This is a genomic window from Providencia sp. PROV129 (assembly GCF_028482245.1).
Classification (GTDB): Bacteria; Pseudomonadota; Gammaproteobacteria; order Enterobacterales; family Enterobacteriaceae; genus Providencia; species Providencia vermicola.
In genome coordinates, this window is sequence record NZ_JAMPQD010000006.1 from 403,338 (window position 1) to 461,008 (window position 57,671).

At 37.7% G+C, this 57,671-nt stretch carries 43 protein-coding genes and 1 pseudogene (1 of these 44 only partly in view); 31 read left to right on the plus strand and 13 right to left on the minus strand.

Annotation, left to right across the window (positions count from 1 at the left end; genetic code table 11):
* Both PSF27_RS04725 and mnmH read right to left on the minus strand, forming a co-directional pair.
* On the minus strand, positions 1 to 297 hold the 5' portion of the coding sequence (locus PSF27_RS04725; RefSeq protein WP_272680972.1) for an ATP-binding cassette domain-containing protein. It extends 219 nt beyond the left edge of the window; 297 of the gene's 516 nt are visible here — the first part of the coding sequence; the start codon lies at positions 295 to 297; its stop codon lies beyond the left edge, outside the window.
* Positions 298 to 463: 166 nt separating this feature from the next.
* Positions 464 to 1,549 (minus strand): tRNA 2-selenouridine(34) synthase MnmH, encoded by a 1,086-nt coding sequence (mnmH, locus tag PSF27_RS04730; RefSeq protein ID WP_272681004.1) that lies wholly within the window; start codon positions 1,547 to 1,549, stop codon positions 464 to 466.
* Between the two features lie 187 nt (positions 1,550 to 1,736).
* Between mnmH and PSF27_RS04735 the strand changes: the two genes are divergently transcribed.
* A complete protein-coding gene (locus tag PSF27_RS04735; RefSeq protein WP_206086030.1) occupies positions 1,737 to 2,000 on the plus strand; it encodes a DUF3811 domain-containing protein in 264 nt (87 codons plus the stop codon).
* Between the two features lie 109 nt (positions 2,001 to 2,109).
* On the opposite strand, the gene PSF27_RS04740 is transcribed toward PSF27_RS04735, so the two are convergent.
* Positions 2,110 to 2,361: a hypothetical protein gene (locus tag PSF27_RS04740; RefSeq protein WP_272680973.1), complete on the minus strand. Its 252-nt coding sequence runs from the start codon at positions 2,359 to 2,361 to the stop codon at positions 2,110 to 2,112.
* Positions 2,362 to 2,937: 576 nt separating this feature from the next.
* Here PSF27_RS04740 and PSF27_RS04745 point away from each other — a divergent pair.
* From PSF27_RS04745 to PSF27_RS04830, 18 genes are all read left to right on the plus strand, one after another.
* Entirely contained in the window at positions 2,938 to 3,660 is a 723-nt protein-coding gene (locus PSF27_RS04745; protein ID WP_272680974.1) for a type IV pilus major pilin, read from the plus strand.
* Between the two features lie 63 nt (positions 3,661 to 3,723).
* Positions 3,724 to 5,346, plus strand: coding sequence for a type IV pilus modification PilV family protein (locus tag PSF27_RS21000; RefSeq protein ID WP_272680975.1), 1,623 nt, complete (start codon positions 3,724 to 3,726; stop codon positions 5,344 to 5,346).
* An 18-nt stretch (positions 5,347 to 5,364) separates the two neighbouring features.
* Entirely contained in the window at positions 5,365 to 5,814 is a 450-nt protein-coding gene (locus tag PSF27_RS04755; protein WP_272680976.1) for a TcpQ domain-containing protein, read from the plus strand.
* A gap of 15 nt (positions 5,815 to 5,829) precedes the next feature.
* Positions 5,830 to 7,302: a type II and III secretion system protein gene (locus PSF27_RS04760; RefSeq protein WP_272680977.1), complete on the plus strand. Its 1,473-nt coding sequence runs from the start codon at positions 5,830 to 5,832 to the stop codon at positions 7,300 to 7,302.
* A gap of 3 nt (positions 7,303 to 7,305) precedes the next feature.
* Complete coding sequence (locus tag PSF27_RS04765) at positions 7,306 to 7,848, plus strand: hypothetical protein (RefSeq protein ID WP_272680978.1); 543 nt, start codon at positions 7,306 to 7,308, stop codon at positions 7,846 to 7,848.
* A gap of 10 nt (positions 7,849 to 7,858) precedes the next feature.
* On the plus strand, positions 7,859 to 8,677 hold the full coding sequence (locus PSF27_RS04770) for a hypothetical protein (protein ID WP_272680979.1): 819 nt from the start codon (positions 7,859 to 7,861) through the stop codon (positions 8,675 to 8,677).
* A complete protein-coding gene (locus PSF27_RS04775) occupies positions 8,665 to 9,180 on the plus strand; it encodes a hypothetical protein (RefSeq protein WP_272680980.1) in 516 nt (171 codons plus the stop codon). The genes PSF27_RS04770 and PSF27_RS04775 overlap by 13 nt, the downstream gene beginning before the upstream one ends.
* 1 nt (position 9,181) lies before the next feature.
* Positions 9,182 to 10,726 carry an ATPase, T2SS/T4P/T4SS family gene (locus PSF27_RS04780; RefSeq protein WP_272680981.1) on the plus strand — a complete coding sequence of 515 codons (1,545 nt, stop codon included), beginning with the start codon at positions 9,182 to 9,184 and terminating at the stop codon, positions 10,724 to 10,726.
* Entirely contained in the window at positions 10,710 to 11,738 is a 1,029-nt protein-coding gene (locus tag PSF27_RS04785; protein ID WP_206086040.1) for a type II secretion system F family protein, read from the plus strand. The genes PSF27_RS04780 and PSF27_RS04785 overlap by 17 nt, the downstream gene beginning before the upstream one ends.
* An 11-nt stretch (positions 11,739 to 11,749) precedes the next feature.
* On the plus strand, positions 11,750 to 12,949 hold the full coding sequence (locus PSF27_RS04790; RefSeq protein ID WP_272680982.1) for a hypothetical protein: 1,200 nt from the start codon (positions 11,750 to 11,752) through the stop codon (positions 12,947 to 12,949).
* A gap of 42 nt (positions 12,950 to 12,991) precedes the next feature.
* Entirely contained in the window at positions 12,992 to 13,780 is a 789-nt protein-coding gene (locus tag PSF27_RS21005; protein ID WP_272681005.1) for a prepilin peptidase, read from the plus strand.
* Between the two features lie 440 nt (positions 13,781 to 14,220).
* Positions 14,221 to 21,384 carry a neuraminidase-like domain-containing protein gene (locus PSF27_RS04800; RefSeq protein ID WP_272680983.1) on the plus strand — a complete coding sequence of 2,388 codons (7,164 nt, stop codon included), beginning with the start codon at positions 14,221 to 14,223 and terminating at the stop codon, positions 21,382 to 21,384.
* A 44-nt stretch (positions 21,385 to 21,428) separates the two neighbouring features.
* Positions 21,429 to 25,826 carry a SpvB/TcaC N-terminal domain-containing protein gene (locus tag PSF27_RS04805; protein ID WP_272680984.1) on the plus strand — a complete coding sequence of 1,466 codons (4,398 nt, stop codon included), beginning with the start codon at positions 21,429 to 21,431 and terminating at the stop codon, positions 25,824 to 25,826.
* Between the two features lie 13 nt (positions 25,827 to 25,839).
* Entirely contained in the window at positions 25,840 to 28,722 is a 2,883-nt protein-coding gene (locus PSF27_RS04810; RefSeq protein ID WP_272680985.1) for an RHS repeat-associated core domain-containing protein, read from the plus strand.
* A 35-nt stretch (positions 28,723 to 28,757) separates the two neighbouring features.
* Positions 28,758 to 31,622: an RHS repeat-associated core domain-containing protein gene (locus PSF27_RS04815; protein WP_272680986.1), complete on the plus strand. Its 2,865-nt coding sequence runs from the start codon at positions 28,758 to 28,760 to the stop codon at positions 31,620 to 31,622.
* A 25-nt stretch (positions 31,623 to 31,647) separates the two neighbouring features.
* Positions 31,648 to 34,497: an RHS repeat-associated core domain-containing protein gene (locus PSF27_RS04820; protein ID WP_272680987.1), complete on the plus strand. Its 2,850-nt coding sequence runs from the start codon at positions 31,648 to 31,650 to the stop codon at positions 34,495 to 34,497.
* A gap of 35 nt (positions 34,498 to 34,532) precedes the next feature.
* The gene (locus PSF27_RS04825) at positions 34,533 to 37,388 is read left to right on the plus strand and encodes an RHS repeat-associated core domain-containing protein (protein WP_272680988.1); all 2,856 of its coding nucleotides are present in this window, start codon (positions 34,533 to 34,535) and stop codon (positions 37,386 to 37,388) included.
* A gap of 218 nt (positions 37,389 to 37,606) precedes the next feature.
* Positions 37,607 to 38,137 carry a beta/gamma crystallin-related protein gene (locus tag PSF27_RS04830; RefSeq protein ID WP_206086049.1) on the plus strand — a complete coding sequence of 177 codons (531 nt, stop codon included), beginning with the start codon at positions 37,607 to 37,609 and terminating at the stop codon, positions 38,135 to 38,137.
* Between the two features lie 76 nt (positions 38,138 to 38,213).
* Here PSF27_RS04830 and PSF27_RS04835 read toward each other — a convergent pair whose 3' ends face one another.
* Entirely contained in the window at positions 38,214 to 39,341 is a 1,128-nt protein-coding gene (locus PSF27_RS04835) for a DNA alkylation repair protein (protein WP_272680989.1), read from the minus strand.
* 124 nt (positions 39,342 to 39,465) lie between these two features.
* Between PSF27_RS04835 and PSF27_RS04840 the strand changes: the two genes are divergently transcribed.
* Positions 39,466 to 40,065, plus strand: coding sequence for a TetR/AcrR family transcriptional regulator (locus PSF27_RS04840; protein WP_272573576.1), 600 nt, complete (start codon positions 39,466 to 39,468; stop codon positions 40,063 to 40,065).
* A 53-nt stretch (positions 40,066 to 40,118) separates the two neighbouring features.
* A complete protein-coding gene (locus tag PSF27_RS04845) occupies positions 40,119 to 41,219 on the plus strand; it encodes an alkene reductase (protein ID WP_272680990.1) in 1,101 nt (366 codons plus the stop codon).
* A 112-nt stretch (positions 41,220 to 41,331) separates the two neighbouring features.
* Here the strand turns inward: PSF27_RS04845 and PSF27_RS04850 are convergent, their stop codons facing one another.
* The gene (locus PSF27_RS04850) at positions 41,332 to 42,639 is read right to left on the minus strand and encodes a type II toxin-antitoxin system HipA family toxin (RefSeq protein ID WP_206086053.1); all 1,308 of its coding nucleotides are present in this window, start codon (positions 42,637 to 42,639) and stop codon (positions 41,332 to 41,334) included.
* The gene (locus PSF27_RS04855; RefSeq protein WP_206086054.1) at positions 42,636 to 42,983 is read right to left on the minus strand and encodes a helix-turn-helix domain-containing protein; all 348 of its coding nucleotides are present in this window, start codon (positions 42,981 to 42,983) and stop codon (positions 42,636 to 42,638) included. The genes PSF27_RS04850 and PSF27_RS04855 overlap by 4 nt, the downstream gene beginning before the upstream one ends.
* A gap of 108 nt (positions 42,984 to 43,091) precedes the next feature.
* Between PSF27_RS04855 and PSF27_RS21010 the strand changes: the two genes are divergently transcribed.
* The gene (locus tag PSF27_RS21010; RefSeq protein WP_272680991.1) at positions 43,092 to 43,229 is read left to right on the plus strand and encodes a hypothetical protein; all 138 of its coding nucleotides are present in this window, start codon (positions 43,092 to 43,094) and stop codon (positions 43,227 to 43,229) included.
* Positions 43,230 to 43,415: 186 nt separating this feature from the next.
* Here the strand turns inward: PSF27_RS21010 and PSF27_RS21015 are convergent.
* From PSF27_RS21015 to PSF27_RS04875, 3 genes and pseudogenes are all read right to left on the minus strand, one after another.
* Positions 43,416 to 43,517: pseudogene (locus PSF27_RS21015) on the minus strand (hypothetical protein); the annotation flags it as partial.
* 105 nt (positions 43,518 to 43,622) lie between these two features.
* A complete protein-coding gene (locus PSF27_RS04870) occupies positions 43,623 to 44,075 on the minus strand; it encodes a GNAT family N-acetyltransferase (protein WP_272680992.1) in 453 nt (150 codons plus the stop codon).
* Between the two features lie 290 nt (positions 44,076 to 44,365).
* Positions 44,366 to 44,782: an ASCH domain-containing protein gene (locus tag PSF27_RS04875; protein ID WP_272680993.1), complete on the minus strand. Its 417-nt coding sequence runs from the start codon at positions 44,780 to 44,782 to the stop codon at positions 44,366 to 44,368.
* 176 nt (positions 44,783 to 44,958) lie between these two features.
* On the opposite strand from PSF27_RS04875, the gene PSF27_RS04880 reads away from it, so the two are divergent.
* The 5 genes from PSF27_RS04880 to PSF27_RS04900 all read left to right on the plus strand — a co-directional run bounded on the left by PSF27_RS04880 (position 44,959) and on the right by PSF27_RS04900 (position 48,658).
* Positions 44,959 to 45,366 (plus strand): hypothetical protein, encoded by a 408-nt coding sequence (locus tag PSF27_RS04880; protein ID WP_241016886.1) that lies wholly within the window; start codon positions 44,959 to 44,961, stop codon positions 45,364 to 45,366.
* A 105-nt stretch (positions 45,367 to 45,471) separates the two neighbouring features.
* Complete coding sequence (locus PSF27_RS04885) at positions 45,472 to 47,100, plus strand: DUF4139 domain-containing protein (RefSeq protein ID WP_272680994.1); 1,629 nt, start codon at positions 45,472 to 45,474, stop codon at positions 47,098 to 47,100.
* 74 nt (positions 47,101 to 47,174) lie between these two features.
* Positions 47,175 to 47,924, plus strand: coding sequence for a bifunctional NADP-dependent 3-hydroxy acid dehydrogenase/3-hydroxypropionate dehydrogenase YdfG (gene ydfG / locus PSF27_RS04890; protein WP_206086058.1), 750 nt, complete (start codon positions 47,175 to 47,177; stop codon positions 47,922 to 47,924).
* A gap of 81 nt (positions 47,925 to 48,005) precedes the next feature.
* Complete coding sequence (locus tag PSF27_RS04895) at positions 48,006 to 48,380, plus strand: DUF1283 family protein (protein WP_272680995.1); 375 nt, start codon at positions 48,006 to 48,008, stop codon at positions 48,378 to 48,380.
* 44 nt (positions 48,381 to 48,424) lie between these two features.
* Entirely contained in the window at positions 48,425 to 48,658 is a 234-nt protein-coding gene (locus PSF27_RS04900; RefSeq protein WP_225819452.1) for a DUF1161 domain-containing protein, read from the plus strand.
* Positions 48,659 to 48,722: 64 nt separating this feature from the next.
* On the opposite strand, the gene bioD is transcribed toward PSF27_RS04900, so the two are convergent.
* The 3 genes from bioD to PSF27_RS04915 form a co-directional block, all read right to left on the minus strand.
* Complete coding sequence (bioD, locus tag PSF27_RS04905; protein ID WP_206086061.1) at positions 48,723 to 49,397, minus strand: dethiobiotin synthase; 675 nt, start codon at positions 49,395 to 49,397, stop codon at positions 48,723 to 48,725.
* A gap of 140 nt (positions 49,398 to 49,537) precedes the next feature.
* Positions 49,538 to 50,749: an ROK family protein gene (locus tag PSF27_RS04910; protein WP_272680996.1), complete on the minus strand. Its 1,212-nt coding sequence runs from the start codon at positions 50,747 to 50,749 to the stop codon at positions 49,538 to 49,540.
* Between the two features lie 96 nt (positions 50,750 to 50,845).
* Positions 50,846 to 51,751: a LysR family transcriptional regulator gene (locus PSF27_RS04915; protein WP_206086063.1), complete on the minus strand. Its 906-nt coding sequence runs from the start codon at positions 51,749 to 51,751 to the stop codon at positions 50,846 to 50,848.
* A gap of 115 nt (positions 51,752 to 51,866) precedes the next feature.
* On the opposite strand from PSF27_RS04915, the gene PSF27_RS04920 reads away from it, so the two are divergent.
* From PSF27_RS04920 to tus, 3 genes are all read left to right on the plus strand, one after another.
* Positions 51,867 to 53,138, plus strand: a complete 1,272-nt coding sequence (locus tag PSF27_RS04920; protein WP_206086064.1) for an MFS transporter — start codon at positions 51,867 to 51,869, stop codon at positions 53,136 to 53,138.
* 82 nt (positions 53,139 to 53,220) lie between these two features.
* Positions 53,221 to 53,799, plus strand: coding sequence for a lytic polysaccharide monooxygenase (locus PSF27_RS04925; protein ID WP_206086065.1), 579 nt, complete (start codon positions 53,221 to 53,223; stop codon positions 53,797 to 53,799).
* 121 nt (positions 53,800 to 53,920) lie between these two features.
* Entirely contained in the window at positions 53,921 to 54,829 is a 909-nt protein-coding gene (tus, locus tag PSF27_RS04930; protein WP_272680997.1) for a DNA replication terminus site-binding protein, read from the plus strand.
* Between the two features lie 58 nt (positions 54,830 to 54,887).
* On the opposite strand, the gene fumC is transcribed toward tus, so the two are convergent.
* Positions 54,888 to 56,285 (minus strand): class II fumarate hydratase, encoded by a 1,398-nt coding sequence (gene fumC / locus PSF27_RS04935; RefSeq protein ID WP_206086067.1) that lies wholly within the window; start codon positions 56,283 to 56,285, stop codon positions 54,888 to 54,890.
* Between the two features lie 179 nt (positions 56,286 to 56,464).
* Here fumC and manA point away from each other — a divergent pair, with 179 nt between their 5' ends.
* The gene (gene manA / locus PSF27_RS04940) at positions 56,465 to 57,640 is read left to right on the plus strand and encodes a mannose-6-phosphate isomerase (RefSeq protein ID WP_206086068.1); all 1,176 of its coding nucleotides are present in this window, start codon (positions 56,465 to 56,467) and stop codon (positions 57,638 to 57,640) included.
* Positions 57,641 to 57,671: the final 31 nt, after the last annotated feature.

The following is a 57,671-nucleotide window of genomic DNA, read 5'->3' on the forward strand; positions in this document are numbered from 1 at the left end:
AATCCGTTGTTGTTCACCTCCTGATATTTCATGGGGGTAACGCTTGGCCAAGTGTGCAATATTCATCTTATTTAACAAAGCGATAATGTGTTGCTTATCTCTGGGGATGCGTGTCAAAATTTGCCCCGAACCCCCATATTCAACAGTGACAGTGTTGCCTGTTTCTTTTTCGAATTTTTCGACCACTTTTTCAATCGGTGGGCGCAACCCTGCTCCTGCGTAGATGTGTAGCTGATCAGCCATCGCTTGGGATAATGTAAAGCAGATAAATAAAGAAGAGAGTAATAGGCGGCGCATGAGTACCTCGTTATCGTTATATAAAAAAACACACAATGAGGAGTCAGGTTAAATTACGCAAGGCGCAACTGCGTAAGTTTTGATATTCATTAAGCTATTTGAGAATTTAATGATGAGTTGGCTTATCAGTCGAATGAATTTAAAGCCAAATCTGATTTTTTTGTAATTATTGATTGAGCCACTGTTCAACTTCTTGATATGTACCTTGAAAAACAATTCTCTCTTGTTTCTGGCTTAATTGATAACGATACATTGGGTCATAATATTCATGTAGTAATGGGCAAAGCCAAGAAAAATGTGATTGGGTTTCGCCCGTCACTTGTTGGTGAATTAATGCAGTATCTAATAACGCCGTTAATTCAGCAGCCCGTTGAGGGCCTAATCGCTTTCGAATTGCAAACAGGCCATGATGTAAATACTCACTGTAAAATTGCCAGCCTTTCTCTTCACCGTATGCACCAAGGAAATCATGTGTCATCCGGTCAAAATATTCATTTTTAAGGCGTTCAAGACGTAATTCAAAAGGGTCATCAATAACAGCGATAGCCGCTGTTTCCATTTGAGAACGTAATGATATAGGCAGGCTATTTGCACCAATTGCTCGCCCTTCATCTTCAAGTACCCAACGCGTATGATTTGAAGACTTTTTGAGCATATCGACAGCAAGATGATTTTCAAAAGTCGCTTGGGAAAATTGTGCTTGCAAAGTGCGACCGAAAGACGAGCCGCGGTGATGGGCAATACCTTCTAAATCAATTCCATCTGGTTGGTTATGAACCAGAGTTGTTTTACCATTTCCTGTGCATCCACCGATTAAAATAGTCGGGCGTAGGGACAACTCATTAATGGCATCAATAGTGGTTTGACGAAGTTTTTTATAACCGCCATTAATTAGAGGGTAGTCTATGCCATTCTCTTTAAGCCATGCTTGTACTATATGAGAACGCATACCACCGCGAGCACAACAAATAAAACCATTTGGATGTTGTTGGCAAGCCGTTTGCCATGCAGTGATACGGTTGGCTTTGGTTTCACCACTCACTAATTGATGACCAAGCTCAACCGCTTTATGAGAACCTTGCTGCTTATAACAAGTTCCAACAGCGGCGCGCTCTTCATCATTCATTAATGGGATATTTGTCGCAGAGGGTACAGCACCTTGCTGAAATTCAATTGGTGCTCGAACATCGATGATAGGGGTGTCAGAGATGAGTATCTGGCGAATATTTTGAGGTGAGGGGGTTAATTCCATAATTATGACAAGTGAGTTCATCTAAATGATATTGCGCCATACTATACGCTTAATTCTGTCTTTTTGCAGCCAATGAATAATCAAATAACACGACTGTAGCAACGGGAGATGTAGTTTTTCATATTCGGGTTTAACGAATGATGGTATATTGAATTCAGGTGATTAAACATGAGTAAGGGGCTGTACGATGAAAATGTTAACTATCCAGGAAATGACAGAGACACAAAAAAACCGAGTGCGAACACGACTTGCACAAGAACGTAAGAAATTAGAACGTGAATTAACCAATTCTGAGCAAACGAAAGTCAAAAAAGAAATTATTGCGGAAATTTCTAAAGAAGTTGATAAAGAAACTAGAAAAATTCGAGCGCAACAGAAAAAAGATAAACTAGTTCCAAGCGATACAACATACAGTTGGTCTTCGAGTAATCATCGACGGGGTTATCGCTAAATTAAATGAATGAATAATATATTTTTTAATTGTTAGTATAAAAGAATCGCGTATCTCATTAAATATGAAGTACGCGATTCTTTTATTAGATACTAAATACTAATATAGGTCACGAATCAAGCCGTGAAACATCGCAAATAATTTTCTCCTTCAATGCTTCAATAAGATAAGAGGAGAAAGATAGCGAGGTATAACCTTCATTTTTTATGTTTTCAAAAGCATCTATATATATCATTGGGACTTGTATTAACTTTGCTTTTTTTAAGTCAGGTTTCATCGGTTTTTCTGTTTTTTGATTCAGCGTGGATTCATGATTAGAGGTAAAAGATGAACCTGAAAAAATTAATTTAGAATATGTCATATTATTAATCTCATATCAATGCTATCTGCCACACAGGTTATTGAGGCTATAGCTATATCATCTAGTAAAAGTAGTAGTTCGGCTAAAATACATGTCATTGTGTTAAACTAATTCAGTGAACTTGCAATATATTAATTACCTAAAATAAGTGTATTTAGCCGAATACAGAGTAAAATATATTAATATTACTTATTTGTATATATTTATAATGATTGTGTTTAAATAAATAATGTAAGAGAATGTTTCTTTCTACCTAAATAACATTAGGAATAATCCTAATAATAATTTGCATGCATACAGAAGCATTATTTAAAATATATGATAGTCATATAGTCGGTGTATGTAATATTAAGATTAAGTTAATGTTTTTCACAATTGATTTACCACCCAAATATTTTTTTGAATAAAACTTTATTGACTGATAAATAATTTAAACTAATAATTATTGCAATGAAGGGAAGTCATAAGGAACTTAATTAGTAAGAATAGTTATTTGTTTAATTAATATAGTTTTTGCCTGTAATATAATTTTATAAATTATCAAATTAAATTTGATTAAATTCTTGAGGAATACCTATGTTTAAAGTCTATCAGCAGACACAGAGCTTAAAAATGGAATTAATAAAAAAATCACGTAAACATCACGAAGCTAAAAAACAAAGAGGGATGACTCTATTAGAGATTATCATTGTATTAGGTATTATTGGGACAATTGCAGCGGGTGTTGTGGTATTAGCACAGCGTGCATTTGACAGCCGTGCTATTTCTGATGTTGTCAGCAATACCAATACAGTGAGAGTTGCTATGAAAGATGCCTATCAGCGGGCTGCGGGATACCCAATTTCAACAGGTGCAGCGAGTGGTTATAATGTCGATAGTATTAAAGATACTGAAAAATCTCAAGAGGCGATTGCACGCCTTGTTCAATTAGGTAAGTTATCTATCGATGAAGCGCGTAATAGTATTTCAAATGACTTCCTGAATATTGGTGGTGCAAAAACAGCGACATCACAAGTTGATACGGGTCTTAAAGGTTTTGTGATTGAGCTTAATGGGTTAAATCAAGATCAGTGTCGTAATATTATTTCCCAAGTGGGTAATCAGTGGGATTATGTTGCTGTAGATTCAGCGGCAGCGGGTACATATAGTGTAGTAGCAGCTGTTGATATGTTTGTTGAGCCATCAGCGAGTATATTACGTACATTAAATGCGAAGGGTAATATCAATATTACACCAGATAAAGTTGCTGGTGTATGTACCGACAGCCCTGAAAACTCGGTTATTTTAGGTAGCCGTTAATAATAAGCAGTAATAGCTTGCTAAAGAACCTCCCTATAATTAGGGAGGTTCAAGAGAATAAATATGAAAAATAATAGAATAGCTGGTTATTCATTATTTGAAGTTATTGTCGCTCTTGGAATTATTGGTGTGATTATGATTCCGTTGAGTCGCTTTATGATTAATCAAATTGAAAATAACCACAGGCAACATATTTCAGATGCTATTGTTGATGAAATTTATCGGTTTATTGATTTTATTAATAATGATGAAATGGAAAAAAAAGATAACAATTTTATTCGTAATCCTTTATTTCAAAAAGAACAAAAAAACATAGCTTACAGTAAGCGAACGAGTAATTATAAAATTGAAGATGCAATCACGACGGATGGTAAACATTTTAACTGGGGGACGGGGGAGAACAGCGATAGAAATTTGTTTATTGATGAAACATGTAAAGGAAGCTTGTTAGGAATTTCATTAAAAAAAGAATTTTTAAAATGCACAATGGATGCATTACTTGTTGAACATCCTGAGTTTTCTATTGAAAGAGTTGATCTTGTTGGCGATGAAGTAAAAAAAACAATTGAACGCGTAGATTTTATTATTTTATATCACCCAATTGAGGATAAGCAGGGTTTATATATTGAGTCCTTCTATGGCAATTTTAGTGAGGCGTTTAAAAATAAATTTTTATATTTAACACAGGCAAGTTTTGTTAAAAGAAATCACTCTATGACTAATGCTGGTTGGGAACTCATTAAGGTAGATAATGAGAATCTTCAGTTTGGTAATTTGGCATCACATGCTGAATTAGTCAAAAGCTCGAGCTTTGATTATGGATTAAGACTTAGTTTTAATGTTAAGGCAGGGAAGTTTTTAAGGGCTGACGGCTCAGTGAATGCCGACAAGTTATGTTGGAACACCAAAACCAATCAATATGGCCCATGTTTAAAAGCTAAAGATGAAAATACGTTAGTATTGACGAGTGGTAAAACAGATAACGAAGAAAAATCACCGACTCTTTGCTGGGATAGAGAAAATAAAACACAAACAACTTGCTTGGCATTAAAAAAGCAAGACCCAAAATTTCCTATAACAGATGCGCAGTACCTTCCTGAAAGCAATTTCATGCTGACGGACACAGATAGCAAAGGGAACGAAGTCACTGGTACGTTAGTAGCGAACGTTATTATCGAAGATAGTTATTATGAAGGTAATAAATTAATAAAAGAATACCGTACCGTCCCTGAAGTGAGTTACCACAATTTTACGGGTAATAATGACAAGAAGATGATCGTGGAAGAGGATTATGTTGGCGATGATGTAAACGAAGAGGGCAAAATTATCTTCCCGATAAAAAAATGCCCAGTAGTACAAAATGTGAGGCTATGGCCAAGGCTGACCGTTGCGGTTTCATCGATGATGCCCGTTGTATACCAAAATGATAAAAAGTTAGATATCGATCTTAGTAAGGAATATAGCACGCGAAAAAATAAAATTACGAATGTGGGGTTAGCCGCTGGCGTTGTTTTACAACCCCGTAATACTGTTATTAATGGTAAAAATGTGTGGATGATTAGTGCTTCGCTAGGAGTCAATAACCCTGCACTGGCAGAATCAAAAACATATGTTAACCCCAAATCGTTATCCATCATGGCAGTTGAATGGTGTAGTTCAATTAAAGGGGATTACAACGGCATATGATTAAAAGGTACAAGCAATATGAAATATAATTATTTGATAGTGTTATGTGGTTTTACGTTAAGCAGCTTTGCAAATACAGATATAAAAGTGCAAGAGTGGATTAATTTAAAACCTATGAAAGAAATAAAAGCAATAGCTAACGAGTCCCAAATTAACGGACAATTTAATACGGACATAAACAGTGAAAAAAAATTAGTAGGTGCAGAAAATAAAATTGATGCTCTTAGTGAATTAGTATTGAAAAAGAATGAGCTTCTCAGCCAAAGTGTTGAGGATTGGGCTCGGTTTAATGGAATTGATTTTATTTGGAACAGCCCAAAAGATATTGTCGTTTTTAATGAAATAAAAATTGATGGTAAGAATAAAATTGAAGTTATGGAAAAACTAGGTAAGCAATTGTCTTACCAAAAAGCAGGGTTTTACCTTAAATTTTATGAAAAAAATAATGTTCTTGTTATAGATAACTAATAAGTAGAAACAGTAATGAAACTAAATAAAATGATTTTTTTACTAATTCCTTTTTTTATTCAAGGATGCAACAGCTTTTTTGAAGAAAAATATGATGAAAAAGAGTTGTTCGACCGTGTGACAGGATTGCAAGATATCAATGATAGTAAGCAAAGTGCATTTATGTCATTAGATTCACCTTATTTGGGAAAAGAGGTTGATTACGATCGCCAACAAAAAAAAGTCTTGGACAGAGAAATTTCATTAACTTCTTATTCGCCAGTTAATATCTATACGGTAATGGAAATGCTTGGCGAGCAAATGGAAATTACGTATAAAATTGATGCAAACACGCCTGGTGAAATTGAAAGTCAAGTATCTGGCGAGGAAATACTTAAGAGTACGGTTTATACGATTAACTTTAATGGTGATTTAAAAGAGTTTATTAGTTACCTGTCCAATTTATATGATGTAAATATACAGCTAAAGAAAAATAATTTACTCGAAGTTAATTTGTATACAAATTATGCTATTAGCCTTGATTACTATGGTAAAGATAATAATTATGAGGCTAGTTTAGATATCTCAAATAATGAGGCTGCTTCTTCTAGCGGATTAAAAGGTAAATCGACAACATCGTTTAAATCCTCATTTTGGGACGATGTAAAAGATATGATGGATAAATATATTTCATCAGGCGTTTATAATATCTTCCAAGATTCTTCAATATTGACGTTTGTTGGCCGCCAGTCGGAATATGAGCACGTAAGTAAAGTGCTAGAGCAATACAAACAAGCAAATAACCGTCAGTTTGTTGTGAGCTATAAAATTTATATTATTGATAAAGGAAAATCAAAAAATCTCGAAGCTGAATTAGGGTTTTCTTATAATAATGGAGGGACTCAGATTGGTTTTAATCAGCATTTATTGACAAAACTTACTGGAAAATTAAACGCAAATTCTAACTTCCATGGCGGGGAGGATGCAAAATTCCGTTTAGCCAGTCAATTAGATGCCGTATATAAGTTAACGGGAAGCAAAATATTACAAAGTGGCTCTTTTATTACTCGTAATAACATGCCAATACCATTGAACCTAACAAAAACACATCATTATGTTTCAGGTGTAACCAGTACCAAAAATGCCAGTATGGATATCACAGAAAGCCAATTAACAACGGACCAGATCGTAACGGGGAGTAGTTTTATCATTACGCCTAGAGCACTATCTGATGGAAAAATCGAAGTGGCTAGTGGCTTTACGCGTAAGAATTTAATCAGTATTGATAAATTTGATGGCGTTCAATTACCGAATTTTACAACAACGGAGATGTTTAATACGTCAACGATAAAACCTGGTGATTTGCTTATCGTTGGTAAATATGATGAAAATGGTGACTCTGATATGCAACAAGCTGGAATTTTTTCAGGGATATTAAATAGTGAGGATACAAATGCAACGGTAATCATGATTGTTGGGATAGATAATTATTTTTCAGTTAATGAGTAAATTATGACATTAAATGAATTGCTAAAAAAGAAACTAGCGATTAATGGTATATGGGTTGACTCTTCTCAGATTAATGAACATCGGCATCGCTTCTGGTTAGAGTCAACAAAGAAAAAATATAAAAAAATACGTTATCAAACACAAAACGGTATGAAGGAAGTTTTATTCCCTCGGCATGTTAGAGTTTACGAAATTTTAGCTTTGTATATAAAGGAATTATATGGTGACGGCTTTTTTTATGCACCCGTAATTGAAAATGACGTAACAAACTATTATTTAATTTGTATAAAAGATGATTGTATTATTTCACCTTCGGATACCATTATTACTGAAAGTATGCTGACATACATATTAAATCAAAAAGACAGCTCTGAATATGCTTCATTGAATGTTACTGTGTTTAATAATGAAATATTTAATGCCATTTATGAAGAGTACAAAGGTCAGGAAGAAAAATATCGTATAAAGTCATTTAAATTATACATATTAATATCAATGTCTATTTTTTTATTTACTATGGTCGTTTTTATTTTATTTCTATATTAAGGATATTAATATGAAAGATATTCTTTCTGGATGGCGTGAACATGAGTTATTGAAATCTAAAAGCATGTTGATTTCTCTGGTAGTGATTGTTGTTTTTATCATTATTTCCATCGGTACTTACTATATATATCAAAAAAAGGTTGATGAAGAAAAACGAGAGTACCAAAGGCAACAATTAGCTATTAATGAAAAGAAAAAAATATCTGATTACTATATTAGTCAATCACAGGGATACCAAATTAATGACTTAATAACCATACTTGAGCAAATTATGGTGAGCCGTTACGCGTTTACACTTAGTGGTTTTTCTGAGGATTCATTTAATTGTAATACGGAAAGTTGCGATTTTCTCTATAAATTAAAACAAGGCGCTATCTTTAGTGCTCAAGAAAAAATATTTTTTAATGAAAAATATGATGGAACAATCAGTCCTGATAGCATTGGGTTCTCTAATTTAAACATAAGCTACACGAATGGTCTAGTTATAGAAAATATTATTAATCATGTGTACGGTAAGACTCCTTTATGTAATGATTATATCAATTATATTTATGCATTTAATTCATCTAAAAATAATTCTCATGAGAAAATAACATTTATTGAGCTTCCATCATCATCAGTAGCTAGTTTAGAACAGAAATACTCAGATTATGTAGATAGTCACCATCTGCTATTTTCAAAATTCGAGTTAATACTTCCTGAAAACCCATTGAAAATTAAAAAAATACTTGAAAGACAACCGTATATCAATTTTTATACTTTTAAGTCTATCGAAAAATTAGATAGCAACAATATTAAAGTAACAGGAGTTTTTACATGCACAAAATAATTCTTCCATTATTTATCGTTATGATAGGCAGTCAAAATGCTTTTGCAGAAGAGCAGAATGAAAGCGTAGATGCAGTGGAGCCTGAAACTGCTGAACTTTCTATCGAACAGAAAAACATCATCGATTTAATGCAAAACAACCTGAAGTTTGAATCTGAAAAGCTGAATATAGAAAATCAAATCACATTAGCGAAGCTAAAAAAAGAACTTAAAGAGGTTAATGAGCTACTTAATGAGCCAATGGTTCAAGAAAGAACTATTGTGAATGAGCCTGAAAATGAAGCTTATGAACAGAAAATCAATGAATTAATGGATGCCCCGATTAAACCCGCTGAAAGGCCAAAGGTAATTATGATTTCTCATATTGCGGGGGTAAAAAAAATTGGTGTCATTAATCCTGAAAATAAACAAGTCACGTTTACTACAGAAAATACACCATTTAAAATGAATGGGACGCGTTATCGTGTTGTTCTAAAAAATCAACAATATAGAGTTATTGAATGAAATGAATCTACCAGTTGATTTTATTTATTTGAATAATATAGAAAATGGCGTAAAAGCTTTAGAGAAATGTCAATTAAATTTATTAGAAAAAGATTTAATTACAGTTGATTATAATAATAAAAAATATCTGATTGTTAATAAGTTAAAAATTAACCACCTGGCTGCTGCTTATATGGATTTGCATTATGCAATATCTGTATATAAAAAGGCAATTAACGGGTTTATGTTAAGTAGTGAAGCCCAGTATTATCAAATAATTGAAAGCGCAACGCGGGCAACAAGTAACAGTATTTTACTTGAAACGAGTCATGTTCAAAAGGAACTTGAAAGTTTATTACAAATAGCGGTAGATACAGGGGCGAGTGATTTGCATATTACACGAGGAGATGTGATTTCAAAAATTGAATTTAGAGTTAATGGTTCTTTAATTCTCTATTCACAAATGACATCAACAAGTTGTGATGAGTTAGTTTTTGTCTTGTATAACGTTGAAGCCACAACGAAAGAAACAACGTGGAATCGTCAGCAGCCACAAAGTGCGAATATTCTTTATGATTTACAAGGTAAAAAATACCGCTTTAGGTATGCACATTTTCCTATATTTGGTGAATCGAGTGACTGTTATCACTGCGTTTTACGAATAATCCCCGCATCCATCGATACTAATCCAAATCCGAGACTCGAAAATACAGGGTTGTCGCCAATAGAAATTGACGATATTAAAACGATTTTAAGCAATCCTTATGGTGCATATTTTATCGCAGGTACAACAGGATCTGGAAAATCAACAACACTTAAAACAGTCATGGAGTGGCTGCAAATTAACCGCTTCAATAATAAAGGTTGCTTTTTAACTGTTGAAGATCCAGTTGAATATTATATCTATGGCACTAAACAGAGTTCAGTATTGGATGTCGATGGAGGAGGGTTTCATTCGGCTATAAAGTCTGCACTTCGCCGTGACCCAGACGTTTTAATGATAGGAGAAATTCGCGACAAAATTTCTGCTAATGCGTTATCTGGCGCAGTTGAAAGCGGACATTACTGCTTCACTACAGTCCATGCGGGAAGCATTGTGACGTTATTACAAAGATTATCTGCATTAGGAATAGCAGGTGACAAACTCTCCACACCTGGTTTTATTGCTGGTTTACAGTGTCAGAAGCTAATGCCTCTTTTATGTCCCTATTGTAAAAAAACAGAGACCGTTATCTTGGGTAAGTTTCAAAAAGACATTTCTATTATCAATCGTGACGGGTGTAAACATTGCAAAAATACAGGAATTAGCGGGAGAAAGTTAGTGGTTGAATATATGCGACCTTCAATCGATGAACTGTCAGCAATTGCTCAAAATAATTGGCTAGAAGCCTATGTTCATTGGCGGAAAAAGCGCTTTATAGGTGAGGGAATTGGTGAAGGGTTTCAAATAAAAGAAAAAACGATGTTACTCGTGATTGAAAATAAAGTTTGTTATCAATGGTTTATTCATGAGTTTGGTGTTATTCCCCCTGATGATCTGGAGGTGATATTTGAAAAAATTCACTAAGTCTCAACGATTATACTTATATCAGTTTTGTGCAGATATGATTAATTCTAACCTTCCAATATATGATTCAATCATAAAACTTAAAAAAGAAGGAGGTTCAATTATTGGAAAAGGATTTGTGAAAAAATTGAATTTCCTTTTAGATAAAATGGCTAATAAGGAATCTATCGCTTCTGTTTTTGATGGTATGGTGCCCAAAAATGAACTTAGTTTAATTTATTCGGCAGAAAAAAGTGGGGCATTAGCAAATGGTTTCACCAGCATTATTGATGTGATTAAATATAAAGATCAATTAATGGCCAAGGTGATTAAATCAATAACTTTTCCTATGATTATGTTTGTTTTGTCATTAGTTGTGATTACGGGGTATTCACTAAAGGTTTTCCCTGCTTTTGAAAAGGTTTTACCTGTGAGCCGTTGGCCTGGAGTGACTAGTTCGCTGTATAACTTCGGACTAGCATTATATGAAGGGTTATGGATATATATGCTTATTTTTTTAGTAATAAGCATCATCGTTATTCGTCTCATTATGGCAAACTTAACAGGTTTAATGCGTGACCGTTTTATTGACAAAGTTATTCCATTTTCGACATTCAAACAATTAAATGCCTCTATCGTATTAAACAGTTTATCTGGCATGCTTAAAAATAAAATACCAATTAACGATGCTTTAACAATATTAAGTTTAAATGCAAATCGCTGGTTACAAAGCCACATTAAAATTATGCAAATTAATATGTCAAAAGGTATGAACTATGGTGATGCACTTAATACTGGGTTGTTGAATGTTCATGAACTTTTGAATATTAGCTTATATTCTGCACTGCCGTCATTTCATGAGGTTTTAACATCAGTATCAGAAAAATCTAAAATAAATATTAATGAGAAAATGGATAAATTAGCTGCATTATTAAAGTCATTTTCAACGTTGATATTAGGCGGTTGCGTCATTTGGGTATTTATTGCTTTATTTTCTTTATCCGACCAACTATCGAAAATGTCACAAATGTAATGAGTAGAAAAATGAAATTAAAAAAGTTATGTTTAAGTGCATTGCTATTACCAATGGCTGTTAATGGCGTTACGACAAAAGGGATTAAATATATTGATGGTTCAGGACCAGTAAACCCTGCTACGTTGGTTTGCGCTAATACCTCTACACCGTTACCACTTGTGGTTTCAACATTAAGAGATTTTGGCATGAATTCAGATTTTAAAAGCCGAGTAAAAGTGGTTGTTGAAGTTATATACTGGACAGAAAGGGAGCGGGGTATTCCCTTAAAACTAGCCAATTTTTTTGGTGATCGACAAGTTAATTGGGAAGGGAAACCTATTTTTGGTCAGGAGGTATCAGGTAGTATAGTATCACAAATTCCGTTAAGTACCCGGTTTATACCAAAAATGAGTGTGGCAGATGCAGGAATCGGTTATCCTAGAAAAAAAGATCAAAAGAAACAATTTGAACCTTACTATAATCAAGTTGAATATTTAAAATCACGATATTTCTATATTATTAATTATCGCCCTGATGTTCAGTATGGTGATTATGGCTTGAGGCAACCCGATGAAATTATTTGGTTACCAACTCGTTCTATTAAGAGTTTAAAGATAAGAGTCGAGGATAGAAAATTGCAATCAAGACCTGAAGCTTCTAATATAACTGCTTTTGTAGCATTTACCTGGACGGCTAAATCTGGTTATAACCCAAAATCAATGGATCCACCGATATTAGAACTGAGTAAAGTTGAGATGTCTGGGTGGGATAAGGAAAATGGCGGCAATATGCATATAGGAATTGATAACGATTTAAAAGTTCAATTTTTATCGAACTTGAGTGCTAAAGTGAGTATGTCATTAGGGGAAACCTATATTTTAGCGATGAACTGGAGCCGAATTCCAGATATTAGAAATCTGGCAACTAATACCAATTATTCTAAAAAATATAGAGAAGCACGGAATGCTTTTGCAGGTCCTCGAGTTAATTTTCATGATTTATATTTTGGAATGGAACGTGGAGAAAAATTTCCACAATATGACATAAACTTAAAAAAAACTGATTTTATTTATACTAATGCGGACTTAATTAATGGAAACTTAGGTGAGTTTGGCTACAAAAAATATGCTCAGACGTATTTTAGGGGAAGTATTAGTGCCTACAATAACGTCTATATTAATGAGGATCAGTATCGTAAAGATGGTTCAGTCTTAAATATTTGTGATTGATATGTATAGTTTTATTTATTTTTTTATCTCTTCCTTGCATTTATTGTAGGGTGCTGTATTGGAAGTTTTGTGAATGTGGTTATTTATCGATTGCCACTCATTATTTTTAATCGAGGAGGGGGGGAGTTATTAACATTAAGCTTTCCTCACTCTCATTGCCCACACTGTAAATTTAAGGTTTATAAACGCGATAATATCCCCGTTATTAGTTGGTTTTTATTAGAAGGTAAGTGTAGACATTGTAAAAATACAATATCAAAGATATATCCACTTTCGGAATTTATTTTTGGAGTTATTTTTAGTACGGTTTTTTATTTTTCTTACCAAAATAACGAACTGATAACAATAGTGATTTTCCTTATTGCTTTTAGTACATGTTACGCTATTTTCTTCATTGATTTAAAATGGTATATCATTCCTGACGAACTAAGTTACTTATTGATATGGTTAGGTTTAATCAGTTCAGTCATGAAATGGACATCCGTTATTCCTATTCAAGCCGTACTAGGTTGCGTTTTTATATGGGTATGCATAAAAACCATTATTATAGTATTTAAACGTGTGACAGGAAAAGAGGGTATGGGAGACGGTGATGCCAAGTTATTTGCAGCAGGAGCTACATTTATTGGCATTTCACAGGTACATTGGTTATTTTTACTATCGTCCATATTTGGCATAATATGTTATGTCATATTTAGATTATACAGTTATTCTCCTGATCGAGGTGATTATAAAAGTTACTATGACATTGATGAGAAACACCATGTGCCTTTTGGCCCTGCAATTTGCTTAGCAATTATCTTTTTATTCTATTACAACCAGATGAACTAACTTTTCATATGCTAAATATTCAAAAAGTATATTTTAATGTGTTTTAGTTAGATAGTGCATGGATTGTTTTTTTTGATTATTAATTTAATTATTTTTTTATTATTGTTTATTGGTTTTTTTTAGGGTATATTAATTCCGTAATTAATCTTTACTTTCATTTTCATGATTCGCCATTTTATGGGGTGCTGGTCACCCCTTTTTTTATTCATAATTTTATTTATATATTATTTGTATTTTATTTATATTTTCATTATATGCTTCTCTCTTTTGTTTAGTGTTTACTAGCATTAATAAAAATAATTTATTATTTTTATTTTAGCACTAAATTGGAATTAGTTTAATTGGTCATAAGATTTTTACCTACTTAATGGCTGTTAAAGTAGTGTCTTATTGATTTTTAGATATGAGACTATGAAACCATAATGAGTAAGGAGTGTTTAATGCCATCATTTGAAATGATTTCAAATAAAGTTAATAAATTAAGTTCGAAAACACTATCATTAGCAGATATCATGTTAATGTCTCAAGAACAGTTACATGAGCAGTTTAGTCATACTTTAAACAGGGATGAAATTGTTAATTTATATCAAATAGCACAAGAAAAATACAATGAGAATCGATTATTTGAATCCCAATTATTGGCCCGTATTAACCCTCAAACATCTGCTTTACGATCATTAAATGTAAAGCCTATCGCTGAAAAACACAGTTACATTGATATGTTCCCCGAGCGCTCTAATTATTTTGTTCGCGAGGGGTCTGTTTCTTCTTCTTTTTCTCCTGCTGCTTATTTAACTGAACTTTATCGAGAGGCTCTGCCTATTCATGACAAACAGTCTGTATACAATTTAGGTAATAGGCGGCCAGATATAAGTAATATACTGTTATCTCAAGACAATATGGATACTGAAACTTCTACACTCACCTATGCAAATGAAATACTTGTGAGTGCAATTTCAAGCATTATGGTAGAACCACCTGATAAGATTGAAGAAAAATTATCATCATGCCGGCAGGGTGGAGACCTACCTTACCATCACGCTTACCACACCGTTCGCCTAGGAATTTTTCAGCAAGATCCCCATTTAAAAACAATAACAAGCTTACCATTTTTCAATCGACTACTCACGGCACAAAAGTTGACGGCCCTTAGCTTAAATCTTCCACCTGAAAGCTTTGCCATTTTGACGGAAAACCTCACTGAGGACGAAGAAAAAATTAATGAACTTTATGATAAGAATTTTGGGGAGATCAGTGAGTCTGATTTGTCATCGATAACTCAGTTGTCTCGTTATTATCAAGTTTCTACAGATGAAATTGCCACTTTAATTGAATTAACTCGTCTAAGTTGCGGTTTTACAGATACGGGTGTTGATGGTAATTACAGCGCATTATTCCTTCTTTATTTCAACAAAATGGTTCGGTTATTCAGAGCGACAGAGCTAACGATTCAAGACATGGAGCGCATTGTTCTTAATACAGATTTACCTATTGATAAGTTAACACCCGATATTATTTATCAAATAGCATATGCGAAAATATTTGTGCAGCAAGGTTATTTAACTCTATCAGAAGCCTTCATTTTAGCTAATGCAATGATTGGCATAAGGTCAACATCGCTACAAGTCAGTCAGTTTGATCTTTTATTTAATACACCATTACTTGATGGGAAACGATACGAACTTGATGAGCAACTCATTACAGTTCATCCAGATAAACTCCTTCAAGGTGACAGCTTTCACCGGTCAGTATTAAAACGCAGTTTTAACGTTGATGATGCGGGATTATGGTTACTTCATCAAATGGGGAGCAGAAATAATTCCTATGCATTTAATAATACAAGGGAAAAGCTATCCGATTTATATCGGATCGTGTTGCTTGCACGTGCTCATGCATTAACCATTGATGAACTTGAGATTATCTTGCAGTTATCTGATTATCGTGAAGTGCCACTCTATGATCTCGACAATGACCAACTACATGAAATTATAAACTATGTATCGAAGATCACTTTGTGGTTAGCAGAGCAAAATTGGAACGTTTATCAGCTATTTATTATGGTAGGCGATATTACGAGTGCAGTGTGGACTCCAGCCCTCGATGATTTACAGCAAACGTTATTAAATGGTATTGGTGCTGGGCCTAATTTACATGGTGAAGCACTTGTGACAAGAATGGCGCCATTTTTTGTTTCAACATTGTCGTTAAATTCTAATTATATTTCAGAACTATGCTTGCATTGGGTTAACCAGATAAAGCCCAATGGGCAAACGGCGGATAAATTTTGGCAACTAATCCAAAAACAATTTCTTACAGATGCAGAACGCGCTGATGTTATTGCATTTACACAAACGCTAACACAATTATCTATTATTATTAATCAAATTCATCTAAGCGAACAAGAATTAGATCTGATTATTAAAAAGCCATCGTTATTGATTTCTAGCCTATCCGAATTAGGTTTAACGACCGAAATATTATTACAATTAACACAGTTTCATCAATGGGTGAATGGTTCAGGTGAATTTTCAAATGATGTGCTTACCGCACTGAATCATCAACAATTATCCGCTGAAATTTTAGCGAGTAGTCTAAACGATGATGTAGCAAAAGTGGGACAAGCACTTATGCTCGCTCGGCAAGTTGGGCTTCGCAGTAATCATAATGATGATGTCTCTTTGCCACCACAAGAACGAACCTATTTAGGGCACTGGGAGCAAGTTTCGATAGCAATACAGTTACTCTACGTGTCAAACCTACTTAATATCACACCTGATGGGATAGTTCAGCTGCTCGAATTATCTTACGAACCTAAAAAAGGCTACTTTTCCTGGACTGTACAAAGCCATCTTATCCAAGGCGCTTTGAATCAACCCGATAATGAAACAGTTTACCATCAATTAGAGGAACAATGGGGGAATGCATTAAGCACATTTTATCGTTTGAAAGCGGCTCCTGTTCCATTACCTACTCGTGATGATGTTTACTATTATTTATTAATTGATAACCAAGTCTCAGGGACAGTCACAACATCACGAATTGCAGAAACAATTGCATCGTTACAACTCTATATCTACAGAGCACTCAATGATCTAGAAGACAAAACCGAAAGTGGCGTAATCAGCCGCCCATTTTTTATTAATTGGGATAAGTATAATGCCCGGTATAGTACTTGGGCGGGGTGCGCTCAATTACTGTACTACCCTGAAAACTATCTTGACCCAACAATGCGAATTGGGCAAACACAGATGATGGATGGCATGTTGCAAGACATTAGTCAGAGTAATTTGTCCCCTGATACGATAGAAACTGCGTTTAATTCTTATCTTAGTCAATTTGAACACATCGCAAATTTAAATATCGTTAGCGGTTATCATAATAATATTAATTTTGATAATGGGCTTACCTATCTTATTGGTCATTCCGCAGATTCTAGCGGGTTTTATTGGCGTAGCGTCGACCAAGGTCAGTTTAATGAAGACGGAAAATTTCCAGCAAGTGCTTGGAGTGAATGGAAAGCCATTCAGATGGGGATAAATGCGGTTCAAGACTGGGTCAGGCCATTTATTTTTAATTCACGGCTTCATGTTGCTTGGGTTGAGAAAGAAAAACAAACAGATAGTGACAATCAACCAATAGAACACTATATACTGAAAATCAGTAAGTTAAATTACAATGGCACGTGGGCCGCGATCAACTCTTTTAGTCTTGATAGCACATTACGTATTTTTTCAAAAGACAAGTTATACCAAGTTGGGTTCTATTGTTCCTTGTATAGCAAAAGGGTCGATGGGCTAGATCAAGATACTATCTATATCCTTTTTTATACGAAAAAAGAATTTTATACAGAAGAAATGCCAACGACAGCTTCAGGCTTATTTATTTACCCGAATATGACCACCCAGAATATAAGTAGTCAAGATTCGAAAAATATTGTTCTCAAGGTTTATAATGATTTTGATACATTAAAAAACCAACATTTAATTAAAAAAATAGCGCAGGATAATTATTTATATAATAAATTTCAGTATACCTATATCTATGCGAAATATGGCTACGATAACTTAACTATGGTGAATGGTAGTGGCCTTAGCAATATTAATGTTGTTGAATCAGGAAATAGGGTAATTACATTAAGCCTTGACGCCAATTTGAGTATCTCTTACCGGGGGGAAGGAACACGTCAGCGTGAACAATGTAATATGATGAAAAAATATTACAATAATGAACCAAGCAAGTTTGTTATTTATCCCCAACAAACACTTGCTGGCAAACCGTTGTACAATGTCGTACATATGGTGAAAACGGAGGGGATGTATAATCAAAGTATTCTTCTTAATAACCCGAGTGCTGCTGACTTTTATGCATATAACTTAGGAAATAAAGGTGGTAGTGGGCCCATCCCGCCTTCAGAAGAATACTATCGACTTCCATCTTTAAAAGAATCAACGACACCAATAAGACAAATGGTTGTGTCAGATTCTGCCAACAATAAATCAAGAACAGATGGCTATTATGATATTAATACAGCACTCCCACCCCAAAATGTATATGTTCATATTTTTTCTGGGAATACAAAAAAAAGTTTTCTAGCCAGTAATTATGTTGAAAAACTACCAAATTTCAGCTTAGAGGAGATGATTTATAATTTTACGCACTTAGAGATTGATATTTCACTTTCTGAGTTTATTAATAATAAGCTAACAGTTACAGTGAATTATCATGCATACCCTCTTGATATGCGCGATTTAGGAACAAGAATTTATAAAATTGAAATACAACGGCAAAATCCCAAGATTGAAGTAATTAGTTTTAATAAAACAAACTTATATGCGCAATACATGCAACGTGATATGCATCGAGTTCGAATTAATACTTTATTTGCACAGCAGTTAATTACCAAAGCGAATAAAGGTATTGATCATATTTTAACAATGGATACGCAATATTTGCCTGAACCTCAAATGGGAAATGGTGATTATATTCGTGTCACAATACCCAAATACGATACTGGGTTGCATGGTAATTCAAGAGCGGCTAAGTTACTTATCGGGTCAGAAAGCGCTTCTATGGCTGTTTTTTGGCAGGGCAGATTGAATGATATCGATACGAATATCGTGCTTTTTGTTCCTTTAAGCCGAAAGGCATCACCGTTCAATGATATTATTGATTTTCCTAGTAATACTGAATTAACTTTACAGCTGCATTTCCAAAGTCAGAGTGGTCTTTCATCTATTGGTGTACTCGCTGCCTCAGTGGAAAATAACCGACTTTATCTTTCCAATTATACGCCAAATAGTCATCAATCTGTACAAGTTGAATTGCTAAAAAATTATATTGAGCCAATGGATTTTACGGGGGCTAATTCACTGTATTTTTGGGAGATGTTTTATTACTTACCCGCTATGGTGTGTTCCCGGTTATTACAAGAAAACCAATTTGATCAAGCGCTTACCTGGCTTAAGTATATTTGGAGCCCAATGGGGTACCAAACATGGCAAGGCAATAAAGCGCCATACTCTTGGAATTGTAGACCACTTGAAGAAAGTATCTCTTGGAGTGCGTCGACGATTGATACCACAGATCCTGATGTTATCGCACAAAATGACCCTATACACTATAAGATCACAACATTTATGAAAATGCTGGACTTATTAATTGCTCGTGGGGATACAGCCTATCGGCAACTTGAAAGGGATATGTTGAATGAAGCTAAAATGTGGTATACCCATGCGCTGAGTTTACTTGGAGAAAAACCGTATATTCCTAATATAGGCGATAAATGGGGGGATATTAATTTAGGTGCCGCCGCAGAACAACAACGCATTAAGAATTATCATGATGATCTTATTCATATTCATCAAAGTGGGGTCTTACGTCGACCATCAGAAAGAGTTGAACAACTGATGCCATGTTTCTATCCGCAGGTGAATACAAAGCTTGAAGGCTACTGGGATCTATTAGAACTACGGTTATATAACTTGCGCCATAACCTTTCAATTGATGGGCAACCTTTGCATTTACCTTTGTATGCTGAGCCCCTTTCCCCAGAAGTATTAAAAAGTTCAAGCATTATTTCATCACACGGAGGGAGAGCATTACCGAAGGTACAATTACCCCTACAACGTTTTTCAGTTGCATTAGGTAATGCACGAGGATTAGTCAGTCAATTGATGCAATTTGGTAACATGTTGCAGGGGATTATTGAACGACAGGATAGTGAAGCGATGGCTGAGATGATGCAGCTACAGGCAAGTGATCTTTCGCAAGTATCCATTGCCTTACAAGAATCAACCATTGCTGAAATTGAAGCGGATAAAAAAGTTCTGCAGGCAAATAGACAAGGCGCTTTACAGCGTTTCAATAGCTATACCCGCCTTTATGATGAAAATGTGAATGTGGGCGAACAATTGGCGATGGATCTTTTTTTATCATCATCCATCACAGCATTGAGTTGCGAAGCATTGCGTATGTCAGCAGCGATAATGAATATGATCCCTAATATTTATGGCCTTGCCGTTGGCGGTGGGGAGAGTGGCGCTATTTTCAACGCGTTAGCCATTGGTACAGAAATGAGCTCTCATGCTACGCGAATTTCAGCGGAACGCCTTAGTTATAATGAAACCTATAGACGCCGACGCCAAGAGTGGGGGATCCATAAAGATAATGCACAGAATGAGTTGGAACAAATAGATGCTCAGCTTGATCTGTTGGGAATTCGTCAGGAATCGGCAAAGCTGCAAAAGCGCTATTTAGAAATGCAAAGGGGACATACACAAGCTCAACTGGAATTTATACAACGCAAATTTAGCAATAAAGCCATGTATAACTGGTTACGTGGTTGTTTATCTTCAATTTATTATCAATTTTATGACCTTACATTGTCTCGTTGTTTAATGGCTCAAGAGGCTTTCCGTTGGGAGACCAACCAACGTGATGCCACATTCATCAAACCAGGCGCATGGAACAGTAATTATGCGGGATTACTGGCAGGAGAAAACCTTGCGTTGAATTTGACTCAACTGGATGAAGCATACCTTAAACAAGAAAGTCGCCCGATGGAAGTGACTCGTACAATCTCTCTGGCGCAATGGTATTCCTCACAACCTGATGGTAACGGTTTTATCTTAGCGGATGAAGTGAAAAACATCTTGATTAAAGAGGAAGGCGGGGTGGGAACTCGAGAAAATGGATTAATACTCGAGCATAATGGCATTTTAATGAGCACATTTAAACTTGCTGATTTTAATATCAAAAATGACTACCCAGATAATTTAGGCAATATTCGTCGAATTAAACAAATGAGTGTATCTCTTCCAATGCTAATGGGGGCTTATCAGGATATTCAAGCTGTGCTGAACTACAGTAGTAGCCTTATCGTTCCGAGGGGATGCAATACTATTGCACTTTCCCACGGCATTAATGATAGTGGTCAATTCCAACTCAATTTTGATGATCCCCAATTCCTACCTTTTGAAGGCATTCCTATTGATGATAGCGGGATTTTCACCCTCAGTTTTCCAAATGCAACAGGAAAGCAAAAATTATTACTTTTGAGTTTAAGTAATATTATTTTGCATATTCACTACGGTATACGTCAATAATCTCATGGAAGTACAGGCAGGAGACTGCCTGTCAGGAAAATACTATGGAAAAACAATCTGGTGTTAATATTGCGCCATTATCGCTCCCAAAGGGTGGTGGAACTAGCCAAGGTATGGGGGAGAACATTGCAAGTGCAGGCCCAAGTGGTATGTCATCAATGTCAATTCCACTTCCTTTATCTTCGGGGCGAACCTATTCCCCCTCTCTCTTATTATCCTATAGCAGTGGAGCTGGGAATGGCGCTTTTGGTTTAGGCTGGCAAGTAGGGCTGTTATCAATTAGCCTCAGAACACAACATGGCGTTCCCCGTTACGCAGGAAAGGATCAGTTTTTGTCGCCAGCAGGCGAGCTATTAGTGATAGCGGTCAATACATTAGGCGCTGCCGATGTTCAACGACGCACACAATTACAGGGTGTAACGCTATCATCGACACATTTAGTGACGACGTATCAACCGAGAGTGATTGAAGATAATAGCCGCTTAGAATATTGGCAACCGAGTAGTGAAGGTGAGGAAAAGCCTTTCTGGGTTATTTATTCACCTGATGGAAATATCCATTTTTTAGGTAAGACGAAACAAGCGCGTATTTATTGCGCTGAAAATACCAACCAAATTGCACAGTGGCTTATTGAGGAAACCATTACGCCCACTGGAGAACATGTTTATTATCAGTATAAGGCGGAAAATATCGCTAACTGTGATGAACAAGAGCAAGCGCTCTCTTCCGCAAGTGTGGGGGCACAACGTTACTTATGGCAGGTTTCGTATGGCAACATTCAAGCAGCACAAACGCCTTTCATTCTAAGAGATACCCCTATTCAAGAAAATAGTTGGTTGTTTCATGCCATCTTTGATTATGGCGAGCGCAGCATCATCGATATAGATAAACCCGATTATCATGAGCAATCACTTTGGTTGTGCCGGCCTGACTGTTTTTCACGGTTTGAATATGGTTTTGAAATAAGAACACGTCGCCTTTGCCAACAAGTTCTGATGTTTCATCGGGTCGATTTATTGTCAGGCGCAACTGCCTCTGAACAGCCACCTGAACTCGTCGCCAGAGTGGTGTTTGAATATGATTTGCAGCCTACATTAACCACGCTGGTGGCTGTAAAACAAATAGGGCATGAAATTGGAGGGGAAATAGTTACCAGAGCGCCTTTAGAATTTGATTATCAACATCAAGAACGCCCTAAAGCGAGTCAATGGGGGGAGTTCACGGCGTTACAATATTTCAATTCACAGCAGTCATATCAACTGGTTGATTTATTTGGTGAAGGAATTTCGGGGATTTTATATCAATCGCCTGAAGCTTGGTGGTACCGTTCCCCTGAGCGGGATGCCACCATTGGGGAAAATGCGGTGAGTTATGCGGAACCCACTGCATTAGTGCAAACGCCTTCTTTGAAACAAAATGCGGTTTTGATGGATTTTACGGGGAATGGCCAATTAGATTGGGTTATTGCTCAACCTGGTCTTGAAGGTTACTACAGTCAACAGCCTGATAGTCGCTGGACTCAATTTATTCCCATCTCTGCATTTCCGACGGAATACTTCCACTCTAGATCACAACTTATTGATTTAACAGGTAACGGTATCATAGACCTTGTTTTAATAGGCCCGAAAAGTGTACGTATTTACGCCAATAACAGAGAGGGATTTTCGGCGGGTGAACTCACGATACAACCTGAGGGAGTGGTTTTACCGATTGCCAATGCAGAAACATTAGTCGGGTTTAGTGATCTTTTAGGATCAGGCCAACAGCATTTGGTCGAAATTAATGCCGGAGGGGTCACTTGCTGGGCAAATTTAGGTTATGGGCAATTTAGTCCCCCACGCACGCTCGACGGTTTTAGTTTGCCAAAAGCCTTATTCAATCCAAATTTTATTTATCTTGTTGATACGGATGGCTCTGGTTATGTTGACTTAATTTATGTGCAACCGACACAACTTTTAGTGTATAGCAATGAAGCGGGTAATCGCTTTAGTGAACCTTATGTCATCGCGTTACCCACAGGGGTGCAATTTGATAATACATGCCTGTTGCAAGCTGCAGATGTGACGGGTATGGGGGTAGTTAGCTTAATCTTAACTGTTCCACATCAAGCCCCTTATCACTGGAAATTGGATTTTGCCTCGGAAAAAGCGTGGTTATTAAGCACAATCAACAACAATATGGGGGCTGAAACGTCACTGAGGTATCGAAGTTCTGCACAATTTTGGCTCGATGAAAAAGCTAAGTTGCAGAGAATGGGCTTACCTATAGTTTCGCATCTTCCATTCCCTATCCATGTTTTATGGCAGACACAAAGCGTGGATGAAATTACGCAAAACTGTTTGATCAGCAGTATCCGTTATGAGCAAGGGGTTTGGGATGGTGTTGAACGTGAATTTCGTGGTTTTGGTTACTTGGAAATGCTCGATACTGATGAGCGAGCCCAAGGGAATGCCCCCGAACGTACTGCTCCAACCCTAACAAAAAACTGGTTTTTAACGGGAAATCAAACGGTTGACCAACAGCAATATCACTATTTTTGGGAAGGAGATCCTCACGCATTTGACCATTTATATCCACGCTACAGCCAATGGGTTGATGACAAAGATATATCACTGGATACTTTTCCTGATGGGGGGGAATATTGGCTTTCCAGAAGTTTAAAGGGGATGCCGCTACGTACTGAGGTGTTTGGTTTAGACGGGAGTGATAAACAACATGTTCCCTATAATATTGTAGAATTTCGGTTTCAATCGCGTTTACTCCCCTCCACATCGGCTCAATATGTCACCCAAGTTTCACAAATAGAAGAAAGAACTTATACCTACGAGCGAATTATCTCTGATCCACAATGTGCTCAATCCATTGTTGTTGAACAGGATTTATATGGGGCAGCCCTTAAGGAAGTCACGATTGCTTACCCTCGTAGACCAAAACCAGCAAGTGATCCTTATCCGACGACACTTCCAACTACCACTGTAGGAAGTAGCTATGATGAACAACAAACTATTTTACGCTTAGTGATAAAACAATCGCGATGGCATCAATTAATCTCCTCTGATACTTATGTTTTAGGTATTGCGGATTGTCAACGTAGTGATGCATTTGAATTTGTGGCCACAGAGGTGCCAAAAGAAGGGATTACGCTTGAAACGTTGATAGCTAACAATGGCCTATTAGGTAAACATCGTGCTTCGGCATACTTAGGTCAACAGCGGATCGTTTATACCGATGGTAAACGCGAGTTTGTGGAGCCTATTTTCCCTGTTCTCGTGGCGTATACCGAAACCGCAGTTTTAGATGAACAAGCATTAAAAGCATTTGATGGACATATTGGAAAAGAGGAGCTTATTCAATATTTATATAAAGGTGGCTATACCCAAGCGCCACAGCTATTGGGTCATTCCACGGAGTTGGTTTGGTGTGCTCGTCAAGGTTACACCGATTATGGTGATGCAAAACAATTTTGGCGGCCATTGGCGACTCGAACGACGTTATTGACGGGAAAAACACATTATCGTTGGAGTCAACATTACTGTGTAATCACTGCGATGGAAGATGCTGCAGGCATGACAACATATGCACAGTATGATTATCGGTTTATGACGCCAATTCAAATTCAAGATATCAATAATAACCAAAGTCATGCCGCATTAGATGCTCTAGGGCGAGTCACGTCTACACGTTTTTGGGGAACAGAAAATGGCTTACCGTGTGGTTATAGCCCCCCGTCAGATAAACCTTTTAAGGCACCATTAACTGTTGAGGACATTCTAAGTTTGCCAAAAGGCACCCCTGTTTCCCAAGCGATTGTTTACTGTGATGATAGCTGGATGTATCAAATTGATAAACCACATGATTTACCTCAGGATTTTAAAATAACAATAGGGAAAAAAATAGGTTCTTTAGCGCTACGTCGGTTGCGAAGGTCTTGTGCATTAAAGCAAAAACCATTTGTCGCTTTGACGACGGGTATGCGTATTCCACCGCATTTTTGTACGATTACGACAGACCGTTATGATAATGACCCTGAACAGCAGCTACGCCAACAAGTGGCTTTTTTTGACGGTTTTGGGCGATCGTTACAAACGTCTATACGCCATGAAGCTGGAAATGCTTATATACGTGATGATTCAGGGGCTCTTCAGTGTGATCCTCAAGGAAAGTTAATTGAACGCTTTACATCAACTCGTTGGGCTGTAACAGGAAAAACAGAATACAACAACAAAGGTCTTGCCGTCAGAACATATCAACCTTATTTCCTCAATAGCTGGCGTTATGTCAGTGATGCTAGCAGCCGGAGTGATTTGTATGCCGATACGGTTTATTACGACCCACTAGGAAGAGCTAGCCAAGTATTAACGGCTAAAAATTATTTACGGCGTACTCAAGTATTCCCGTGGTTTACAGTTGAAGAAGACGAAAATGATACGTTAGAAGGGTAAACAGGGGGAGACGATGAAAAAAAGCGTAAACATGTCTTTTCATGCAGGAACACCCACAAAACAAGTTACGGATAACCGGGACTTGACTATTCGCCATCTACAGTATTATCGGGAACCAAAACAACCTACAGATCTTGATGAACGAGTCACATTACAGCAGTTAAACATACAGGGGTATTTAGTCAGTTCAGCTGATCCTCGGTTAGGCTCAAGCAAGATAAACAACATGATTTCCCGCTATAATTTAATGGGAGAGACTCTGTTCACTCATGGGGTTGATGTGGGAGATTCCGTTGCGCTAAATGATATTGAGGGACGTTTATTATTTAGCATTGATGCTAATGGCATTCGTCGAACTTGCCAATATGAGGCCAAAATGACGTTGGGCCGTCCTATTAGCATCTCGGAACAAATAAATAACGAAGCTCCTTATATCAGCGAATGCTTTATTTATGCAGGTTCCTCCATTGACGAACAAAAAGCAAATTTGGCAGGGGCCTGTGTTGGTCACTATGACACAGCGGGGTTATTAGTATTAAAACAGGTTTCCCTTCAAGGGAAGCCGTTGTTAACGACTCGTCAATTTATACTGAAAATTGAAGAGAGGGAAACGGATGTTAATTGGACGAATAATGAAGAAAAACAAAAACTTGAAACGGAAGAGTACGGCTATCAAATACACGTTGATGCCACAGGGAGTTTGCTGAAATCTATCGATGCGAAAGGCAATCAGCAACGCTACGCATACAATATTGCTGGGCAACTTAAACATCATTGGCTAACTATTAATGGTCAAAAAGAGCGTTCGGTGATTCAATCGGTTAAATATTTAGCATCAGGGCAAAAACAGCAAGAAGAATTGGGTAATCATGTGCTCACACAGTATGAATATGAGCCACAAACACAGCGTTTATTGCGCGTCAAAACACAACGACCTAATACTAATTCGCTAGGCTTCAAACTTTTCCAAGACATCCATTATGAATATGATCCTGTGGGAAATAGGACAAGTATGCGTAATGATGCAGAAAAAACACGTTTTTGGCGTAACCAAAAAATCCCCCCTGAACAGTGCTATCAATATGATTCATTATACCAACTGGTTAGTGCTACAGGGCGTGAAATGGCGAATATTGGGCAACAACATCATCAAATACCTCACTATGTGCCTTTTGATAATGCAACTTATACCCAATATATTCGGCATTATGTTTATGACCGAGGAGGAAACCTAACCAACATCCATCATCACTCTCCTGCCACCAATCAAAGTTATATAATACAAATGACGGTAAGCGATAAGAGTAACCGTGCCATCAGTAAGTCATTAGCCACGGAATCAAACCAGGTTGATGATTTTTTCACTTTAAATGGCCAGCAAAAACAGCTGATGAAAGGACTATATCTCAATTGGAACCCGCGTCAGGAGTTACAACATGTTTCCAGCCTAAGCTTGAATGAACATTATCGTTATGACAGCGCAAGTCAGCGTGTTTTCAAAATGAGTCAACAAGATCATTCTTGTGTCCAAACAAGGTATTTAACGGATTTGGAAGTTAACATTACACAACGAAATGACATCATAAAAGAACGTTTACAGGTCGTTAACATCGGGGGTGAAGATAATGTTCAAGTGCACGTTTTACACTGGGAGGATAACGCGCCAGATGGTATCAAGAATAATTTATGGCGTTACAGCTTTGATTTTTGGGCTGGTAATGGGGGTTTAGAGTTAGATGAAGAGGGGCGAATTCTCAGCCAGGAGGAGTTTTATCCTTATGGCGGTACAGCTGTTTGGTTGGCAAGTAATCAGGTAGAAGCTGATTATAAAACACGACGTTATTCAGGTAAAGAACGTGATAAGACTGGGTTGTATTATTATGGTTACCGTTACTACCAACCGTGGGTTGGTCGTTGGTTAAGTGCCGACCCCTTGGGAACGGTGGATGGGCTGAATTTCTACCGAATGTCTCGTAATAACCCGATCAACTATCATGACCCTAATGGCCTATTTCCTTTTCATTTGCTTAATCCATTACATTGGGTCAGAGAATTAAGGCGAAGATCAGCAGAAAGAAAAACGGCAGAAAATGCAGATTATAGTTATATTTTCATGGCTAATGGCCGTTATTGGAACAACCGTTTTAATGATAAAGCGAGCTTTGATCGGGTCACACATAAAAATATTGAGTACTTACGCAAGGTTACCTCACCATTGAATGAGGCGGAATCAAGTTTTGTTGAACGATTTACCAAATTGAATTTTACATTACTTCATGCGTCAAAGACGGATTTTATGGTTAATGGCGAGGTCACATTTAAGTCAAGAGTCGCATTACGAAATAATAATATTATTGATTACACACATAATCACACCAGCTATTCAGATGAAATGAATTTACAAACAAAGGAATTTGTTTTTTTCTCACTAGGTATTGAGGCGGCAGAAGGTAAGCAGGTTAGCCGATTTGGCGATAAATTATATTATACCCCTTTAAATAGTGTCGAAAACGAACAATACATGCCGTATTCACATATTTCGATTAATGACACTTTAAACTACAACACGCGACAATTCTCAAGGCGCTTAGGGCGTACGTTTGGTCGTGATGATGGCAATATCCTTAAAGAAGAAAGAATTGCTAAAGAAGCTAGCGAAACGGTGTATGCCTACCGTAATTTTAAAGAAGCAATCGCGTTAAGGATGATCAACTCTGCAAAGTTACTTTCTCCAGCAGGATATAGCCGAATAGTTAATACTCAGAGCAATCAAGAGTTTGATATGTTTATGTCATTATTATTTCGTCCTCAACTTCTCGTTCCGAGAGAATTAAAATCAAAAAATACCACAATAAAATCAATTCAGCATAGGCCTGAACTCATGGGGACATGTTAGGAGGTAATTAATTTCTTTGTAATATAAGGAGAAACATGACTTTTTTATTGTCAACAAAAACACCAACAATCGATGTTGTTGATAATCGAGGACTAAATATACGAACGTTTGAATATCATCGACACCCTAATGCACTGAATATGACTGATGAGCGAATTTCATACCAGCAGTTTAATATAAAAGGGTATTTGTACAAAAGTACTGACCCACGTTTACATATTCATGTCCAAGCTAATTTTTGCTATCACTATGATCTGTTGGGAACACTACTTTATTCAAATGGCGTTGATAATGGTGAGGTACGACGGCTAAATGATATTGAAGGGCGTTTGTTAGTCAGTATTGATGCTAATAATATTTGGCGTACGTGTGATTACGAGGGTAAAAACACGTTAGGGAGATTAATTCGTTGCCTAGAGCGTGACGCTGTCACTATTGTGAGTGATTATTTTGTTTATGCAGGTAATTCTCCTGTAGAGCAGGCAAACAACTTAGCAGGACACTGCATTTCCCACTATGACCCCGCAGGGTTATTACAGTTGAACCAAATATCCCTCACGGGATCGCCGCTTTCAACTGCTCGGTGTTTTATTCAAGATGCCGAGAATGCGGAAGTCATTGCAAATTGGCGGCAGGGTGAAATGGATAATACGCTTTCGCAAGAGATTTTTGTTAATCAAAAGGCCTATGATGCGACAGGTTCTATATTATTGACGCAGGATGCGAAAGGCCATCAGCAGCGCTTATTTTATGATATTGCGGGGCAGTGTATAGGGCATTGTCTAACGATTTCGGGTGAGCCCGAACGGGTTCTCGTTCAATCCATCACTTATACCGCCAATGGAAATATTGTGCGAGAGGAATGGGGGAATGGAGTGGTTTCATGGAATGAATATGAGCCCCAAACCCAACGTTTAATTCGCTCTCGAACAGAGCGACCAGTAACCCATCCTCTCGGTTTTAAACGCCTACAAGATTTACGTTATCAATATGATCCCGTAGGGAATATTGTTTGTATTTACAATAATGCTGAACCTGTACGCTTTTGGCGAAACCAAAAAATAGAGCCGAAACAAAGCTTTGTCTATGATAGTTTATATCAATTGGTGAGTGCATCAGGGCGTGAAATGGCAAGCAATATCACGGAAAAGACCAAACTACCCAGATATTGTTCGTTCGACAGTATGACTATCACCCAATATTTTCGTACCTATCAGTATGATCGCAGTGGCAATTTAATACAGATCCACCATCGAGCTCCTGCGACAAACCAATGCTATACCCAATCAATGACCACAAATACGCACAGTAATCGCGCTGTTCTCGATTCACTTACTGCACACAGTGATGAAGTTGACCACTTTTTTACACCAAGCGGACAGCAGACACAGTTATTTCAAGGGCAATGCCTTGACTGGACGGTGCGGCAAGAATTACGACAGGTTTATCAGGGAGAGGTTAATGAACATTATCGTTATGATTCGAATAGTCAGCGTGTTTTAAAGGTTAGCCAACAAAAATCAAATAGTTACCAAACCTATTACTTAGACGACTTAGAATTGCGTTACAAACAAATTCATGGAAAAGAAGCAGAGCAACTACAACTGATTGTTGTAGGGAATGCGGGAATTGCATCTATTCGCGCTTTGCATTGGACAAACAGAAGGGCAGATATAATTAAAAATAACGTAATACGTTACAGTATTAATGCGTTAGCGGGGAGTGGTGATTTAGAACTGGATCAATCAGGGCAATTGATGAGTTATGAAGAGTATTATCCCTATGGTGGAACTGCAATATGGGCAGCACGCAGTGCGCTTGAAGGGGAAGATAAGACACATCGTTATTCAGGTAAAGAACGGGATGCAACAGGGCTTTACTATTATGGTTATCGCTATTATCAGCCATGGTGTGGGCGTTGGTTAAGTGCCGACCCTGGTGGAACTGTCGATGGATTGAATTTGTTTCGAATGGCAAGGAATAACCCACTGAAATATAAAGATAATAATGGGCTAAATCCGTTTAATCAAATTGTTGAATATTATCATCGGCGCATTGATGAAAAGGCTAAAATAAGAGCCAATGAAAGCTATAAAATCATGTCGACAGGTACAGATTGGGTTTCACGCGATGATGATTCAATCCCGTTTATGGACCTCGATTCTTTCAATGCAATGACGCAGGATAATATGCAGAATTTACGCCTTGCTGTAGGTGAAATCAGGGGCGATTCGTTAGAATTTGTGAATAATTTCAACGAATTAAAATTTGACTTAATTCATTTCACAGATAAACGATTTTTAGAACGTGGTAGTCATGCCGTTTTTCGTTCCCGAGATAGCTTGCTAGACAAAATGCTGATCCGCTCTGACCACACGAACACCACAGATTTCGATTTTGTGGGTTTAAAAACAAAAGATTTTGTTTTTTTCTCTCTCGGTGTTGAGGGAGTGACAGGGAAAATGGGTAGCCGATTTGGTGATTTAAAATATGTTACCCCACTAAATTCAGTGCGTGATTATAAGTATTTAAAATATGGGCATATGGCAATTAATGATACGATGCTGTTTGATAAAAGAATGACATCACAAGGTAGACTTGTTGACAAATTTCGAGGTGATCTGTGTGCTGCCGCAACATTAACTCATGAAAAAATTGCAACAAAACCCAGTGATACGCTTTATCCGTATAGTGATTTTAAAGAAGCACTTGCATTACGCATCGTCAAATCAACGCGATTACTCAACAAACATTCGCAACAAATTGTTTTCTCAACAACTTCAGACGCAGAATTCGATAATTTAATTTCCCTTTTTTACCGCCCTCAAATTCTTGTCCCTAAAAAATTACATTCGAAGAATACTCGAATTGTACAAGGGCAGAGAATGAATATTCATTAATGATTTGAATATAAAGGAAAATAATATGAATTTGTCTTTGTTTACATCAACACCATTAGTGGTTGTAAGGGATAATCGAGGAAATAAAATCCGGAAAATTGACTATTATAGGCATCCTAATTTTGCAGAACAGACCGAGGAGCGTATTGAGTTTTATCAATTTAACACTCATGGTTTCTTAGCAACCGTTGCTGACCCGCGGCAATATGTAAAACAACAAGTTAATTTCAATTATAGATATAACCTTTTGGGGTTTTCACTGCAAACTCAGGGAATAGATAACGGTACGGTGAGGGTTCTTAATGATTCTGCAGGACGTTTGTTATTAAGTCTTGATGCCAATAATTTATGGCGTACTTTTGTTTATGAAACGTCAGCGTCTTTAGGCCGGTTAACGCATATTTGGGAAAAAACTGCCGAGCAGGGGGAGCGTATTAGTGATTACCTTGAATATGCAGGGAACTCACTTCACGAGCAAAACGCCAATTTGTCTGGTCAATGTATTCGCCACTATGATACGGCTGGGCTATTGCAAATAGGCCAAATCTCTCTCACTGGGGAAGCAATTCACATTACAAGAAAGTTAATTCAATCACTTGATAATCAAGATTTTTATGTTAACTGGAATACAAATGACCGAGATGGGATGTTAAATCCAGAGCCTTTTTGTACAGAACTAAAAAATGATGCAACAGGGGCTAACATTCTTAGTATAAACGCAAAGGGGCATCAACAGCGTTTACATTATGATATCGCAGGGCAGTTACAATTTTGTGGGTTAACCATAAAAGGCGAGATTACACAATGCATGATCAAATCAATAGAGTATTCCGCAGCTGGGCAAAAACTGTGTGAAAAATTGGGAAATGGTGTTGTGACATATTATGAATATGAACCACAAACACAACGGCTTATTCGGTTTAGCACTGAACGAGCAAATAATCACGAATTGGGTTTTAAATGTTTTCAGGATTTGCGTTATCAATATGACCCCGTCGGAAATATATTATGTATTCGTAATGATGCAGAGCAAACACGTTTTTGGCAAAATCAAAAAATAGAGCCTGAACAAAGGTTTACATACGATACACTGTATCAGTTAGTGAGTGTAACAGGCCGCGAAATGGCGAATATTAATCAGCAAAGGCATGCATCTCCTCAACGTTTTATGTTCGATAGTTCAATGTACACCTATTACAATCGCACATATCATTATGATAAATCAGGTAATTTAATCGAATCCCGCCATCGCACTCCAGCAATACATAGCGGCTATACAATAAAAATGACGGTCAGTGATAGAAGTAACCGCGCAATAGATTATTCATTGGCGATGGAAGCTAAAGATGTTGATGCATTTTTCACGCAGAGTGGACAGCAAAAGCAATTAATGAAGGGCCAAACGCTGGATTGGACTGTACGTCAAGAATTACTGAGTATGAGGGGGGAAACGATTTACGAACAATACCGTTATGGTAGCGACCACCAACGAATTTTTAAACTCACCGAACATAATCAACAAATAGCGACTGTCATTTACTTACCTAATCTCGAACTAAAAAATATTAACCATCAAGAGAAACTTCAGGTTATCCATATCAATGAAACCAATGGAATGCGGGTTCAGGTTTTGCATTGGGAACAAGGAAAACCCAAAGAAATAGATAATAATTCAATACGTTATTCTATTGATTCATTTAATGGCAATAGCGGATTAGAGCTAGATAGCCAAGGTAACTTAATTAGCCTAGAAGAATACTACCCCTATGGAGGGACTGCAGTATGGCTTGTACGTAATGACGTTGAAGCGGATTACAAAACGATACGCTATTCAGGAAAAGAACTTGATGCAACAGGGTTATATTACTACGGTCATCGCTATTATCAACCATGCTGTGGTCGTTGGCTAAGTGCAGACCCTGGTGGAACACTCGATGGTTTAAATCTTTTTAGAATGACGAGAAATAACCCATTAAAATACCAAGATAATGATGGTCTTAACCCAATTGACCGCGTTGTAGGATACTACCAGCAGTATAATAATTACCGGGCAAAATCACGTGCCAACCAGAGCTACCAGATTATGTCTTTAGGTGAACGATGGTTAGATAATAATGGCTATCGGCCTGTTTTTAATAACTTAGAGACATTTTTTGCGCATACTCAGGAAAATATGGTTCAGATTAGGACTAAGGTAGGTGACCTGAGTGATGATGAGAGAGGTTTTGTTGATAACTTTACTAAGCTAGATTTCACCTTACTGCATTTTTCAGACCAACAATTTCTTAAACCCCATAACCGTGCAACGTTTCGTTCAAGAAATGAGCTCATCAAGAAAGGGATCTTATCTGCGTGTGAAACCAATACCACACCAAGCGATGTACTGAACTTGAAAACGGTTGATTTTGCTTTTTTCTCATTAGGGATCAGAGGAGTGCGCGGAAAAACACGGAGTGAATTCGGTGATAACCTGTACGTCACTTCTGTAGATGATATCACGGGCTATAAGTATATGAATTATAGCCATATGGCTATCAATGATACTTTGGACTTTTATCGCAGAGAAACGGACATAAAACGTTTAACAGCACGCTTTCCTGATGACTCATCTGGTGTCGCCGCACTAAAAAGTGAAACGATCGCAGAGAGTGCGATTAACACGTTGTATTCATTTCAAGATTTTAGAACAGCACTTGCTTTAAGAATCGTGGGCTCAGCACGTTTGCTTTCTTCTGAGTCACAGTTAAGTGTTTATGAAACCTCAACCAATGACAGTTTTGACCAATTAATTTCGTTATTTTACCGTCCTCAAATGCTTGTTCCTAAGAAATTAAAATCCAAGGCAACGACGGTGTCTAATGTTCGGCTTAACTAATGGGGTCAAATTAAACGTTTTTTAAAGGAGGAAAAATGGATGAATTTTCAATGGGGAAAACACCTTCAATAACGATTACTGATAATCGCGGGCTCAATATTCGGTTAATTGAGTATTATCGCCACCCAGATACCCCCGAAATAACAGATGAAAGACTCACCTTTCAGTCCGTTGATATTCGTGGATTTCTGCTTGGGATAAGTGATCCTCGTTTACAGAAGAAAACGTCTTTTAATTTTCGTTTTAAAGCAGATTTATCAGGCCTTGTATTGGTGAGTGAAGGCGTAGATAACGGACACACGGTGACGATTAACGATATAGAGAGTCGATTATTAGTGAGTATTGATGCTAATGGTGTTACTCGTACTTATGACTATGAAGATAGTACTTCCTTAGGTAGGCCATTGTGCTTAAAAGAAAAATTGGCTGGTGGAAAGACTCGAGTAACCGAATGTTTCGAATATGCGGATAATTCCATTATTTATCAAAATATTAATTTATGCGGCCAATGCATTTTCCACTACGATACGGTAGGATTATTGCAATTAGACCAAGTCTCATTATTGGGAAAAGCGATTTCACAAACTCGACGTTTAATCCAACATGCTGAAGATGCTGAATATGACGTGGATTGGCAAACTGATGAAAGGGAGGAACAACTTGCGGTTAGCCAATTTGTCAGTTATTGCATCACGGATGCAACAGGGGCAAACTTAGTGACTGAAGACACTAAGGGCAATCAACATCGGCAATCTTATGATATTGCAGGGCAATTAAAAACCTACAGCTTAAAAATTAAAAACGCGTTAGAGCGGTGGGTTGCAAAAGAGATACAGTATTCTCCTTCAGGTTTGAAAACCAGTGAAGAACTCGGTAATGGCATTGTTGCAAACTACGAATATGAAGCACAGACTCAATATTTAGTTCGTGTGAAAACCCAAAGGCCAACGGATCATTTATTGGGGTTTAAATTAATTCAAGACTTAATTTATCAGTATGATCCTGTGGGCAATGTTGTTTGTGTTCATGATCAGGCGGGGCAAACACGTTTTTGGCACAACCAAAAAGTTGAGGCAAGACAAGAGTTTCAGTATGACTCATTGTATCAATTAGTCAGTGCGTCTGGGCGTGAAATGGCAAACCAAGTTTACCAATCTTCATCACCTTCCCGTTGTATTTCGTTTGATAATGCAACTTATACGCGATATTTCCGTACTTATTGTTATGATAATAGCGGTAATTTAACGAAAATTTCCCATCGCTCACCCGCAACAAACCAACGTTATTCAACACAAATAACCACTAGCAATCAGAGTAATCGCGCAGTATTAAACGAATTGGCTTCAAGCGCAGAAAAAGTCGATGAGTTATTTACTGCAGCGGGACAACAGAAAACACTGCTTCAAGGCCAACACCTTAACTGGACAACTCACCAGGAACTTCGCTCTGTCAAAAGCGCTGACGCTATAGAACATTACTGTTATGACCATCAATACCAACGAACAGTGAAAGTGACTGAACGTTCGGGACAAAAAATGAAAGTGATATATTTACCGAACTTAGAGTTAAGAAATCGCAACGATGATGAAATATTACAAGTAATTACGGTTAATAGCTTGATTGGGGTACAGTTTCAAGTTTTACATTGGGAATGTGGCAAGCCAAAAGGGGTTGCCAATAATGCCATGCATTATTCACTTAGTTCATTAACGGGAAACCAAGGAATTGAACTTGATAACGAAGGAAATATCCTTAGCCAAGAAGAATATTATCCTTATGGCGGAACAGCAACTTGGCTGGCAGATAATACCTCTTTAGCAGGTTATAAAACGCGGCACTATGGTAATAAGGAACTTGATATGACAGGTTTATATTATTATGGTCGCCGTTACTACCAACCATGGATTGGGCGCTGGCTGAGTGCTGACCCTCTGGGTGCTGCTGACGGGAATAATTTATACCGTATGGCACGCAATAACCCAATGACATATTATGACGAACAAGGGCAATACCCTAAAATTGCTCATTATATTTGGCTTGGTCACAAAGAACTTCCCGCTGATGGCATCAGTAATATTGCCAGCTTTAAACATAATAACCCTCAATATCAGATTAATTTGTGGAGTGATAACCCAACAAAGTTGAAAAATAATCTCATTGAACGAGGTTATAGCCAAGCGATATTCAATGTTATCAATGTTAAAAAACCTGCCCCATTTGATTATCAATATCAAGCAGCGATTAACCGAGAATCGACTAATACAACCTATGCGAATTATGCGGCTGCATCAGATATGTTAAGAATCGGTATTTTAAGGCGGTTTGGTGGGTTATATATGGATATTGATGTTATGGTCGATGGCCCAATTGGGGAAATTAGACCACTTTTAGACAACCAAGACGAACTTCCCGATCTGCTAATTCATCATGGGAGGGATTACAAAGGAAAAACTGCCTTAGGTAATGCCGTTATTGCAGCCAAAAAGAATGCATTTAGTCTACACAGTGTAATGCGTTATATTCGCTATCTTTATACGCATAATGGGGTAGAGCCTTTTCTTGACGTTGTGCCCCAAAGCAAATTTGATACCTTGACGGCTAAAAAGAATTATTATTACCCTAATATTCCTTGGTCAGTTATCATGTGGCAAGGAAAGCGTTTAATTCCACATATGCGCCGTAATATTACAGTCGATGGTACAGGCCCTGGTATGTTTGTCAGTTGGATCCGCTCCAGTTGCCCATTTGATAAAAGCATGCGAGCGCGAAAACTCATCAATCAGTCAGGCTTTTTTGGTCATAGAGCATCACTAACAAGTTGGGGGTTTGGGCTTAATGCAGATGGGCAAACATGGTATAAACCCCGCAAAGCTCGACGCGCTTCTATCTAAAATTTAACCTCAATCTGGATAAAAAATAAGTGAGATTGGGGTTAGCAACTTGTTTGGCGAGCATCACCGCTTGTGCTGCATTTAGTCACGGGGGGATCTTGAACTAATATAGATAAGTAAAATTCACTAAGTGACTGTTTATCAGAGTGTTCTACTAGAAAATTTAGCTTATTTACCGTAATTTGGCTGAATACATTTCCGCCAAAGATGCTTTTACGATGAAAAAACGTATTTTATTGCTGATTTTGTTTACCAGTTTTAGCTATGCAAAATCCAATTATCATAATAATTCCTCCCGTCATGATACACAAGTTGTGCATATCTGTGCATTATCACCATTTTCTGAATTTTATGCAGAAGCTGCGTTTTCAGAACAAAATGCACGGCAAAAAACGTCTCGTCGCTGTGAGTTAGGGCAAGGGAAAGGCAGTATTTTTTGTAAAGCCAAAGATGCGAAATGTAGCACCAGCAAAATATCATTCAATGGTGATTATCTCGAAGAGAGCATGTTTGTATACACAAAAACATGGCAAAAGGGAGAGTATCTTGAAATTGATGAAAATATTCCTAACTTATCCCGTTATGATTTTGCAGATAAAATTGCCTCTTACAGTATTCCTGATGGCTGGACAGTGCGTTTTTATGAAGGGGTTAATTATACAGGGAAATACCACACAGAATCGGGTGGCGAGCACAACGCATTAGGTTATGGTGAGAAAATACGCTCCATTAAAATCATACGTCGTTGATTATGTGAGTACATAAGGTCAGAGAACCTGACCTTATTCGTTATTTAAGATTCTAACATATTAACGAATTGGCTGTTTATTCAATGGCTAACAGCCAGTTTTGTTCCGCCATTACCTTACCATTAATTTGCAACTGTATTTGCTGTTTTCCTGCATAATATTGTCTTGTGGTGATGGGCTTAACCGTGTGTTTTTTTTCTAGGGTGAGGGTTTCATGGGCACCGAGCGTCATTGTGCGTAGCTTAAATACTTTTGGCGCTGTTTTTCCGTTCGCTTTCATAAAACCAATAATATAATCGATCACCAAATTTTGCGGTTTATCACTGAATGAACGTAGAGAAAGCTCAAGTATTAAATTTTCACCGAGTTTAATATTTGGAGTGACATTAAATTGTTCAATAGAAACTTGCGCCCCATGTTCCACACCAATAAGTGCCAACGCGTTGTGGTTTCCTTGTTTAATTAGCGTTCTTAATGCTTGTTTAGTGATCCATTTGATATATTGCTGTTCTTGTGGTGTATTGGCCTGTTGTTTCCATTCAGTCAGTAGTTGTGTCACGTAGCTAGGGTGGTCTTTCGAAATATCATTAAGGTGGTTGGCCACGCTTTTGCGGACATATAACTCACTATCAAACTTAAGTGCATCTAAAATTGGGCGAGTGATGATAGGGTTTTGGATAAACGCATGTAATTTCTCACCCCAAGGGAGGCGAGAACGAGTACCTTCAGATGCCCAACGGCGCACATGGACATTATCATCAATAGTGCATTTGGTTAGAAAGCTCATGGTTTCATTAGGGTATTGTTTGATAAAAGGGCGAATGGCCCATTCAGAGGTAAAATAGGTGGTGAGTAATTTTAAGGCATCGAGTGAAATGTCGTAGTGTGCTAAACCTTGTACTTGAATAAACTCAGCCAATGGCCAAATAGCAAATCCTTGTAATTTATTTTGTTTTAGCACCGAAATAATGATTTTAAGTGCGCTAGGGTAGTCAGATGGCAGTGCGGTAATTAAAACGTCTCGGATCGCATGGACTCGTGCTTTCATTTCAAGTTGGGACATTTTAGAGGCTAAATCATGCAATGTTTTTGCATTAAATTCTGGGTATTCAACACTAATGAGTTCAGCAAGTCGCTGTAACATCGCTTCATTAAAATGGTGCTTAAATGCTTTATCATTTTGTTCTTCGATTACACTCGTCATACCCATTCCCACCTCGCTATTTAAAGGAATATATTGCCTGAAATTGCCTTGGCAGAATATGCTATTTTTGTATTTTAGCAGGAAAAAACTTGTACTAGACCAATCAGTCCAGTACAGTAGTGCCATGAATAAACACACAGAACACGATACACGTGAACATCTTTTAGCTACGGGTGAGCGCCTTTGTCTGCATCTTGGTTTTACGGGGATGGGGCTTAGTGAACTTTTAAAAACTGCACAAGTACCTAAAGGATCGTTTTACCATTATTTTCGCTCTAAAGAAGCGTTTGGTGTTGCGATGTTAGAACGTTATTACACAGACTATTTACAACGCCTAACAAAGCACTTCGAACAAGGAGCAGGGAATTACGGCGACCGATTTTTAGCTTATTATGGTGAAATGCTGCAACAGGTCTGCCAGGTGGGTCATATTAATGGTTGCCTCACGGTAAAATTATCAGCTGAAGTGTGTGACTTATCTGAAGATATGAATAAAGCGATGGATGAGGGTGTTCGGCAAATTATTGGTTTGCTTGCGGATGCCTTAGAAAAAGGTCGCCAAGAAAAATCGCTTTATTTTATGGGTGATCCTTTATCAAAGGCTCAAGTTTTCTATGCGCTTTGGTTAGGGGCAAATTTACAATCAAAAATTACACGTAGCACGGTTCCATTGGAAAACGCGTTGGAACATGTAAAGAATACACTTCAGACGCCAAATAGTTAAATGGCGTTTTTATTTCTCTAATTACTAGTCGACTGGTCTAATATGGAGCTGTTATGTCGCAAAAACAATTATTCACACCACTTAAAGTTGGTGCTTTCACTGCAGCAAATAGAATATTCATGGCACCATTAACGCGTTTGCGTAGTATTGAGCCAGGTGATGTCCCTACAGAATTAATGGGGGAGTATTATCGTCAACGTGCTAGTGCAGGGTTGATCATTTCGGAAGCGACACAAATTTCAGCGCAAGCAAAAGGCTATGCAGGGGCTCCAGGGTTACATAGCCCTGAGCAAATTGTCGCTTGGAAAAAGATCACAGAAGCGGTACATGATGCAGGTGGTCATATTGCCGTACAACTGTGGCACACGGGGCGAATTTCCCATGATACGTTACAACCTGAGAATCAATCACCTGTTGCACCTTCGGCACTAAGTGCTAACACACGTACGTCTTTACGAGACGAGCAAGGTAAACCAGTGAGGGTTGAAACCTCAATGCCGCGAGCGCTAACATTACAAGAAATCCCTCAAATTGTTGATGACTTTCGCCAAGCGGTAGAAAATGCGCGCCAAGCGGGATTTGACATGGTGGAATTACATGGTGCTCACGGGTATTTATTGCACCAATTTTTATCGCCAGATGCAAATCATCGTGATGACCAATATGGTGGTAGTATTGAAAACCGCGCACGTTTTTTGTTGGAAGTGATTGATGCCGTATGTAAACAATGGGCACCAGAGCGCATAGGTATTCGACTATCTCCAATTGGTAGTTTCCAAAATACAGGAAATGGCCCCGATGAAGAGTCAGACGCATTATATGTGATTGATGCGTTAAATCAGCGTGGGATTGGTTATTTACATCTTTCTGAGCCTGATTGGGCAGGCGGTAAGCCTTATACAGAGGCATTTCGTCAAAAAGTTCGCCAGTGTTTTGATGGTGTAATTATTGGTGCTGGTGCTTATACTATTGAAAAGGCAGAAGACTTAATCGAAAAAGGATTAATTGATGCCGTAGCTTTTGGCCGTGATTTTATCGCAAACCCTGATTTAGTTGCGCGCTTGCAGCATGGTGCACCACTGAATCCTCAGCACCCTGAAACATTTTATGGCGGTGGTGCAGAAGGTTATATTGATTATCCATTTATGAAATAGAACTATAATAGATATAGGCGCAAGCAACGGATGACTACTAATTTTGCTTGCGCCAAATTGTAATGTATATATTGCAATATTGGCTTTTTTTATACTATTTGGAATATATACGTTACCATTTTAATCTGAGTGTATTCCAAACACTCTCCCTCAGTGCAGCTGGAACACCATGGTGTTCAGCAAGCTCTCGCCACGTTGAGACCACGGCAATTGTCTCATCAATTATTTTTTTTGCTTTATTTCTACGTAGGTGTGTAATTTGTTCTGTGATTGACAATAAGTCATCATGGGTAAAATTATCACGTTTACCCGCTAATGACAGTTGGTGAGATTGTACCCATTCTGAGTCTTTTTTATAACTCCAAGCGAGGTCATAAGCAGGCGCTAACTGCCATTCGTATTGGTCGTTCACCATAAATGACCAATTCTTAGTGTGGTCATCATGGTTACGGGCGATGATATTAAACACCATTCGGCGATATATTTGCTCTTGCTCTTTATTTGATAAACCCAACTGCCTTGCAGTTAACAGTAGCTCTTCGTAACTAAATGCACCTGGTTTTCTAAAGTCTGCATGCGCTAAGCCACATAAACTAAGGACGTGATATTTTAAATTTCCCACTCTGTCAAAGCGCTTAGTCATAAAATGAGCACGTCCACTCTGTGCTTCCCTTAATAACTCACATTCTGACATTTCAATACCCACTTGTGTGGCCATCAGGTAATAAACATACTCCATCACCCCAAATCCTTTTGGGTCGCCAAAGGTTTCTTTATTACTTTGGTGCTCTACAACACCATCAAATTTAAGTAAGTAATGTTCAAACCCTTCTGGGACTTTTACTTGGCCTGAGCGGATTTCTGTACGGTCTTTATTGACTGCGACTACGGCTTTAGCACGTGCACCACCTGCAGAGGTACCGATTTGTAGCAACTTAGACATCGAGGATTCTTCACTATCCGTTAAATGCAAATCATCTCGCGCATCCAACACTTTTTGGGCGATATTGACCAATTCTTCAATCAATATTGGGGTATCTTCTTCAATGTTCGGGTAATTCGTCGGTTGGTATTCAAGTGCGCCCATACCCCGAGTTCCAGTATAGAGTAATCGGTCTAAGGCTAAAAATTGTGATTTGTCTTTACCTTGGCGTGCCAGCCACGCATTGATCAAGGCGTTTCCGAAATCATCGGGTAAGGAGTCTGCAAATACAGCAGGTAAACCGCGATAGGTATCAACAGGTAAACTGCGGAAAGTATAGGTTTGTGAACTCAACGGTAAGTGAAGTGGGGAGAGACTAAAACCCTCTTTTTGCCACTCTTTGGTATATTCGAACGTCGCAAAGCCGCTATCATCTGTATAGGCCAAATAGCCCGTGGGTATATTATCAAAAAAGACAGTGCAAGATTTGGCTATCATATCGAACCTTTATTTTTTCGGTTAGCTAACATTTCTTTGACAGAGAGTTTGGTCTGTATTTGATTACGCCTAACATTTTGTTGTTTAACTATTTCTGAAGGACGTAAAGACGGAGGGGGGATCAATGTGTCGAACCCTTCCAATAAATTCAGCTCGCGTAATACGCTGATAAATGTTCCAAGGCTGCAAGTGCCTTTTTGTATTCGTGCGTAGGTTGGTCGGCTAATACCTAGATTTTCGACAAGCTCTTCCTGTGACAGCCCCCTAGATTGCCTATAATATTCAAGGCGGTTATAGAGTTCTTGTGTTATTGCTAAATCTGACATTGCCATTGAAATTTTCATAACGGCCTCTTTTGTAATATATATATTACAATATAGTGTTTTTTTTGGCGATCTGCAACGTATACGTTACGGTTTATATCAGGGTTAAAAATTAGATGAATTAGGTTGATGAATAAGATAATTCACTCTTTTCTTTATATAGGTAAACTGGAGGTTGAAAGCAAAGAGGTGAAAAACCACTTACTGCATTCCAGCTTAGATAGTTTGTTAGAAAAAGCGGCCAATAAAATAGATAGGCCTGTTTGATTAAAAACGCCTCTTACTTATGTTAAGGGGTTTCAAATAGCGTTAAGGCGTTTGAAAACTTCTCAATCAACATCTTAAAGACGTCGCTCTCACCATCACTCCATTGATTAAACATTTGTTGATAAAACTGGTAGCGTGTTTGGTCTATGGCGAAAATAGGCCTATATCCCTGGCTACAGTTATCACATTATTTTGGCCCGATGTCCGTTTTGAGTTTGAATATCCACCTCCAAACGTGACGCCGTAACCTAAATCATATGCCGCTGAGAAACCATAACCGTCACCATTTAGTCATTGAGAAAACGGTATGTTTAATCATACCGTTTTTAATAAAATCAACATGTTAATAATACTATTAAATAATCATAGTGCTGAAACTATCAATAAACAGTTTTATTCCATTTTTTGATAAATATCTGGTCTAACAATTTCCCAAACAAAGTCTTCACGGTTTATGGGATTATATCCCACTTTTTCATATAACCAGGGGGCTGTTGATGTTACCAACATGAGCCGTCGTAGGCGCATCATTAAAGGGTGAGAATGGCAGCATTCCATTAACCAGAGCCCAAGTTTTTGGCGTTGATATTCTTCGAGGATATAAACATCACATAAATAACCAAATGTCGCCCAGTCTGTGACAACACGGGCAAAACCAATTTGCTTATTATCATAAAAAAGAGCAAAGGAAAGGCTATGAGAAATACTTTGGGCCACTGTCTCTAGATCAATTCCTTTTGCCCAACTTGAACGGACTAGATACTGGTGAATAGAAGGTATATCAAAATCGTCAGTATCTGTTGTTATTCGATAATTTTGGCGAGTCCATTGATAAATTTTTTTCATTTTCTACTCAGCATATAAGCAATAAGAAAGAAAATATACACGGATGGTAATATCATCCGTTTGTTCTTAAATGCTGATAAAGATAAAGTCATGAGTATGAGGTCTTAGCTGATTCAGATAAACCATAGTTATGTTTAAGGGGAGGGAGAGCGTTTTTCATTTATAAATATTGGGTTAAGTTGAATTTCCCATCTTAATATTGAGTTGATCTCAAGAAACATAAGTCTAGCGTAATGGAGAGAAGAATCGTGAACTAATGAACCCTTACAGCTTATTTAACATAATATGCATTATGCGAACCCAAGTGTAAAATGAAGAAATCCAGCGTTTTGGCTGGTTAATTCCCCGTAAATCATAAAATTGAATTTCAACTCAACTTCATAAATCTTACGTTTTGCTATCATTTTTATTGGCGTTTCAATCGCTCGGATGTCTGTTAGCTCCCAAGCTAGCCAACCTGCTTCATAGTAGGATGCGCAGGCTGCATCAATATCACTTTCAACGAATGGCCTCACGTTTTTCACTTTAACAATTGCGACAGCTTTCCCCATTTCTTCATTGTCATCTTTTAAAAGATAATTGTGATTTTCAACAATCAGTAAGTCTTCATTACAACCGATGTTTGGTGCCCATTTTCTTATTTCTAACGTTTTTTTTCCTAACGCAATATTTTTACCTACTGGAGAGACTGCAGATATGGCTTTCATTAATGAGATGTTTTTCCTGTTAAATTGATGTGTCCTTTATAAGGTTGATTAGTCCAATGCAAACGAACGGTTGTGCCATCAAAATTAGCGTGGTTAAATATTTTCATTTTTAACCGTTGAGCCATTAATGATAGATTAATATAGCTTTACTTCTTTTTGTTTTACAAGGAAATTTTATGAGTAAAAATGGACGGCATTACACAAAAGAAAAAATCGAGAAACGTAAGGCCTTGGAGCGAAAAAATAAACACCCTATTCGTCTATTTATCAAAAGTTGGGATTTTTGGGGTAAATCGTGCTTTGGATTTATGATCTTTGGAATGGCTATTTATTCGTTAAGTGAAAATGCGACAGCACACCTGTTATGGATAATCTATGCTTGTATTTGCCTGCCTTTATTTCCTTTTGCTAAAAAATGCAGTGATGATGTTCTTCTTCACTATTTTTCAGAGCATACATTTGAAGAGATAATTAATGGGGGGGGCGCTAGAGGCTTCGGCGCTTTGTATTTAATTGCGATTATTCCATTTATCATCCCTTTAGCGACTGGATACTTTATCTACCAAATGAAAAAGTACAAATAAAATATTTTAGGCTTTATCTGTTATCAAGTGACAAACGGATAAAATATGATGAGTGAATCGCCGATTTATCAATTTTTGCTCATTATATATTCTTGGAGTTTCACTATGACGGTTTCCATTCGTATTGTAAGTGGCCTACTTTTAACATCACTTCTTGCTGCAGGCCATGCTCTAGCGGAAGCAGAAAGTACTTTAAATCAAAATGTTAAATTGAATCATGCAACAATATTTTTACGTGGGGCTGAGTTGGATAATGATGTGACACTGTCACTTAAACCGGGCCAAAATGATGTTATATTGACCAATATTGCAGCAAATATAGACCCACGAACCCTGTCCGTTAGTTTGAAAAATAATGATGTTATTATTCGTTCAATCAATGTCCAAAAGGTCGCTGTTCCCCCTATTTATTCACCTGAAATAATTACGCTTCAAGAACAACAAAAACAAAATAATCAACAAATTGAACGCTTAAATATTGCAATTAAAGTGGGAGAAGAACAATTATCGTTGTTGAAAGATCAACGTTTTTTTGGTGAAAACAATAGCCAGACAATTGAGCAATCATCACAAAAATTGAATTTTATTCGTCAACAGATGACGCAAATATTGCAAGAACAGCAGCAGAACCAAACGTCAGTGGGTGAGCTTGAAGAAAAAAACATGTTGCTACAAGCTCAAATTGATGAAAACTTGCCTGCGGTTGTCGGGCAGCAAACTCAAGTGGTGATGGTTATTGATGCGAAAAACGCAACCACAGCACAAATGCAACTTTCTTACCTTACCCCTGATGCCGCCTGGTCCCCAAGTTATGATTTTCGTAGTGAAGATGTTGAATCCCCTATCGTTCTTACCTACAAAGCCAATGTTGTGCAAAACACAGGGATTGATTGGCGAGATGTCAATTTAACGTTATCCTCTGTGAATCCGTCTAAAAATATTACGCCATTTAACCTGCAACCTTGGCGCTTATCGGTTTATGATGACAGTATACAGTACGAATCCCAAGCCTTAATGCAACAGGCCCCTGCTCCCGTCGCAATGACGGACGCTAGTATGCGTGCAAAAAAAAAGCGTGATAGCTCAGGTATTGCCGATTTTGTCACTGCATCAAACAATGGCATCAATTTAAACTACGATATTTCATTACCTTATAGCCTAAAAAGTAGCACAAAACCCAACTCGTTAACCATCAAACAAACAGATATTATAGGGAAATACCAATACACGACGACACCGAAATTGGCGGAAGATGTCTTCTTACAAGCCGATATCGATAATTGGCAGGCGCTGAATTTACTGAATGGTAACGCCAATATTTACTATGGCAATACGTATATTGGTAATTTCCAAATTGATACCACTCAGTTGAATGATACTCTCTTTATTCCTTTTGGCATTGATAAAAACATTCAGATTTCTCGTGAAAATAACGAAAAAATGAAGAAAAAACCAAGTTTTATTGGTTCAACTATTGAACAGAAGGAAGGATATTTAATTAAAGCCAAAAATATGCATACTAAGCCAATTAATTTAACAATTGTTGACCAATTACCGATTAGTCAAGATAGCGAAATTAAAGTCTCTGAAATTGATAATAAACAGGCTGTTGTCAATAAAACAACAGGAGAATTAACTTGGGATGTGACTTTAGAAGCTAACCAACAGATTGAAATTCCATTTAATTATACGTTGAGCTACCCAAAAGATAAGCATATCGTTGGTCTTGAATAGTAAGTTTTGTAGTTCCCTTTCGAAGGCGTTAGAATAAATTTACGCAAGACAACTATAATAGCTTAGAGGTTTTCATGATTATATTAGTGACTGGTGCATCATCTGGATTTGGCGAATCTATCGCGCGTAGATTCATTCAGCAAGGTCATACCGTTATTGGTACAGGGCGTCGAACTGAACGTTTAGAAGCGTTACAACGTGAATTAGGCAATAGTTTTCATCCTCTAACATTAGATGTTCAAGATAGAAAAGCGATTCAAACTGCCGTCGCTAATTTACCTACCTCCTTGAAAAATATTGATGTTCTTGTCAATAATGCAGGTTTAGCACTTGGTTTGGAACCTGCGTTTAATGCAAACCCAGACGATTGGGCAGTAATGATTGATACCAATACCAAAGGTTTGGTCAATATGACCTATGAAGTCCTACAAGGCATGGTGGCAAAAGATCATGGTCATATTATTAATATTGGTTCAACCGCAGCAAGTTGGCCTTACAAAGGTGGTAATGTGTATGGCGCCACTAAGGCATTTGTTAAACAATTTTCATTAGGTTTACGTGCTGATTTACAAGGTAAAAAAATTCGGGTGACGGATATTGAGCCAGGTTTAGTCGGTGGAACTGAGTTTTCTAACGTACGTTTTAAAGGTGATGATGATAAAGTTGCAAACACCTATAAAGGTGCTGAAGCATTAACGCCTGAAGATATCGCTGAAACGGTATTTTGGGTTGCAACGCTGCCTGCGCATATGAACGTGAATACTCTGGAATTAATGCCTGTTTGCCAAACATTCGCTGGTTTAACCGTTCATAAACAACTTTAATTTTCGTACTATTCTCTACAGACGAAATGGTTTATCTTTGGCTATACTCAAGATATTGGCCCTGTTTAGTAAGGAATTTACATGAGTACTCAGAATATTTTGAAGAAAAGCGTAGCAGCTATGTGTGTCTGTTTACCATTACTTTGGACAACAGTTGCCCCCGCTGCTCAGGGAAATACAACAACGTCATGCACTGCAGGCAGTACTTGTGTTTCTGTTGGTAAAGGTGATGATACTTTAAATAAAGAACAAGCTCGCCAAGAAAAAGAACAATGGGATAACACTCGAATGTTACGCAATAAAGTGAATACGCGTACTGAAAAAGAGTTCGATAAGATTGACGCCGCATTTGATGCAAAAGATAAGTGTGAAAAAAGCTTGAATCTGAATGCCTATTGGGAGCCTAGTACAAAGCGCTGTTTAGATGTTAGTACTGGTCGTCCAATTAACCCGTAAGTTGTTAACTTGTTCGTTATGGAGTCATTTACCAAGGAGGATCGATGCAAAAGAAATTATTAGTTCCATTATTTTTAGTGATGTTGGCCCCTGCTTTTGCTCAAGCTTCATGTGAAAGTGTGATAGAAGAAATTAAACAGAAAATTATCAATAATGGCGTACCTGCCGATAGTTTTAGTTTAGTTGCAGTTCCTAATGATGAAGTTGACCCATCAAAAGGCCAAGTTGTCGGTCACTGCCAAAATGATTCATATAAAATTATTTATACTCGCCATTAGGCATGGATAAATAACACAAAAAGGGCGAATAAATCGCCCTTTTTATTTGTTTATTTTCAAATGATTATGCTGGTACAGTAATAAATTCCTGCAATTTTTCGATATGCAAATAGCGTCCTAAATCCCGCTCTTCTGGCCGTAATAAATACGGAATTTCACCAATTAGTGGCGCTTTAATGTGGTGCTGTAGACGGTCAATAATTTGTGCGTAATGAGCAAGACCTGGATTAATTCGGTTTGCCATCCAGCCAATTAGCGGTAAACCATCGGCCCTAATTGCATCCGCTGTTAACAAGGCATGATTGACACAACCGTGCTGAATACCCACCACTAAGATGACTCCGACTGATTGTCCTTTGAGCCAATCGGCATAAAAAGTATTATCATCAAGTAAATAGCGCCAACCGCCATTTCCTTCAATAACGACCATGTCGCATTGTTCATGTAAATGCTCTAAACCTTGTTTGATTTTACTAAAATCAATACTGTTCTCATGGCTGTAGTTGTCAGTGATGCGAACTGGATTAACTTCATCATAAGAAACGAGGTCTTTAGACACACTGTGAATCAATAATGCATCTTTATTCCTGACTCCTTCAGGGGTATCAATGCATTGATCTGCAATAGGTTTGTATCCTACGGCTTTAATTCCTTGTCCATTGAGTGCTTGCAAAATAGCAAGTGTCGATACTGTCTTCCCGACATCTGTATCTGTCCCGGTAATAAATAGATTGATCATGGTCTTTTTCTATCCTGAAGTGACAGACTAGCAGCAATAAGCTGTAAAAATGATATGGATTCAGTTTATGGGAATGGGAAAGTGATAAGTTTGCGTTAGCTCAATTTTGTGGTCGATAGTCAAAAGTTTATCTAATTGTTTTAGCCTTGTAGCAATTGTAGTAGCAGTGAACCATCATATAAAGCGCGTTGAATTAATGTGGATTCACTTTCTTTTACTGAAAAGTTAGATTTTTCTATTAATAAATGAGAACTATACAGAGGAGATGCGTATTGATGTATATAATGATGCAACCGCTCAAATAATCTCTCTGATGCTATATTTAAGGGGGAGTTAATAAGAATAAGTTCAGTACCAAATAGACTTACCATTAACGATAATGGTTTGGCCAATTGTTTTGCTACCATTTCTATTAGATAAACACAAAGGGGATCGCCTAATATTGCGCCAGCGCAAATTTTATCGATTGATATTTCATTTTGTAATAAGACGCTATCAGGGTAATGACAAGATAAATTACTGGCTTTTTGCAATACCACTGGAATGGAAATATGCGTTTCCAAGCAACCCTCACCTCCACAATAACAGGCAACTTGATTCGATTCACCTAACTGACTATGACCGAATAGAAGCGGTTTTTGTGTATTGGCATCTAATGTCATGCCACGGTTTAGTACAGTGGCATTCACCACATCCTGTATTTGAAGGTAAATAATATTTGTGGCTTGTCGTTTTGCTGAAAGCGAAAAATGATCCATTAATGCCAGTGCATCAACGGTTGAGTGTAAATAAACAGGTAAACCTGTCTGTTTAGTCAGATGTTGTGCTATTGGTAAAGAATTAATATTGAAACCCGTAAGTTGGAAAACAATCCCTTGGTAAGGATCTATGATACCTTCTGCAAGGATGCTGATCGCTGTAAGCCGCTCAATTAACGTTTGATGATCAGCAAAAAACTGGCTGATTAACTCAAGCAATTCATGAATAAAAGCATCATTACCACACACATCAAATGGGTATGAGTTTTGCGCTAGCGTCACCCCATTAATTTCCTTCAAAGAAACCGTGATTTTACGTGGCTCAATAACCATCGAAAGAAACTGCCACCCTTCACTTTCAATGACCAGACCAATTGCGGGACGACCTCGCAAACCCAATACTGGAAATTCTAGCTCTTTAATAAGGTGGGCATCCATTAGCTCACGGGTAATTTTAGTGATACTTGCAGGGGCTAATGAAGCTTGCTTAGATAAGGCAATACGCGATATTGGACCATGTTGATCAATTATTCGATACACAATACCTGTGTTTAATTGTTTTATTTGGTCAATATGACCCGTTTGGTTCAGCATAGCGATTGTCAAATCCTTTATAAAGCAATTAGTTATTATGCCTTATTCTGTATATGAATGATTCTGCATACATACCAAGTGTGATTTCGGTCACGTTTATTTGCCGACAATATTGGAAATCAAAATTTGAGTCAATTTTTTAGCGACTGCAGGTAAGGTTCTACGGGTATTGTAAACTAACCATACTTCAGATGATGCCTCAATATTAATTAATTTTACATATCTTACACCATCAATTTTCATGCGTGTGAATGATTCAGTAATAATAGATATTCCCATTCCTGCGGAAACTAACCCAAGTATTGTCATGGCTTCCCCTGCTTCTTGTGAGATTTTAGGGACGATCCCTGCGGAGGTTAATAACTGACTGATCTCATCATGTAACGCCGTTCCTACTTCACGTTCAAAAAAAATTAGAGGGTAATTAGCCAACAATTGAATATCGACGCCTTGCTCTTCGAATTCTAACAATGGGTGCCCTTCATAAACGGCAACCATAAATGATTCTTTAAACAGCAATTGATAGTCGAGTTGTTCAGGCAAAATAGTATTTCGCATAATCCCCATGTCAATGCGCCCAGTTACTAAAGGCGCAATTTGTTGTTTTGTATTCATTTGGTGCATGTGAATAGAGACTTCAGGGTAAGTCTCACGGTATTGCCTTAAGCTCATTGTGACTTTATGCATAAAGGGTGTTGTGGAAGTAAAACCAATAGATAATTCACCGAGCTCACCTTTTTCCATTCGAGCTGCTTTAGTTGCAGCCGCATTAACTTGAGCAAGTATTTGATAAGCCTCTTTTAAAAACATGGTTCCTGCTGGTGTTAGAGCGACATTTCGATTATTTCGCTCCAATAATTTAGCATGAATTTGTTCTTCAAGTGATTGTATTTGTTGGCTTAATGGAGGTTGTGATATATGTAGGCGCTCAGCGGCTCGCCCAAAATGGAGCTCTTCTGCTACCGCAATAAAATAGCGTAAATGCCTCAGTTCAATGTTCATAAGTATATTGATATTTTTAAAGTATCATTTTAGATAATTAATATATTAGACAAAAAACTTAGGAATTTCTATTCTTTGATCAAAATCAAATGAGTTAGTATGACAAGGAATACACATGGAACACTCATCCAATAGCCTGACTACTGAGCAACCTGCTGAAAGGGAAGAAACTGACTCCGCGGTACATGTCGCACCTAAAAAACATTATATTCAAAGAGATGACGCTTTATACCTACGTGTCACCCTCTCCTTTTTTACAGTTGGTTTTGCAACATTTGCGCTGCTGTATTTTGTGCAGCCTATCCTGCCTTTATTATCCACAGATTTTAACGTATCTCCTGCAACAGCCAGCCTAGCCCTTTCATTAAGCACAGGCTTAATGGCTTTAGGTTTGTTAATCACAGGGCCAATATCAGATGCGATTGGTCGTAAAAACGTAATGGTGATAGCGTTGACATGTGCAGCATTATTTACGTTATTAAGTTCAGTGATGCAAAGCTGGCAAGGTATTTTGATTGCTAGAGCCTTAGTTGGCTTATCCCTTAGTGGCGTTGCCGCTGTAGCCATGACTTATTTAAGTGAAGAGATACACCCAAGTTATGTGGCTCTTTCTATGGGACTTTATATCAGCGGGAATTCCATTGGTGGAATGAGTGGACGATTAATGACAGGGGTTGTTGCTGATTATTTTTCATGGCGTGTCGCTGTCGTGATTTTAGGGACCTTGGCTTTGATTGCTGCGATAAGTTTCTGGCGTTTGTTACCCCCTTCCCAACACTTTCGTGCCAGCTCGTTAAAACCGAAAAATTTATGGGTCAATTTACATCTTCATTTTAGGGATAAAGGCTTACCTTGGTTATTTGTTGAGGGTTTTGTTCTCATGGGCGGGTTCGTCACCATGTATAATTATATTGGTTACCGCTTATTAGAAGCACCTTATAACTTATCACAATCTACCGTTGGTTTTTTATCTGTTATCTACTTAACAGGTACATACAGTGCGACAAAAACAGGCAGTCTAACCCAGAAATATGGATTAGGTAACATATTGATTGCTGCTATTTCATTGATGTTATTAGGTATTTTAATTACATTACATTCAAATGTCTGGATTGTTTTATTGGGAATGACCTTATTAACAACTGGTTTTTTCGCGGCACACTCTGTTGCTAGCAGCTGGGTTGGACGTCGTGCTAAACGGGCTCGAGGGCAAGCATCTTCACTGTATTTATTCAGCTATTATGCAGGCTCAAGTATTGCGGGTACAGTTGGTGGGCTATTCTGGGCTAATTATGGTTGGAACGGCGTTGCTTTATTCATCGCAGGAATATTATTGGTTGGTGTTATGATTGCATGCCGATTGAAATCAGGCTGTTATGACCATTAGCTTAGACACTGATAAAGGTTAAAATTTTCTCCCCCTCGTTATTACTGGATGATACACACTCTTTTAATAACGAGGAAATGAGATGAAACCGTTGTTGTTTGCCCCAGTTCTTTTCTGTTGTAGTTTTCTAGTTTGGTCCCATGGATATGTCGAGTCTCCTGAAAGTCGAGCTTATTTGTGTAAAAAACAAGAAAACAAAAATTGTGGCCCTGTTCAATATGAACCCCAATCAGTTGAAGGACCGAAGGGGTTTCCAGAAAAAGGCCCGCTTGATGGTCAAATTGCGAGTGCAGGACTACCCCAGTTTAAACAGCTTGATGAACAAACTCCTCTTCGTTGGAAACGCTTGACACAATCCTCCCCTGAAATTGATTTCAGATGGCGGTTAACAGCGATACATAAAACCACGAAATGGGAATACTTCATCACCAAATTAAATTGGAATCCAAATGCACCGCTATCTCGTGCGCAATTTGAGTTAAAACCTTTTTGCAAATACGAACGCGTTGAAATACCACAGGAAGTTGTTCAACATAACTGTGTCCTTCCATTATCACATCAAGGGTACCATACCATTTTAGCAGTATGGACAATCGATGACACAGGTAATGCATTCTATCAAGCAATTGATTTAAATATACATTTTGTGAAATCGAACTGAAAATAGTGCCAAAATAAGGGGAGTCATCCCCTTTTTACGCTAGTTAACACAATCGAATTGAAAAACACTGTTGCTAATGTTAATTTATATTTAAACAAACTGTATGTTGTAACTAATTCATATGAATAAAAAACAAATATTAATCGAATTTTTTAACCTATTAGAATGCCAGATAAAACAGTTATCTGGGTTATTGTCTGAGCAGAAACAATATATAGCTAAAGTTTATACATTACCCGATGTCATTAAAGGTGATGAAAACAATGAGGTCAACGAAATTATTGTTGATGAGATTACTGGTAATAATGCAATAAAAGAAGTCATTGCCCTACTCAACCTACTGTTTATACATAATAAATCTACTGAAATTAGTAACAAAGCCGCTATTCGGCTACCAGGTGTCATTTGTATTCAAATAGACAACCAGGGTTATCAGCGGTTTAACCAATTAATAGATGAAATCAATCAGCTGAAGATATCCATTAAAACCCTTGTTACGCAGATAGATGAGACTCAACGATTTGAGTTTATTAGAGAAAGTTTGCATGGCCTACTCACGTTAAATACTTACCGTACTATCACAAGCTTAGTGGATGTAGATACATTAGGCTTTGGTTGGGCAAATAAAAAAGTGATCAATAAAATCACTAAAGAAACATTGCTCGATAAATTACAATATAGTTTAGAAAATGGCCGTTGCCCTGCTCATTTACCGCGAGAGCATTGGCAATTACAATTAAAAACAGAAATACAATTGATTGAGTCCCTTCCCCATGATGCCATTTTAAAAACCCAGCGCCCTGTAAAAGTGCAGCCAATTGCACGCGTTTGGGATAAGGCACAGCAAAAACAGACTCAATTTGCCTGTGCAACACCATTATTCGTTTTTGCTGTAGAGAAAACATTGGCTGAAATCAAAATTGGGGAGTTGCCTGACTACCATGCAGATAATATCGCATTACGTAATCGCCCACGCGCAAAACCTGTTGAGTTATTGATCCCTCGATTAAATCTTTACATTGAGCGATAAAAAAACACCCGCTAGTTTAACCATGCGGGTGCCTTAAGATTTAATCTTAACGTTTATATTAAGATTTCATACTGCCAACCATGTCCTCTGGACGAACCCAATCATTAAACTGCTCTTCAGTTAAATAGTTCAGCTTTAATGCAGACTCTTTTAATGTTAGGCCTTCTTTATGCGCTTTTTTCGCAATTTCAGCTGCTTTATCATAACCAATGTGCGTATTTAATGCGGTTACTAACATTAATGATTCATGTAGTAATTTCTCAATGCGCTCACGGTTTGGCTCGATACCCACAGCGCAGTGTTCGTTAAAGCTACGCATACCATCAGCTAATAAACGTACCGATTGCAGGAAGTTATCGATTAACATTGGACGGAAAACGTTTAATTCAAAGTTACCCGAAGCACCTCCTATATTCACAGCAACATCGTTACCCATGACTTGTGCGCACAGCATGGTTAATGCTTCACATTGTGTTGGGTTAACTTTACCTGGCATGATTGAACTGCCTGGTTCGTTTTCTGGAATTGAAATTTCGCCAATACCACAACGAGGGCCAGAAGCTAACCATCTAACATCATTAGCGATTTTCATTAATGATGCCGCTAAGCCTTTTAACGCACCGTGAGCATGAACCAAGCTATCGCATGTTGCTAATGCTTCGAATTTATTCGGTGCAGTGATGAATGGTTGCCCTGTTAATTCAGCAATTTTTTTAGCAACACGAACCGCATACTCTGGGTGAGTATTCAGACCTGTACCGACTGCAGTACCGCCTAATGCTAATTCACAAACATGAGGAACCGCGTTCTCAATGTGTTTTTCGCTGTGAGCTAACATCGCAGCCCAACCTGAAATTTCTTGGCCTAAAGTCAGCGGTGTTGCATCTTGTAAGTGGGTACGGCCAATTTTAACAATGTCTTTAAATTCTTTTGCTTTTGCATCTAGAGTTTTATGCAAAATTTTCAATTCTGGGAGCAGATGTTCACGAATAGCTACAACGGCAGCTACGTGCATCGCGGTAGGAAAGACATCATTTGAACTTTGGCTTTTGTTAACGTCATCGTTTGGGTGGATCAGACGGTCATTACCTCTTTGACCACCTAAAATTTCACTACCACGATTTGCTAACACTTCATTCATGTTCATGTTACTTTGTGTACCAGAACCCGTTTGCCAAATAGCTAAAGGGAATTCTGTTGGGTGTTTACCCGCTAAAACTTCGTCAGCAGCGGCAATAATTGCATCGCCACGTTCTTTAACGAGTAGTCCCAAATCCATATTCACACTTGCTGCCGCTTTTTTAGTAATCGCAAGTGCGTGGATAAGCGCGACTGGCATTTTTTCTACAGATATACGGAAATGTTCTAAAGAACGCTGCGTTTGCGCGCCCCACAACTGGTCAGCAGGTACTTCGATAGGCCCCATTGAGTCTTTTTCAATGCGAGTGGCTGCCATTACTATCTCCTTAGGTACATACACAGAATAATTAATTTTAGAATCGTCTGCTTGCAGGTAAGCAAATAACCGAGCAGTATAATGCCACAAATTGAATTTAATTTATGAGACTTGGTCGAGCTTATTGTACCCTGATGTTAAGGAAATGAGTTGATTTTTACAAAAAAGAGAATTTTGCTATGCTTAAAATGATAAACAAAGTCCAAAATTATGATTGGGGAAGTAAAAACGCCCTAACACAGCTGTATGGAATCGCAAATCCAGAGAATTTGCCAATGGCTGAACTTTGGATGGGAGCGCATCCTAAAGCTAGCTCCGACGTTATCGATAGCCAAAATAATCAAATTACTCCGTTAAATACATTGATTGATAGTCATCCTGAGTTGTATTTAGGAAAAAAGGTGGCGCAAACTTATCACCGATTGCCTTATCTTTTCAAAGTACTTTGTGCGGCTCAGCCGTTGTCAGTTCAAGTTCATCCCAATAAGAAATATGCTGAAGTTGGCTTTGCCAAAGAGAATGCGGCAGGCATACCACTCGATTCACCTCTCCGTAATTACAAAGACGATAATCATAAACCCGAATTAATCTATGCATTAACGCCTTTCAAGGCGATGAATGCGTTTCGTCCCCTGAATGAAATTGCAGCTTTACTTGATTTTGTTTCTGCAGCTCATCCTGACATTCAGTTATTTGTTCAATCTCCTTCTGAAGAGAAGCTTTCTCGATTGTTTGCACAACTTCTGAATCTAACTGGCGCACAAAAAGAGTTGGCTCTAGGGGTATTAAAGGCGGCCTTAAATAGCCGTCAGGGAGAACCTTGGGACTCAATAAAACAAATGGTTAGCTTATATCCTGAAGATAATGGCTTATTTACCCCTCTTCTTTTAAATGTCATTGAATTGCAACCTGGCGAAGCAATGTTTTTATATGCGCGAACACCACATGCTTATTTAGAAGGTGTCGGTTTAGAAGTGATGGCCAACTCCGATAATGTGCTACGCGCAGGCTTGACAAATAAGCATATCGATATACCTGAGTTAATTGCGAATATTGATTTCAAACCTACGCCTGCGCATGATTTGTTAAATATCCCCGAAAAATCTGGAAATATCTGGAAATATCATATTCCAGTAGAAGATTTTTCATTTAATATATATTCTATTAATCACTCGGGGATTACCCTAACTAACGATACAGCCTCAATTTTATTCTGTATTGAAGGCGAGTTAGTTTTAAACTCAGGTGATAAAGAAATTAGCATTGATTCTGGTGAGTCTATTTTTCTGCCTGCGTATGAGAAACATGTTTCCATTAAAGGTAATGGTAAACTTGCTCGAGTGTTTAATCTTTAGTGTCATATTCTGTATTAGCCGTCTTTCTTAC

Coding starts and splice junctions, on each gene's coding strand:
- PSF27_RS04855 (WP_206086054.1), bottom strand. CDS start 42,983: ATGAAAATTTCAATGGCAATGTCAGATTTAGCAATAACACAAGAACTC.
- PSF27_RS04800 (WP_272680983.1), top strand. CDS start 14,221: ATGCCATCATTTGAAATGATTTCAAATAAAGTTAATAAATTAAGTTCG.
- PSF27_RS04765 (WP_272680978.1), top strand. CDS start 7,306: ATGACATTAAATGAATTGCTAAAAAAGAAACTAGCGATTAATGGTATA.
- PSF27_RS04775 (WP_272680980.1), top strand. CDS start 8,665: ATGCACAAAATAATTCTTCCATTATTTATCGTTATGATAGGCAGTCAA.
- PSF27_RS04740 (WP_272680973.1), bottom strand. CDS start 2,361: ATGACATATTCTAAATTAATTTTTTCAGGTTCATCTTTTACCTCTAAT.
- PSF27_RS04790 (WP_272680982.1), top strand. CDS start 11,750: ATGAAATTAAAAAAGTTATGTTTAAGTGCATTGCTATTACCAATGGCT.
- PSF27_RS04745 (WP_272680974.1), top strand. CDS start 2,938: ATGTTTAAAGTCTATCAGCAGACACAGAGCTTAAAAATGGAATTAATA.
- PSF27_RS04920 (WP_206086064.1), top strand. CDS start 51,867: ATGGAACACTCATCCAATAGCCTGACTACTGAGCAACCTGCTGAAAGG.
- PSF27_RS04820 (WP_272680987.1), top strand. CDS start 31,648: ATGAATTTGTCTTTGTTTACATCAACACCATTAGTGGTTGTAAGGGAT.
- bioD (WP_206086061.1), bottom strand. CDS start 49,397: ATGATCAATCTATTTATTACCGGGACAGATACAGATGTCGGGAAGACA.
- PSF27_RS04810 (WP_272680985.1), top strand. CDS start 25,840: ATGAAAAAAAGCGTAAACATGTCTTTTCATGCAGGAACACCCACAAAA.
- PSF27_RS04900 (WP_225819452.1), top strand. CDS start 48,425: ATGCAAAAGAAATTATTAGTTCCATTATTTTTAGTGATGTTGGCCCCT.
- PSF27_RS04875 (WP_272680993.1), bottom strand. CDS start 44,782: ATGAAAGCCATATCTGCAGTCTCTCCAGTAGGTAAAAATATTGCGTTA.
- PSF27_RS04885 (WP_272680994.1), top strand. CDS start 45,472: ATGACGGTTTCCATTCGTATTGTAAGTGGCCTACTTTTAACATCACTT.
- PSF27_RS04845 (WP_272680990.1), top strand. CDS start 40,119: ATGTCGCAAAAACAATTATTCACACCACTTAAAGTTGGTGCTTTCACT.
- PSF27_RS21010 (WP_272680991.1), top strand. CDS start 43,092: ATGAATAAGATAATTCACTCTTTTCTTTATATAGGTAAACTGGAGGTT.
- ydfG (WP_206086058.1), top strand. CDS start 47,175: ATGATTATATTAGTGACTGGTGCATCATCTGGATTTGGCGAATCTATC.
- PSF27_RS04825 (WP_272680988.1), top strand. CDS start 34,533: ATGGATGAATTTTCAATGGGGAAAACACCTTCAATAACGATTACTGAT.
- manA (WP_206086068.1), top strand. CDS start 56,465: ATGCTTAAAATGATAAACAAAGTCCAAAATTATGATTGGGGAAGTAAA.
- PSF27_RS04760 (WP_272680977.1), top strand. CDS start 5,830: ATGAAACTAAATAAAATGATTTTTTTACTAATTCCTTTTTTTATTCAA.
- mnmH (WP_272681004.1), bottom strand. CDS start 1,549: ATGGAATTAACCCCCTCACCTCAAAATATTCGCCAGATACTCATCTCT.
- PSF27_RS04850 (WP_206086053.1), bottom strand. CDS start 42,639: ATGATAGCCAAATCTTGCACTGTCTTTTTTGATAATATACCCACGGGC.
- PSF27_RS04880 (WP_241016886.1), top strand. CDS start 44,959: ATGAGTAAAAATGGACGGCATTACACAAAAGAAAAAATCGAGAAACGT.
- fumC (WP_206086067.1), bottom strand. CDS start 56,285: ATGGCAGCCACTCGCATTGAAAAAGACTCAATGGGGCCTATCGAAGTA.
- PSF27_RS04870 (WP_272680992.1), bottom strand. CDS start 44,075: ATGAAAAAAATTTATCAATGGACTCGCCAAAATTATCGAATAACAACA.
- PSF27_RS04895 (WP_272680995.1), top strand. CDS start 48,006: ATGAGTACTCAGAATATTTTGAAGAAAAGCGTAGCAGCTATGTGTGTC.
- PSF27_RS04780 (WP_272680981.1), top strand. CDS start 9,182: ATGAATCTACCAGTTGATTTTATTTATTTGAATAATATAGAAAATGGC.
- PSF27_RS04770 (WP_272680979.1), top strand. CDS start 7,859: ATGAAAGATATTCTTTCTGGATGGCGTGAACATGAGTTATTGAAATCT.
- PSF27_RS21000 (WP_272680975.1), top strand. CDS start 3,724: ATGAAAAATAATAGAATAGCTGGTTATTCATTATTTGAAGTTATTGTC.
- PSF27_RS04815 (WP_272680986.1), top strand. CDS start 28,758: ATGACTTTTTTATTGTCAACAAAAACACCAACAATCGATGTTGTTGAT.
- PSF27_RS04755 (WP_272680976.1), top strand. CDS start 5,365: ATGAAATATAATTATTTGATAGTGTTATGTGGTTTTACGTTAAGCAGC.
- PSF27_RS04735 (WP_206086030.1), top strand. CDS start 1,737: ATGAAAATGTTAACTATCCAGGAAATGACAGAGACACAAAAAAACCGA.
- PSF27_RS04835 (WP_272680989.1), bottom strand. CDS start 39,341: ATGACGAGTGTAATCGAAGAACAAAATGATAAAGCATTTAAGCACCAT.
- tus (WP_272680997.1), top strand. CDS start 53,921: ATGAATAAAAAACAAATATTAATCGAATTTTTTAACCTATTAGAATGC.
- PSF27_RS04915 (WP_206086063.1), bottom strand. CDS start 51,751: ATGAACATTGAACTGAGGCATTTACGCTATTTTATTGCGGTAGCAGAA.
- PSF27_RS04840 (WP_272573576.1), top strand. CDS start 39,466: ATGAATAAACACACAGAACACGATACACGTGAACATCTTTTAGCTACG.
- PSF27_RS04910 (WP_272680996.1), bottom strand. CDS start 50,749: ATGCTGAACCAAACGGGTCATATTGACCAAATAAAACAATTAAACACA.
- PSF27_RS04830 (WP_206086049.1), top strand. CDS start 37,607: ATGAAAAAACGTATTTTATTGCTGATTTTGTTTACCAGTTTTAGCTAT.
- PSF27_RS04925 (WP_206086065.1), top strand. CDS start 53,221: ATGAAACCGTTGTTGTTTGCCCCAGTTCTTTTCTGTTGTAGTTTTCTA.
- PSF27_RS04805 (WP_272680984.1), top strand. CDS start 21,429: ATGGAAAAACAATCTGGTGTTAATATTGCGCCATTATCGCTCCCAAAG.